43 protein-coding genes and 1 pseudogene are annotated in these 51,356 nt (G+C 71.4%); 18 read left to right on the top strand and 26 right to left on the bottom strand.

Annotation, left to right across the window (positions count from 1 at the left end):
* The first annotated feature begins 43 nt into the window (after positions 1-43).
* Positions 44-1,006, top strand: a complete 963-nt coding sequence (locus ABEA26_RS12815) for a hypothetical protein (RefSeq protein WP_345592050.1) — start codon at positions 44-46, stop codon at positions 1,004-1,006.
* On the opposite strand, the gene ABEA26_RS36330 is transcribed toward ABEA26_RS12815, so the two are convergent.
* The 3 genes from ABEA26_RS36330 to ABEA26_RS12825 all read right to left on the bottom strand — a co-directional run bounded on the left by ABEA26_RS36330 (position 907) and on the right by ABEA26_RS12825 (position 2,872).
* The gene (locus ABEA26_RS36330; protein ID WP_425587828.1) at positions 907-1,329 is read right to left on the bottom strand and encodes a transposase; all 423 of its coding nucleotides are present in this window, start codon (positions 1,327-1,329) and stop codon (positions 907-909) included. The genes ABEA26_RS12815 and ABEA26_RS36330 overlap by 100 nt on opposite strands.
* Positions 1,330-1,630: 301 nt before the next feature.
* Entirely contained in the window at positions 1,631-2,305 is a 675-nt protein-coding gene (locus ABEA26_RS12820) for an HD domain-containing protein (RefSeq protein ID WP_345592051.1), read from the bottom strand.
* A gap of 93 nt (positions 2,306-2,398) precedes the next feature.
* A complete protein-coding gene (locus tag ABEA26_RS12825) occupies positions 2,399-2,872 on the bottom strand; it encodes a DUF2269 family protein (protein ID WP_345592053.1) in 474 nt (157 codons plus the stop codon).
* Positions 2,873-2,955: 83 nt separating this feature from the next.
* Between ABEA26_RS12825 and ABEA26_RS12830 the strand changes: the two genes are divergently transcribed.
* Positions 2,956-3,297 (top strand): PadR family transcriptional regulator, encoded by a 342-nt coding sequence (locus ABEA26_RS12830; protein WP_345592055.1) that lies wholly within the window; start codon positions 2,956-2,958, stop codon positions 3,295-3,297.
* Entirely contained in the window at positions 3,294-3,992 is a 699-nt protein-coding gene (locus tag ABEA26_RS12835) for a permease prefix domain 1-containing protein (protein WP_345592057.1), read from the top strand. The genes ABEA26_RS12830 and ABEA26_RS12835 overlap by 4 nt, the downstream gene beginning before the upstream one ends.
* Before the next feature lie 663 nt (positions 3,993-4,655).
* Here ABEA26_RS12835 and ABEA26_RS12840 read toward each other — a convergent pair.
* Positions 4,656-5,126 carry a MerR family transcriptional regulator gene (locus ABEA26_RS12840; RefSeq protein WP_345592059.1) on the bottom strand — a complete coding sequence of 157 codons (471 nt, stop codon included), beginning with the start codon at positions 5,124-5,126 and terminating at the stop codon, positions 4,656-4,658.
* A gap of 107 nt (positions 5,127-5,233) precedes the next feature.
* On the opposite strand from ABEA26_RS12840, the gene ABEA26_RS12845 reads away from it, so the two are divergent.
* The gene (locus ABEA26_RS12845; protein ID WP_345592061.1) at positions 5,234-6,313 is read left to right on the top strand and encodes an alkene reductase; all 1,080 of its coding nucleotides are present in this window, start codon (positions 5,234-5,236) and stop codon (positions 6,311-6,313) included.
* Positions 6,314-6,402: 89 nt separating this feature from the next.
* Here the strand turns inward: ABEA26_RS12845 and ABEA26_RS12850 are convergent, their stop codons facing one another.
* The 3 genes from ABEA26_RS12850 to ABEA26_RS12860 all read right to left on the bottom strand — a co-directional run bounded on the left by ABEA26_RS12850 (position 6,403) and on the right by ABEA26_RS12860 (position 8,567).
* Positions 6,403-6,858, bottom strand: coding sequence for a hypothetical protein (locus ABEA26_RS12850; RefSeq protein ID WP_345592063.1), 456 nt, complete (start codon positions 6,856-6,858; stop codon positions 6,403-6,405).
* Positions 6,859-7,099: 241 nt separating this feature from the next.
* Complete coding sequence (locus tag ABEA26_RS12855; protein WP_345592123.1) at positions 7,100-7,507, bottom strand: Lrp/AsnC family transcriptional regulator; 408 nt, start codon at positions 7,505-7,507, stop codon at positions 7,100-7,102.
* Positions 7,508-7,583: 76 nt separating this feature from the next.
* A complete protein-coding gene (locus tag ABEA26_RS12860) occupies positions 7,584-8,567 on the bottom strand; it encodes a helix-turn-helix transcriptional regulator (protein ID WP_345592065.1) in 984 nt (327 codons plus the stop codon).
* A gap of 110 nt (positions 8,568-8,677) precedes the next feature.
* Here ABEA26_RS12860 and ABEA26_RS12865 point away from each other — a divergent pair, with 110 nt between their 5' ends.
* Complete coding sequence (locus tag ABEA26_RS12865) at positions 8,678-9,100, top strand: VOC family protein (protein WP_345592067.1); 423 nt, start codon at positions 8,678-8,680, stop codon at positions 9,098-9,100.
* A 92-nt stretch (positions 9,101-9,192) separates the two neighbouring features.
* Entirely contained in the window at positions 9,193-10,299 is a 1,107-nt protein-coding gene (locus tag ABEA26_RS12870) for a winged helix DNA-binding domain-containing protein (RefSeq protein WP_345592069.1), read from the top strand.
* Between the two features lie 68 nt (positions 10,300-10,367).
* Here ABEA26_RS12870 and ABEA26_RS12875 read toward each other — a convergent pair whose 3' ends face one another.
* Positions 10,368-15,566, bottom strand: a complete 5,199-nt coding sequence (locus ABEA26_RS12875; RefSeq protein ID WP_345592071.1) for a DNA repair ATPase — start codon at positions 15,564-15,566, stop codon at positions 10,368-10,370.
* 23 nt (positions 15,567-15,589) lie between these two features.
* A complete protein-coding gene (locus tag ABEA26_RS12880) occupies positions 15,590-17,626 on the bottom strand; it encodes a flotillin family protein (protein ID WP_345592073.1) in 2,037 nt (678 codons plus the stop codon).
* A 583-nt stretch (positions 17,627-18,209) separates the two neighbouring features.
* On the opposite strand from ABEA26_RS12880, the gene ABEA26_RS12885 reads away from it, so the two are divergent.
* A complete protein-coding gene (locus ABEA26_RS12885; RefSeq protein ID WP_345592075.1) occupies positions 18,210-19,742 on the top strand; it encodes an alanine/glycine:cation symporter family protein in 1,533 nt (510 codons plus the stop codon).
* A gap of 114 nt (positions 19,743-19,856) precedes the next feature.
* Here the strand turns inward: ABEA26_RS12885 and ABEA26_RS12890 are convergent, their stop codons facing one another.
* From ABEA26_RS12890 to ABEA26_RS12905, 4 genes are all read right to left on the bottom strand, one after another.
* Complete coding sequence (locus tag ABEA26_RS12890) at positions 19,857-21,299, bottom strand: sensor histidine kinase (RefSeq protein WP_345592077.1); 1,443 nt, start codon at positions 21,297-21,299, stop codon at positions 19,857-19,859.
* On the bottom strand, positions 21,300-22,082 hold the full coding sequence (locus ABEA26_RS12895; protein WP_345592079.1) for a response regulator transcription factor: 783 nt from the start codon (positions 22,080-22,082) through the stop codon (positions 21,300-21,302).
* 61 nt (positions 22,083-22,143) lie between these two features.
* Positions 22,144-22,797: a CE1759 family FMN reductase gene (locus ABEA26_RS12900; protein WP_345592081.1), complete on the bottom strand. Its 654-nt coding sequence runs from the start codon at positions 22,795-22,797 to the stop codon at positions 22,144-22,146.
* Positions 22,794-23,900, bottom strand: a complete 1,107-nt coding sequence (locus tag ABEA26_RS12905; RefSeq protein ID WP_345592083.1) for an LLM class flavin-dependent oxidoreductase — start codon at positions 23,898-23,900, stop codon at positions 22,794-22,796. Before ABEA26_RS12905 ends, ABEA26_RS12900 begins: the two co-directional genes overlap by 4 nt.
* A 125-nt stretch (positions 23,901-24,025) precedes the next feature.
* Between ABEA26_RS12905 and ABEA26_RS12910 the strand changes: the two genes are divergently transcribed.
* Both ABEA26_RS12910 and ABEA26_RS12915 read left to right on the top strand, forming a co-directional pair.
* Positions 24,026-24,364: a YnfA family protein gene (locus ABEA26_RS12910; RefSeq protein ID WP_279564995.1), complete on the top strand. Its 339-nt coding sequence runs from the start codon at positions 24,026-24,028 to the stop codon at positions 24,362-24,364.
* Between the two features lie 81 nt (positions 24,365-24,445).
* On the top strand, positions 24,446-25,225 hold the full coding sequence (locus ABEA26_RS12915; protein ID WP_345592086.1) for an SDR family NAD(P)-dependent oxidoreductase: 780 nt from the start codon (positions 24,446-24,448) through the stop codon (positions 25,223-25,225).
* Here ABEA26_RS12915 and ABEA26_RS12920 read toward each other — a convergent pair.
* Positions 25,155-25,700 (bottom strand): ATP-binding protein, encoded by a 546-nt coding sequence (locus ABEA26_RS12920; protein WP_345592088.1) that lies wholly within the window; start codon positions 25,698-25,700, stop codon positions 25,155-25,157. The two genes, ABEA26_RS12915 and ABEA26_RS12920, sit on opposite strands and share 71 nt — an antisense overlap.
* On the opposite strand from ABEA26_RS12920, the gene ABEA26_RS12925 reads away from it, so the two are divergent.
* Complete coding sequence (locus ABEA26_RS12925) at positions 25,636-25,863, top strand: DUF397 domain-containing protein (protein ID WP_345592090.1); 228 nt, start codon at positions 25,636-25,638, stop codon at positions 25,861-25,863. The genes ABEA26_RS12920 and ABEA26_RS12925 overlap by 65 nt on opposite strands.
* A gap of 54 nt (positions 25,864-25,917) precedes the next feature.
* Here the strand turns inward: ABEA26_RS12925 and ABEA26_RS12930 are convergent, their stop codons facing one another.
* Positions 25,918-27,111: an RtcB family protein gene (locus ABEA26_RS12930; protein WP_345592092.1), complete on the bottom strand. Its 1,194-nt coding sequence runs from the start codon at positions 27,109-27,111 to the stop codon at positions 25,918-25,920.
* A gap of 204 nt (positions 27,112-27,315) precedes the next feature.
* On the opposite strand from ABEA26_RS12930, the gene ABEA26_RS12935 reads away from it, so the two are divergent.
* The 3 genes from ABEA26_RS12935 (at position 27,316) to ABEA26_RS12945 (ending at position 30,734) form a co-directional block, all read left to right on the top strand.
* Positions 27,316-28,224: a DUF3558 domain-containing protein gene (locus ABEA26_RS12935; protein WP_345592094.1), complete on the top strand. Its 909-nt coding sequence runs from the start codon at positions 27,316-27,318 to the stop codon at positions 28,222-28,224.
* A gap of 104 nt (positions 28,225-28,328) precedes the next feature.
* On the top strand, positions 28,329-29,225 hold the full coding sequence (locus ABEA26_RS12940) for a DUF3558 family protein (protein WP_345592096.1): 897 nt from the start codon (positions 28,329-28,331) through the stop codon (positions 29,223-29,225).
* Positions 29,226-29,315: 90 nt separating this feature from the next.
* A complete protein-coding gene (locus ABEA26_RS12945; RefSeq protein ID WP_345592098.1) occupies positions 29,316-30,734 on the top strand; it encodes a DUF2637 domain-containing protein in 1,419 nt (472 codons plus the stop codon).
* Positions 30,735-30,809: 75 nt separating this feature from the next.
* Here ABEA26_RS12945 and lysS read toward each other — a convergent pair whose 3' ends face one another.
* Positions 30,810-32,549: a lysine--tRNA ligase gene (gene lysS, locus ABEA26_RS12950; RefSeq protein WP_345592099.1), complete on the bottom strand. Its 1,740-nt coding sequence runs from the start codon at positions 32,547-32,549 to the stop codon at positions 30,810-30,812.
* A gap of 168 nt (positions 32,550-32,717) precedes the next feature.
* Here lysS and argS point away from each other — a divergent pair, with 168 nt between their 5' ends.
* Positions 32,718-34,478 (top strand): arginine--tRNA ligase, encoded by a 1,761-nt coding sequence (gene argS / locus ABEA26_RS12955; RefSeq protein ID WP_345592101.1) that lies wholly within the window; start codon positions 32,718-32,720, stop codon positions 34,476-34,478.
* Positions 34,479-34,788: 310 nt separating this feature from the next.
* A pseudogene (locus ABEA26_RS12960) lies at positions 34,789-35,364 on the top strand (RNA-guided endonuclease InsQ/TnpB family protein); the annotation flags it as partial.
* A gap of 312 nt (positions 35,365-35,676) precedes the next feature.
* Here the strand turns inward: ABEA26_RS12960 and ABEA26_RS12965 are convergent.
* The 3 genes from ABEA26_RS12965 to ABEA26_RS12975 all read right to left on the bottom strand — a co-directional run bounded on the left by ABEA26_RS12965 (position 35,677) and on the right by ABEA26_RS12975 (position 39,371).
* Positions 35,677-36,885, bottom strand: coding sequence for an aminotransferase-like domain-containing protein (locus tag ABEA26_RS12965; RefSeq protein WP_345592103.1), 1,209 nt, complete (start codon positions 36,883-36,885; stop codon positions 35,677-35,679).
* Between the two features lie 68 nt (positions 36,886-36,953).
* A complete protein-coding gene (locus ABEA26_RS12970; protein ID WP_345592105.1) occupies positions 36,954-37,856 on the bottom strand; it encodes an SAM-dependent methyltransferase in 903 nt (300 codons plus the stop codon).
* A 114-nt stretch (positions 37,857-37,970) separates the two neighbouring features.
* Positions 37,971-39,371, bottom strand: a complete 1,401-nt coding sequence (locus ABEA26_RS12975) for a helix-turn-helix domain-containing protein (RefSeq protein WP_345592106.1) — start codon at positions 39,369-39,371, stop codon at positions 37,971-37,973.
* A 210-nt stretch (positions 39,372-39,581) separates the two neighbouring features.
* On the opposite strand from ABEA26_RS12975, the gene ABEA26_RS12980 reads away from it, so the two are divergent.
* Entirely contained in the window at positions 39,582-40,313 is a 732-nt protein-coding gene (locus ABEA26_RS12980) for a DUF4232 domain-containing protein (protein WP_345592107.1), read from the top strand.
* A 43-nt stretch (positions 40,314-40,356) separates the two neighbouring features.
* On the opposite strand, the gene hemB is transcribed toward ABEA26_RS12980, so the two are convergent.
* A complete protein-coding gene (hemB, locus tag ABEA26_RS12985; protein ID WP_345592108.1) occupies positions 40,357-41,349 on the bottom strand; it encodes a porphobilinogen synthase in 993 nt (330 codons plus the stop codon).
* A gap of 96 nt (positions 41,350-41,445) precedes the next feature.
* Between hemB and ABEA26_RS12990 the strand changes: the two genes are divergently transcribed.
* Positions 41,446-42,279, top strand: coding sequence for a bestrophin-like domain (locus ABEA26_RS12990; protein ID WP_345592110.1), 834 nt, complete (start codon positions 41,446-41,448; stop codon positions 42,277-42,279).
* On the opposite strand, the gene ABEA26_RS12995 is transcribed toward ABEA26_RS12990, so the two are convergent.
* The 4 genes from ABEA26_RS12995 to ABEA26_RS13010 all read right to left on the bottom strand — a co-directional run bounded on the left by ABEA26_RS12995 (position 42,221) and on the right by ABEA26_RS13010 (position 48,063).
* Positions 42,221-44,068, bottom strand: a complete 1,848-nt coding sequence (locus ABEA26_RS12995) for a glycoside hydrolase family 15 protein (protein WP_345592112.1) — start codon at positions 44,066-44,068, stop codon at positions 42,221-42,223. The two genes, ABEA26_RS12990 and ABEA26_RS12995, sit on opposite strands and share 59 nt — an antisense overlap.
* Positions 44,069-44,114: 46 nt before the next feature.
* Entirely contained in the window at positions 44,115-45,011 is an 897-nt protein-coding gene (gene iolE, locus ABEA26_RS13000) for a myo-inosose-2 dehydratase (protein WP_345592114.1), read from the bottom strand.
* Positions 45,011-46,654 carry a pyranose oxidase gene (locus ABEA26_RS13005; RefSeq protein ID WP_345592116.1) on the bottom strand — a complete coding sequence of 548 codons (1,644 nt, stop codon included), beginning with the start codon at positions 46,652-46,654 and terminating at the stop codon, positions 45,011-45,013. The genes iolE and ABEA26_RS13005 overlap by 1 nt, the downstream gene beginning before the upstream one ends.
* Before the next feature lie 125 nt (positions 46,655-46,779).
* A complete protein-coding gene (locus ABEA26_RS13010) occupies positions 46,780-48,063 on the bottom strand; it encodes an FG-GAP repeat domain-containing protein (protein ID WP_345592117.1) in 1,284 nt (427 codons plus the stop codon).
* Positions 48,064-48,313: 250 nt separating this feature from the next.
* On the opposite strand from ABEA26_RS13010, the gene ABEA26_RS13015 reads away from it, so the two are divergent.
* Positions 48,314-48,973 carry a YdeI/OmpD-associated family protein gene (locus tag ABEA26_RS13015; protein ID WP_345592118.1) on the top strand — a complete coding sequence of 220 codons (660 nt, stop codon included), beginning with the start codon at positions 48,314-48,316 and terminating at the stop codon, positions 48,971-48,973.
* On the opposite strand, the gene ABEA26_RS13020 is transcribed toward ABEA26_RS13015, so the two are convergent.
* Together ABEA26_RS13020 and ABEA26_RS13025 are read right to left on the bottom strand one after the other, a co-directional pair.
* Positions 48,904-49,815 carry a nitroreductase/quinone reductase family protein gene (locus ABEA26_RS13020; RefSeq protein WP_345592120.1) on the bottom strand — a complete coding sequence of 304 codons (912 nt, stop codon included), beginning with the start codon at positions 49,813-49,815 and terminating at the stop codon, positions 48,904-48,906. The two genes, ABEA26_RS13015 and ABEA26_RS13020, sit on opposite strands and share 70 nt — an antisense overlap.
* 298 nt (positions 49,816-50,113) lie before the next feature.
* Positions 50,114-51,193 carry a helix-turn-helix domain-containing protein gene (locus ABEA26_RS13025; protein WP_345592121.1) on the bottom strand — a complete coding sequence of 360 codons (1,080 nt, stop codon included), beginning with the start codon at positions 51,191-51,193 and terminating at the stop codon, positions 50,114-50,116.
* Positions 51,194-51,356: the final 163 nt, after the last annotated feature.

Raw genomic sequence — 51,356 nt, forward strand, 5'->3', positions numbered from 1 at the left:
CATTCAGGCCGTTATCTGAAAGATCGAAGGGATCTGTCGTTTCGTGACTCCCAACACCGTCTCTCTTCCGAACGAAGCCCACGAGGAGCTGGTACGCGCCCTCCAGGAGCTCCACCGGGCGGCAGGCCGCCCCGGCATGCGAAAGGTGAGCGCCCTGATCGCTGAGGGCGACCACCCGGCGGTCGTCAGCCATGAGGGAGTCCGTACGACCCTCAAGGGCCTGAACGTCCCGCGCTGGGAAACCGTGCAGTCGATCGTGGCGGTGCTCGCCGGCGCCTGCGTCGATCCACCCCGAGACCCGACGGCCGAGGTGGCGCGGTTCCTTCCCCTATGGCGCGCAGTACGGGAGGGAGAGCCGGGTGGCATGAAGTCGGCCCGGGAACTGGCACTGTCACAGGGTTGGGGCACGGTTGTCGGGCAGTGGACCGCTGAGGCGGTCGTCGGCGTGATGATTAACCCGTTCAACGCCATTGAGATCGCCCCCTCGCTCGCGGTGCCGCACGAGCCTGTGATCTCGGAGGACGAATGGGTGCAGGTTGGTGTCCGCCTCATCGAGGAGAACGGTGCCGAGTTTGCTCTACGTGCTCTCCTGCGAACCCTGAAGGGCGACTACCTGGGCGCCGAGGAGGGCAGCCCCTTCGGCTACCACTATCCGGACCAGGAAGCGGTCGAAATGCGAACGGCCTTCCGCTATGGCTGCGACCGGATACTCCAGCGCCTGGCGGTCGAGCCGAACCTCCTTCAGCGGTCGATCAGCGCCATGCATGCTGACGAGACCATGGACCGTGAGGACCGTATCGAGATGCTGCGCGCCGAATCGGACGTGTCTTTGATGCGGGAGGTCATGACCGCGACACCGGAGACCTGGCATGAACTCTCCGAGGAAGCCCACCATCAGCTCTTTGGCTATCTCATCAAGGCGATCGGCCCGGTGGGCAGATTCGGGCTCCCGCCGGACCAGCGGTTCCGCATCACCTGGCGCATCCCTGAGCCGCCGACGGCATAGCTTCGTCGTAAAGTCCCTTCCGTTGCCCAAGCCAGCGGTCGCCTCGTTAGGCAAAACAAGCGTTGGCTCCACACGCCTAAGTGGAGCCAACACTCGTTGCAGTCCCTGTTGCTGTTGAGTTCAAGCTTTATCGAAGGCCACTCTTCGATTCGTTGCAGACCGGCTGCCCGGTGGTGGATGCCCAGATCCTTCGCGACGTGGGCGATGGAGCGGCCGGTGGCGCGGACCTCACGGATCGCGCGCTCGCGAAGCTCGTCGAGGTATTTACGGGGTGCTGCCATGGTGCTGGTCGATCTCCTTCGCCAGGAAGGTAACCCTGGCATCAGGGACTCCACAAATCTCAGTACAGCTCATCGTGCGGGACCCGGGCGGGGCCTTCGGGCTCCGCCCGCGTCGTGTGCCGCAGGGGCTGCCGGGTGGCCAGGGCATTGTGAGGGCACGTTGGTTCGGCCGGGGCTCAGATGTGCCCTGCCGGGCGGGCGTGCCGCCGTACTCCCCGCCCCGTGACGGTGATCCGAGGAATCCCCCTCATCCTGGGGCGCCGTCGTCGACACGGCACAACCGCCAGTGGCCCTCGGTCGGCCGGATGGCCTCCGGGCCTGACCGCAAGGGCCGCGTCCGTGCTCACGTCCGTGACTGATAGCCGTCGTAGTCGTTCCAGGAGGGCGGTTGGGTCATCAGTTGTTCCCAGGTGGGCCAGGCTTCCTTGGTTCTCTGACGGACAAGCTCGCCCGGCATGCTGAAGGGCGGGGCCTTGGACGGTTTGTCGAGTGCCTGACCGACGATCACGTCGTACAGCACGGCCGCGCCATGCAGGCGAGGCAACGCGGCATGGACGCGATCCACATAGCCGTCCGGGAGGGCGTGCGTCCCATCGGGGCCGAGGTCGTATCCGGCTCCGACAGTGACCAGTGCGATTTCCGGGCGCTTACGGGTGGCGATCTCGTAGTGCAGGTGGAGGGCGACAGCGTCCCACACGACGTCGATCTTCTCCGGTGACAGTCCCTGATCGGTGAGGAAGCGTGCGGCCAGGTCGGCGCCGTCGATATCGAAGCCTTGATCACCGTTGCCCTCGGCGCTGAGTCCGGAGTCGTGCAGAAGGCACCCCAGGAACAGCAGTTCGTCGTCATAGTCACGGTCGGGTTGCAGGCCTTGCTGCTCGCCGAGGAAGCGCCCGTAGAGATAACTGCGCATGCTGTGGTTGAAGATCGCAGGGTCCTCGATGCCTTTCACGTAGCGCACCGCTTTGAACGCAAGGTCGGTACGGGGGAAAGGGAGGTCGTCGTAGGTGTTGTCCATCGGTCAGCCTTCCTGGGCCGGTGAGGAGGGGGCGGCTCACTCGGGCACGGTTCGGGATGCGTTGCGGCGTGATCCGTAGCGTGCGGAAGGGAGTCACGCGCCCGTGGTGGAGCCGGGGCGGACGATCATCAAGACGACGACGATCGCCCAGAGGACGTTGAAGATGCCGGTGATCATGGTCAGGCGGGCCGCCCGGGGACGCGCCGCTTCCAGGGTGGGAACGTTCTGGGCCTGGGCGAGCAGGCGTTGCTGGCCGGGCAGGATGGCCAACGCGAGGATGGCCGCGGCAATCACGGTCAACGCCAGCGACGCGATCAGCCAGGTGTCGGAGAGGACGCCCATCCAGGCGCCGGTGGCGATTCCGAGTACGGGCACCGCGAGACCGGCGACGGCGTAGCCCCGGCAGATCCGGTGCAGCAGCGAAGCGATTGCAGCGGACCGCATGCCCTGTTCGTCGCCGCCGAGTGCCCCCAACGCATAGCGCGGGAACATCGAGGCGGCCACGCTGATCGAGCCGACCGCCAGGATCGCCGCGAGTACGTGTACGGACAACAGCAGCTTGGTCACCGCGGGCCTCCGAGTCAGAGCGCGAATAGGTTGGCTGCCAATACATACACTGCCTACGGCAATCTTGGGTAGGCTGCCTACCTATGAAGGCAGACGCGGTACGAGGGCATCTGGATGGGCTGCTGCTGGCCGTGCTGGAGTCGGGCCCGCTGCACGGGTACGCGATCATCGCCGCGGTGCAACGCCGCAGCGGGGGCGTACTGGAGCTGCGCACCGGCACGATCTACCCGGCCCTGAACCGACTGGAGCGGCTCGGGCTGCTGAGCAGCAGTTGGCAATCCGCCGGCGACCGGCGTCGTCGGTGTTACGAGCTCACCGACGCGGGACGGCGCACTCTGGCCGGCGAGCGGTCGGCGTGGAGCGAGTTCACCACAGCGATCGGCTCGGTCCTGAACCCGGTCGTCCCGCCCGGGCCGGTCACGTGAACGCCACCGGTCGGCAACCCGACCTCGTCAAGGACTACGTGGCGGCCCTGACAGCCGCCCTGCACGGACCGGCCCGAGCCAAGGCCCGGATGATCGAGGAGATACGCGAAGGCCTCGCGGACACGGCCGCGGCGCACACCAGCGAGGGAACGCCCTACCAACACGCCTTCCAGCAAGCAGTGCGAGAGTTCGGGAGCATCGACCAGCTCGTGCCCGCCTGCCAACGGGAACTGACCATCGCCCAGGCACGACACACCGCTCGGGCAGTGGCTCTCACCGGCCCCTTCCTGATCGCGTGCTGGTACCTGGCCTGGACCACCGACCCTGCTCACTCCTGGCAGCTGCCGCGCACGGCCCAGCTGCTGGCCGTCCATCTGGCCGGTGTCGCGATCATCGCCGCGCTCGTCGCCGCAGCCACGCTGACCGCCACCGGCGCTCTCGGCCGCCGGCTGCCCACACCGCACCGACTGCCACTCGTGATCGCGTGGGCCGGCACCACCGCCAGCACCGCCATGGCGGTCACGACGCTCGCGCTCGCCGCCACCTCCGCCCTGGCCACGAACTGGCCACTGCTCGCGTTCGCCGGCGCGCTCGCGGCTGCCTCGCACGCCGCAGTCGCAGCTTCGGCCCGTGCCTGCCGTCACTGTGCCCGACTGCCCACCTCGCAGCCCGACGCCTTCCGGCCGCCCGGCTGACGACGTGTCCGCCCTGAGCCGCGCAGGAACCGGAGGACGCGACGACCAACTCGCCCTCGCCGCACACCCCGTGGCGGACACCAGGGCGTTGGTCCGGTAGGCGCCACCGTCGCACGGACCACGCGTCCTCCGGGAGGCGGCCTGCTACAGGGGCTTTCGTAAGGCGGTAGTCGTGGTCGAGGTCCTCCGGCCTCCTCCCCGCGGTGGCGCTCCGCTCCGCCGCCCGCTTCGGCCGGTGAGGTTCGCGGGAGCCGATCAGGGCGCCCTCTCCCGTAGCCGTTCCGGGCTCTGGCGGTATGCCGGACGGATGGCCTGAGCGGGCTCGGTTCCGGGGGGAGCCGCTGTCCCTCTGGGGCGCCTACCGCTGGGCCGTATCGGTAGGCAGCAAGGCCCGCAGGGGTCGCCAGTCGGTGAGGGGGGGCGGGTTGCTGGAGTCGCCCTCTGGCGGAGCCGCCGGCGGCGACTTCGATCTGGATGGGGGCCGGCTGCCGGCGCGCGTGAGCTGTCGGCCGACCAGTACAGGCACTCACCGACTCCGCCCACCAGCAGCGCTCCCGCCAGGACTGCGGCTTTCCATGGCTGGACACGGCGACGCCGAGCGACCCATCGGCTTCAAGGGCCTCGGTGAGGTCGTCGCCGGCCGCCGCGTTCGCGAACCGCCCATCACCGTCGAAGTCCTGCTCCGACCACGGGGCGGCCGACGGGCTCGCCGGCCGCCCCGCCCCGGACCGGGCCGGGGGCCGCCGCCGGTTCGTCCGCGGCGGGGGCCGGGTGCGGCAGGGTCTCGCGGTGGGCGCGGGCCACGGCCACCATGGTGTCGAGGGTGTCCCGGGCCCGCAGCAGCTCGTCGATCTGCGCCGTGATACGCGCCCGTTCGCGGGCCATGCGCTCCAGCGTGGCGTCGGAGTTGTGCGTGCTCGGGGCGTCACGGCACGGCATGAGTTCGGCGATGGTGCCGCTGGAGAGGTCGGCCGCGTACAACCCCTGGATGAAACGGACGCGGTCCACGTCGTGTTCCGTGTACTGCCGTTGTCCACTCGGCGTGCGGACGCTGGTGAGCAGTCCCCGCTGCTCGTAGTAGCGCAACGACCGCACACTCACTCCGGCGCGTGCCGCGAGTTCCCCGATCCGCATGACCGTCCTCCCTCGGTGCCCTCTCACTTGCCTCTGACACCGGTGTCAGGTTTTAGCGTACCCGTGCGCTTCGGCAGCCGGAGTGCCCGTACACGAGGAGAACCGACATGCCGTCCCTGTTCAGCAGCTACCGTCTCGGCGAACTGACGCTGCCCAACCGGACCGTCATGGCCCCCATGAGCCGTGTCCGGGCCGCCGCCGGCGGTCTGGCCACCCCGTCGATGGCCACCTACTACGCACAGCGCGCCACGGCCGGGCTGATCGTCACGGAGGGCGTCCAGCCCAGCCGTGTCGGGCAGTCCAACCCGGGCACGCCCGGCCTGTACACCGACGAGCAGACGGACTCCTGGCGGCAGGTGACCGACGCCGTCCACACCAACGGCGGACGCGTCTTCGCCCAGATCATGCACGGCGGCCGGGTCTCACACCACGAGACCACGGGCCTCCAGCCGGTCGGCCCGTCGGCCGTGCCCGGCGAGGGCAGCGTGTTCACCCCGAGCGGCCCGCAGCCGATGCCCGTGCCGCGGGCCCTGGAGACCGACGAGATCCCCGAGCACGTCCGGTCCCACGTCGACGCCGCCCGCCGCGCCGTCGACGCGGGCTTCGACGGGGTCGAACTGCACGGCGCCAACGGCTACCTGATCTCCCAGTTCCTGTCGTCCAACGCCAACCTGCGCGACGACCGCTACGGCGGCTCGGTCACCAACCGGATCCGCTTCGCCGTCGAGACGGTCGCCGCCACCGTCGAGACCGTGGGCGCGACCCGCACCGGCATCCGCCTGTCACCCGGCGGCGGCGGTATCTGGGGTGTGACCGAGGACGACGCGGCGGAGCTGAACACCGCCCTGCTGACCGAACTGGCCCGCTTCGACCTCGCTTACGTGCACGTGGAGGCCACCACCGACGAGGACGTACTCGTGCGACTGCGCAAGGCCTGGCCCGGCACCCTGATCGTCAGCCCCACCCTGCCCGGCGGCCCGAAGCAGGCCGGGAGGGCGGAAGCCGACCACTGGCTGGGCCTGGGCGCCGACCTGATCGCCTTCGGCCGCGGCTTCCTCGCCAACCCGGACCTGGTCGAACGCCTGCGCTCGCACCTGCCTCTCGCGCCCGCCGACGAGAACACCTATTACCAGGGCGGCGACGCCGGATACCTCACCTATCCGACGTACCAGCACACGGCGGCCTGACCGGCCGGGATACGCGCCCGGCCGGCCAGGAAGCCGACCGCTTTCGTCCTGCCGTGGCCCCGTGGTGAGGCCACGGCAGTGGCGGATTGTCAGACGTCGTACAGGTTGACGGTGACCGACCCGTCGGCACCCCGGACGGTGTAGCTGCCTGGACCGTCGACCGGCACGCAGCCGTCGGCGAGGACGTCGTCGACGTTGATGCCGGTGTCGTCCTCGCCCACGAAGGCGCACACCTCGGTGACGAGGTGGTCGGCGTACCTCAGCTCGTAGGGGCCGGAGTCCGGGTAGCGCGCGAGCGTGGGGGTGTTGATGTCGACGTCCGGGTGCTCCCACAGCGCGGTCTGCTGGCCCCAGGGTGCCTGCAGGAAGACCCTTCCGTAGGGCTCGGGCAGGTCGTTGTCGTCGCGCTCCTGCGGGTTGGAGAAGTCGATCGAGTACAGAACGGGTCCGGGCGCCGCCGCCTGTGCCGAGGTGACGGCCCCGCCGAGCAGTAGAACAGCTGTCGAGGCGGCGGCCACCAGCCGCCCCGTGGACGTGAAACGCATACCTCTCCCCTTTCACTTCGGGTAGCCGTACGGCTACTCAGGGAGAAGGTAGGGGCCGGTGGTGTCCGGTCGTCCGGGCCGACGGCCAAACCACTCGGGGAGCTGACGCCGGTGCTCGCGCCGCACGTCGCATGCTCCCCGCGTGCGACCGCACACCGGGCGGGCCACGAGGGGCGCGGGCCCCTCCGTGTGGGTTACGGCACGAGCGCGCGAGCGGCCCCGGGCCGGGCGGGGTCGGGGCTCAGCCGTTCACCTTGATCGTCTTCATGGTGAGGTGGGAGGGGAGGCGCAGGACGGCGGGCAGGCCGCTGAGTTTTTGGGTGAGGAAGGATTCGTAGGCGGCGTGGTCGGCGACGGCGACGCGGACGAAAGAGTCGGGGCGGCCGTACATCCGCCGGAACTCGACGACCTCCTCGTAGGAAGCCACCGTGGCCTCGAACTCCTCGGTGGTCCTGCGGTCGTTGGCGTAGATCTCGACGTCGATGAGGACCTCCAGCCCGCGCCCCAGCGCCTCGGCGTCGATGACGGCCCGGTACCCGGCGATGACGCCGGCGTCCTCCAGGCGTTTGACGCGGCGGAGGCAGGGCGGAGGCGTCAGGCCCACCCGCTTGGCCAGCTCGACGTTGGACAGACGCCCGTCCAGTCTCAGATGAAACGGTGCCCACCGTGGCCGGCCGCGCGTTCCCGCGTGAGGCTCGGGAAGGTCGGGAGGGCTCGCGGGATCCTCATGGCGTCCCGGTCGTGCCCGCGGCGTCGGCGCACCGCGCGGCGAGTTCCGCGAAGGCGCTGGTCAGTTGTGGCGGGCCGATGACCTCGATGCCGGTGTCGAAGCGGCAGACCGCGGCGGCCAGGCCGGTCCACGACCAGGAACCGAGCGTCAGGCGACAGCGGTCCGAGCCGAGTTCTTCGACGACTCCGTCCTGCGCGAAGGGCGCCACGCTCCGCGCGGGGAGGTCGAGGAGGACCTCTCCACGGCAGGGCCAGTCGGCGGTGGAGCCGTCGGTGCCCCGGAAGCGGCCGGTGACGAACGCGGCCACGTCCTCGCCGGGAAGGTCGCGTGGGGTGAAGCGCGGGCCGGTGGGGATGCGGGGACGTACGCGGTCGACACGGAAGGTGCGCCAGTCGTCACGTTCCAGGTCCCAGGCGATCAGATACCAGTGACCCCGCCAGGTGACGAGGCGGTGCGGCTGCGTGCGCCGGGGCCGTTCGTCCGGACCGGTGGAGTCGCTCCCGTAGTCGAAGCGCAGTTCCTCACGGGCGTGGACGACGCGGCTCAGCTCCATGAGGAGCCGCGTGCCGGCCGGGGACGTGTCGCCGGCCCCGGCTGGCGGGACCGCGGCGACCCGGAGCATGTCGATCCGCCGGCGCAGGCGGGGCGGCATGACCTGGCGGACGGTGGCCAGGGCCCGTGCGGCGTCCTCGCCGATCGCGGTGCCGGCGACCGCGGACTGGAGGGCCAGCGCCAGGGCGACGGCCTGGCCGTCGTCGAACAGCAGCGGGGGCAACTGCGAACCGGCGTCCAGGCGGTAGCCGCCGGAAGGGCCCTTGAAGGCACGGATCGGGTAGCCGAGTTCCCGCAGGCGGTCGATGTCGCGGCGCACGGTGCGCGGGGTGATGTCGAGCCGCTCGGCGAGGTCGTCACCGGACCAGTCGCGGTGCGTCTGGAGCAGGGAGAGCAGTGACAGCAACCGCGAGGACGTCTTCCGCATGCCCACCAGTGTGCCCGCGGTAGAGGACACAACCTGTCCGCTACCCCTGGAACGGTGGGTCCCACGAGCCGCCGAGAGCAGGCGAGCCGACGGAGAACAAGGAGACGACCATGTCCGTCACGACCACCACCCACCTGAACTTCCGGGGCGACGCACGCGCGGCGCTGGACCACTACGGGTCCGTCTTCGGCGGTCGCGTCACTGCCGTCACCTACAAGGACACGGGCAACGTGCCCAACGAGAACGAAGCGGACTGGGTGGTGTGGGGCGAGGTCGCGGACGCCGACGGCTTCCACGTCATGGCGTACGACGTGCCCTCCCACCTGCCCTGGGAGCAGGGCGACAGCTCGTTCTTCGTCTCCGTGCGCGGTGACGACCCGGAGGAGATCGGTTTCCTCTGGCAGAAGCTGGCGGAGGGGTCGACGGTGGTGCAGCCTCTGGCGCCGTCGCAGTGGGCCCCGCTGTACGGCATGCTCACCGACCGCTTCGGGGTGACCTGGGTCCTGGACGTGACGGCCCCGTACAACGGCTGATCCCCTCCCCGACCTGCCAGAAGCTACCGGCCCGTCCGACCCGCCCGGCCCGTCCGACCCACCCGATCCGTCCGACCCACCGGCAAGGGGCCATGACCGTCCTCAGCGCACGCGCTCTCAACCGCGCCACCCTCGCCCGCCAGTACCTGCTCGAACGCACCGGCGCCCCGGTCCGGGAGGCGGTGGCACATCTGTGCGGCCTGCAGGCCCAGGAACCGCAGGAACCCTTCACCGGACTGTGGTCGAGACTGCACGCCTTCACGCCCGACCGGCTCGACCGGGCACTGACGGGCCGGCACGTCGTGCGCACCCATCTGATGCGCCGCACCGTCCACCTGGTCACCGGCGACGACGCACTCGCCTGGCGGTCCCGTCACGACGCCATGCTGCGCCAGCGCGTGCTGGCCACCTACCGACGCGAGCTCGCCGGCATCGACCCCGGTGAAGTCGCCGCGGCCGGCCGGGCGGTCATGGCCGACCACCGGCCCCGCACGATGACCGAGCTGGTACGGGAGGTCCAGGACCGCCGGCCCGGCCCACCGCGCCGCGCCCTGGGCGAACTCCTCGTCGCCGCCCTCGTCCCGATGGCCCAGCTTCCCCCGCGCGGGCTGTGGCAGACGAAGGCAGGCGTACGGAACCTCCCCCTGGCCACCTGGCTCGGACGCGAGCCCGACCCGCTGCCCGACGGCGCCGACGACCCGGTCGGACAGCAGCTCGTGCGCCGCTACCTCGCCGCCTACGGGCCGGCCGCCTCCGCGGACATCCGCGCCTGGAGCGGCCTGGCCGGTCTGCCCGCCGCGGTCGAAGCCCTCCGGGACGAGCTGGTCGTCTTCCGCGACGAACGCGGCCGGAAACTGCTCGACCTGCCCGACGCGCCACGCCCCTCCCCGGAGACGCCCGCCCCCGTCCGGTTCCTCCCCGCCTTCGACAACGCGATCCTCGGCTACCACGACCGCGGCCGCGTCATCGACGAAGCCCACCTCGGCCTCTCCGTCGCGGGCCTGCGCGCCGTACTCGTCGACGGACGCGTCGCCGCCACCTGGACCACGCACGAACGACGACTCCGGGTGACGCCCCTGCGACCCCTCTTCTCCCGGGAGCGGGAGGCCGTCGGGGAAGAGGCCGGGAACCTGGCCGCCTTCCTGGATCAGGACATCGACGAGGTGGAGTTCACGGCCCCCGCCGCCACCGTCGGCTGAGCGCGAAGCCGTCGGCGGTGAGCGGAACTCGGGAGGTGGCCGACTGGCGGCGAGGCAGGAGGGCGAGGTCATGGCCGCTCCCCGCCTCCGGTGTCGTGCCGGGCGTGCGCACCGGCCGTCCGGTGCGGCGGGCCGACGGCGCGGTCGATCGCCGACTCGACGGCCGCGATCCGGTCGGCGAGCAGGCCGAGGGCGGCGACGGCACGGGTCAGCTGGTCGTCCTCCGGGCCGCCGAGCGCCTGGGCGCGCTGGTGGGCGGCCTTCAACCCCGTCCAGCGCGCGGCCTGTGAGGCGGTGAGCGTGCCGCGCAGTTCCGCCAGCTTCAGCAGGTTCGCCTCGGCGCCCGAGGTGAGGGTCTGGGCCTCGGCCCGGTAGTGGTCCTCGATCAGTGCCGACAGCTCGGCGTCGTTCATGACCGGCTGGATCCGCTGGGCGATCCTGTTCATGTTGCGGTACGAACCCTGCAGCCGGAAGGGCGGTTCGGTGCGGGTGCCGTCCGACTGGGCGGCGGAGGCGATGTACGCGGCGTTCACCGCGAGGACCGTCGCGCGGGCGGCGAGCAGGTGGCGCAGGACGGCGAGGACGCGTTCCAGTTCGGCCGGGGCGTAGGGGTGGGCGAGCCGGTCCGTCCGGGCGGTCGGGTCGTCCTCGGCGATGCGGAGCAGCAGGTCGAGGTCGGCGCGGTCGCGGCCGGCGAGCGGGGCCAGGACCGGGTTGGCGGTGAGGGCGTTCTCGACGAAGCTCAGTTCGAAGGCGGGCCGCTTGCCCGTCAGGACGTCGCCGAGGTTCCAGACGTCGGCGCGGTTGGCAAGCATGTCGGGCACCTGGAAGCGGCTGCCCGACTCGGTGTAGGGATTGCCGGCCATGCAGACGGCGAAGCGCTTCCCGCGCAGGTCGTAGGTGTGCGGCCGGCCGTCCCGTACGCCGTCGACGCGGCGGGTGGCGTCGCACAGCGGGATGAACTTCTGGAGCAGCTCGGGCGAGGTGTGCTGGATGTCGTCCAGGTACAGGAGGGTGTTGCCACCCGCCGCCAGCGCGAAGTTGATCTTCTCGATCTCCTGTCGGGCGGTGGCGTTCGGGGCCTCGGCCGGGTCGAGCGAGGTCACGCCGTGCCCCAGCGCCGGGCCGCTGATCTTCACCAGCATGAGGCCGAGGCGGTCGGCTACGTACTCCATGAGCGTCGTCTTGCCGTAGCCGGGCGGGGAGACCAGGAGGAGCAGCCCACCGGTGCCGGTGCGGTGCGCGGCGTCCACGGTGCCGAGTTGCTTCGCGAGGCTGTCGCCGACCAGCGGGAGGTACACCTCGTCGATGAGCCGGTTGCGCACGAAGGCCGTCATCACGCGCGGACGGAACTCGTCCAGGCGGAGCCGGGACCGCTCCGCGGCCACCAGTGCGCCACGGCACCGCTGGTAGGCGCGGTGGCCGGGGACCTCGTGGGCGCGGAACGCGCGGGTACGGGCGAGGAGCTCGTCGACACGGACCGTGAGTGCGCGGCCGCTGATGCGCGGGTGGCTGCCGAGCAGTCCCCGTACGGTCTCCGTCAGCGGGGCGTCGCACGGGTAGCGGGGCAGATCCGGGCAGAGTTCGGCGGCCACCGCCTCGGCCAGGTCGCCGGGCGTGGTGTCCGTGCCCGTCGACGCGGTGTACGCGGTGAGCCACGCCTCGGCGAGCTGGCGGCGGGCGGCCGGGTCGCCAAGGGCGGCGAGATCGTCGTCGTAGGCCGGACCGCCCACCGTGCGACGGAACTTGTCCAGGAGGGTGCGGGTGCCGGCACCGAGCACGAAGCCTTCGGGGCCGCTGGTGAGCTCCTCGACGAGGTAGGCGGCCGCGGCTTGTGCGACCTCTTCGGTGACCTCCCCGAGGGCCCCTCCTGCGCCCTTCCCGCCGGTGGCCTCCGCGGTGACGGCCCCCGCCAGCTCCCGGCGCAGGTCGTCGAGGGCGGGCGCGAGCCCGAACGTGTCCCGGGCGCGGGTCAGGGAGACCGCGCGCCGCCGCCAGTCCTGCCGGGCCCCGGCCGTCGTGCCGTGCGCCCAGAACAGCTGGGCGGCGGCGCGGGCGGCGGGCTCGTGGCAGAGCGGCCCGGCGGCGTCGTACAGGCGCAGCAGGGCGGTCAGGATCAGGGTGGCGTCGTGGTCGTGGACGCCCCGCTCGTAGCCCTCGTCGTACGCCTCCTCCGCCGCGCTCCGTACGAGGGCGGGCAGGTCGTCGGTCTGCGCGAGGGCGGCCGGGCCGTGGGCGTCGAGCAGGCGGGCGGCGAGGTGTTCGGCGCGGTAGACGTCGGGCGACTCGGACGGCAGCAGGCGGTCCCAGTAGGGGCGGGTGGCGGCGAAGTCCGGGTCGGTGACCGGTGAGCGGTGGTCGGTTCCCGTCACGGCGAAGGCCAGGCCGTCTCCGTGCGGGACGAGGGTGAGGTCGAGGGGCTGGGTGTTGACCGCGAAGCGGTGGCCGCCGAGGCGCAGGGTGCGACCCCCGTCGGCGTACAGGTCCGCGCGGTCGCGCAGGGCGCGGGACGCCTCCTGGCGGGCGGCGTCGAGGCGGCCGTCGAGTTCGTCCGCGCGTACCGGGTAGCCGAGTTCGCGGAGTTCTCCGGCGGTGCGGCGGACCTTGGCGGGCATCGGGTCGGAGGCGAAGAAGGTGGTGACGGCGTCCGGGTCGGCGAGCGTCGCGGCGCGGCGCACGACCGTCCGCAGGACGCGGGCCGCCGAGTCCGCCAGGCGCTCGGCGCGGCGGGCGCGGGCGTCGGCGAGGGACTGCTTGCGCGCGGAGAGCGTCTCGTGGATCTCGTCGCGCTTGTCCGCGAGCTCGCCGAGGAAGTCGTCGAAGTCGGCGAACCGGGATTCCAGGTTCTCCACCTGTACCAGCAGGCGGGTGAGTTGCTCGTCGCAGGCGTCGGGGCTGTCCGCCACCGCGAGGGCGCCGGCGACCGCCTGGCCGAGCAGCGCGAACTCGGCGGCGAACCCGGCGCGGCCCTCCTGGTCGCGCAGGGCGCGGTGGCGGGTGCCGAGAACCGCCCGGGCGCGGTTGACCCCGCCGAGGGCTTCGGCGACGCGCTCCAGGATGGCGGTGCGGACGGTGGCGTCGGCGATGTCGAGCCCGGCGACGACCTCGGTCACCGCGCCCAGCCCCTCCGCCAACTCGTCCAGGCGGGCCCCGACGGGAGCGGCCTCGGCGGCGGTGCCGATCGCCTCGGCGTCCGCGACGAGCCGCTCGACGTCCGCGTGGTGACCGGCGAAGGCGTCCTCGCGCGCCAGGTGGGTGACGGCCCGCTGCCCGAAGGCCGCGAGGTCGGCCTCGGCGCCGGCGGCGAGCTCGTCGACGCGGGCCGTGTCCGTGTACCGGGTCTCCCTGAGGGTCAGCAGGTGGCCCTGCGCCCGGCGCAGCTCGGCCAGCCCGGTCACCCAGGCGGCGGCCCCGCGCGGCGCCTCGCCGCGCAGCCGGCGCACCACCGCGGCGAGCCGCGCGTCGGCCTCGTCGAGCGCGTCGGCGGCCTGCCGGGTCAGGGCCTGCACGTTCTCGAACTCGGCGAGTACCTGCTCGGCGGTCTCCCGTACCCGCTCCAGCGGGTCCGCGAGGTCGCCGGCCTCCGGATCGCCCAGCCAGTGGTGGGCGTCGGCGGCCCGGGCGCAGGCGGCGGCCAGCTCTTCGTACACCTCGCTCGTCGGGGTGGTCTCCGCGACGGCACGGGCCACGGAGAGGCAGTCGGAGATGCCCCGGACGAGGTCGGCGTTGCCGATGCGGGCCAGCGGGCCGCTGCCGGCGGGCCGGGCGGCGGCGTAGGTGTCCGAGACGTACGGGGAGGACCACCGCTGGACCGGGTGCACCCGGGCCGGCTCGCCGTCCTCGGTGCGCAGCAGTGTGAGCGTGCCGTCGTCGGACAGCGCCCAGCCCCGGCAGGAGAGCGGGGTCGCGGCCTCCTTGCGGATCAGGTTGTACGGCAGCAGCAGGACGCGTCCCGGCCCGCCGGACGCCGGGGAGGTCCGGGACGCCGAGGACGTCCTGGATCTCCGAGACGCTTCGAACGCCTGAGACCCCTGAGACCCCTGAGCGGCTTGAGCGGCTTGAGACGCCCGGAACGCGTACAGGACGTCCTCGCCGTTCGGCGAGCGCACCTCGCGCTCGAACTCCAGGCCGCTCACGTCGAGTTCGTACGTACGGTGGGCGCCGGTGGCCAGGCAGTGGCCCCCCGGGAAGACGATGCCCTGGTCGTCGGGGAGGCGGCGGCACGCCTGCCCGATGCCGTCGCGGCGGACCACCTCCCGGGTGAGCGTGTTGAAGACCAGGTACCGGTGGGTCTCCTCCTTGTAGGGACGGATCCGCAGCAGGATCAGCGCGCCGACCCGGGCGTGGGCGATGTCCGCGTCGGCGAGGGACTGCAGCGGCTCGACGACCGGTTCGCTGTGGATCCCCTCCCCCGTCCCGGTGTCGTTCTCCGCCTTGACGGTGAGCGCGCCTCCGACGGTCGCGACGAATACCTCGCCCCGGACGGAGACGTGCGGGTGACGGCCGAGGACGTGGTCCTCGCGGGTCGCCCCGGTCCATGTGAGGTCGTGGGAGGGCGGCAGGACGTGGTCCCGGTCGCCCCGGGCGTCCAGGAAGGACGCCCGTCCGCCGTCGTCGAGCGCCCAGCGCAGTACGCGGATGTCGTCGGCCTTCTCACCGGTCCGGAAGACCGCGAGCAGTCTGCCCTCGACGCGGCGCAACCGCATGAGCGTGGCCTGCCGGTAGTAGCGGTACAGGGCTCCGAACTCCCGGACGAAGGCGGGGTCGTCGAGGAGGCCCGGCACGGCGTCCTCGGGGAGCCGGCCGAGGTCGCGGCCGTGCAGCGCGAAGACGTCGCCCACGGCCGGCTCGGAGCCGGCCGTGGTGGCCGCCGGGGCCGTGGGAGCCGCGTGGGCCGTGTTGTAGCCGACGAGCAGCGTCTCCCCGACGGCCACGACGTCGGCGGGAACACAGGCGCCGGCGGTGTGCAGCCGCTCGGTGCCGGTGAGTTCGAGGCGGACCGAGCCGAACTCCTCGACCCGGCGGGTGTTGAGCGCCTCGGAGCGCCGGGCGAGCTCGGCGGCCTGCGCGGCGAGCCGGTCACGCAGCACCTCGTAGGTACCCGTGTCCAGCGCATCGTGCGGGCTGCCGCCCGGCGTTGCGCGCGTACCACCGGCCGACGCCACGTGCGGGCCACCGCCCGAAGTTGCGCGCGGGCCACCGCCCGGCGTCGCGCGCGGGCCCGTGTCCGGCGTCTCGTGCGCGCTGCTGTCCGCCCCGGTTGCCATGGGGTTCCTTTCCGCGACGGTGCTCAGGCGACCTTGGTGCTGCCGTTGAGGGACGCCAACGAGGCGTCGGCGATACCCAGTTCGTCCGCCTTCTCGAGCAGCTTCTGCACCTGGCCGGCGGGCGCGCCACCCGACTTCATCAGCTTCATCAGCAGGGCGGACACGGTCAGGTTCCGCACGTCGGCCGTGGAGACCGGGCCGAGGACGCGGCCGAGGTCCGCGGCGATACTGGACGTACCGTCGAGGTACGGCTTCGCGAGGGCCTGGGCGGTCTCGGAGTGCTGGACGAAGCCGTCGACGCTCTTGCCGAGCGCGATGGACGACATCAGCCGGTCGAAGAAGACCGACTCGCCGCCGACGATGTTGATGTCGGCGTTCTCCAGGCCGGTGGCCAGCACCGTGGCCTGCGCCTCGGCGACCTGGCGCTGCACGTCCAGACCGGCGAGCCGGATGTCCTTCTCGGCCTCCAGCCGCAGCCGGTACTCCTCGTGCCCGCGGGACGCCTCGTCGAGCGCCGCCATCGCCGCCGCCTTCTCCGTCAGACCGGCCGCCTCGGCCTTCAGCTTCTCGCCGACGCCCTCCGCCTCGGCGAGCGCCTTGGCCCTGACCCCCTCCGCCTCCGCACGCATCCGCGCCTGGGCCGCCTCGGCCTCCGCACGGCCGGCCTTCTCGATGACCTCGGCCTCCTTGTCGCGGACCTGGACCTCTGCCAGCCCCTGGGCCGCGCTCTCCGCCTGGATGGCCTCGGCGAGCCGCAGCTTGGCCTGCGCGTCGAGGTCGGCGCTCTTCAACCGGGCTTCGGCCAGGGTCAGTTCCTCGGCCGCGCGGTGGGTGGCGGCCTGCTCGGCGGCCTCCGCCGCCTTGATGTCCTTGACCAGCCTCTCCTGCGCCTGGGCCTCGGCGGCGATGATCACGGTCTGCCGGTCGCGCTCCGCCTCCTCCACCGCGCGCAGCTTCTTGATGGACTCCTCCTGCTCGGCGACCGTACGGTCCACGGCGACCCGCTCCCGGATGACCTCGGCGATGTCCCGCTTCTCCGCCTCGACCTCCTTGGAGGCCGCGATCCGGGTCAGCTCGGTCTCCCGCTCCCGCGCGATGACCTCGAGGAGCCGGTCCTTCTCGATGCGCTCGCTCTCGATGGCGATGACCCGTTCGCGGTTCTTCGCGGCGACGGCGACCTCGCGGGCCTGGTTCTCGCGCTGGACGCCGAGCTGCTCCTCCGTGCGCAGGAAGGCGCCCTGCGCGCGCAGCCGCTCCTCCTCCACCACCCGCGCGGTCTCGGCCTCCTCGCGGGCCCGTACGGTCTCGATCTCCCGCTTCTGCTTGGTCTCGGCGTCAACCTGCCGGCGCTCCAGCTCCAGGATCGCCTCCCGGGCGTCGACGTTCTGGCGGGTGATCTCCTTCTCCTCGGTGCGCTGGGCCTCGTTGGTGCGCACGTGCTCCACGGCCGTCAGCTCGGTGATCTTCCGGATGCCCTGCGCGTCCAGGACGTTGGCCGGGTCGAGCTGGGTCAGCGGCGTCTGCTCCAGGTAGTCGATCGCCGCGTCCTCGAGGTGGTATCCGCTGAGGTCGACACCGATGACCTCGATGATCCGGTACCGCAGCTCCTCACGCTTGGTGTAGAGGTCGGTGAAGTCCATCTGCTTGCCGACGGTCTTCAGCGCCTCGGAGAACTTCGCGTGGAAGAGCTCCTGCAGGGTGTTCCGGTCGCTCGCCCGCGCCGTGCCGACCGCCTGCGCGACCTTGACGACGTCCTCGACGGTCTTGTTGACCTTGACGAAGAACGAGATGCGGATGTCCGCGCGGATGTTGTCCCGGCAGATCAGGCCTTCCTTGCCGGCCCGGGTGATCTCGATGGCCTTGACGGAGATGTCCATCACCTCGGCCCGGTGCAGCACCGGCAGGACGACCTGCCCGGTGAAGGTCACGTCGACCTTGCGCATCTTGGAGACGATGAGCGCCTTGCCCTGCTCCACCTTGCGGAACAGCCGGGAGACGGCGAGCAGTGCGAGCAGGCAGAGGACGACGAGCACGGCCACGCCCACGATCATGGGATTCATCAGCAACGTCCTTGGCGGTCGGGAGGACGAGCCCCCTCGGGCTCGGAGAAGCAGAGATCGACCCGCGCCGGAACCGGCACCTCCGGGTCCCGATGCCGCCAACTGCCGGTGTCCGGCATCGGGACCCGGATCCGTGCTCCCCCTCACCTTCATCCTGCCGATGAGGAGCGCTCACCGCATTGCCGATTTCCGGCAGTCTTCGCCCAACCCTCCATGCCGGTCACCGTCAAGAAGGCGTCAAGACCGCCCGACCGGATGCGTGCACACGCCACGCATCCGGCGTCCGAATAACGGTCCGATCTCACCGCTCGGCACCTTCGCTGGTCACGATTCGTCACGTGAGATACGTCACTAAAAGTTCGGCAAAGACGTGGTAGAACAGCGCAACTCCGCAGGTGGCCCGGTCGGCTGCCGTACTGCGGAGGGCAGGCCCGCACTCGCACCACGGCCCAGGAGAATCACGGTCCGAAACCGCGCCGTGCGCACGGGTTCACCCATCGGACAACGACGTTCGCGCAGAGACAGACCGCTCACCCAGGCGAGACGCCCCACCCGCCAACCCCGCGTCATCGAGGTAGTCACCGTGTCACTCGACTCCGTCACCCAGTCCGTCGACGAAGCAGTCAGCGAATTCTTCGAACCCATAGCCGAGTGGCTGGGGGAGGTGGTCTTCTACACCGTTCCCGTCGGCGAGGCCGACCTGCCTCTCATCGTCGCCTGGCTCGTCGTCGCAGGCCTGGTCTTCACCAGCTGGTTCGGACTCATCCAGGTCCGCAAGTTCAAACTCGCCGTCGACGTGGTGCGGGGGAAGTACGACGAGAAGGGGTCGGTCGGCGAGGTCAACCACTTCCAGGCACTGACCGCCGCCGTCTCCGGCACCGTCGGCCTCGGCAACATCGCCGGCGTGGCCGTCGCCGTCTCCATCGGCGGCGCCGGTGCCACGTTCTGGATGATCCTGTGCGGCCTGCTCGGCATGGCCACCAAGTTCGTCGAGGTCACCCTCGGCGTGAAGTACCGCGAGGTGCACGCCGACGGAACCGTCTCCGGTGGCCCGATGCACTACCTGCCCAAGGGCCTGGCCGAACGCTTCGGCAAGAACGGCAAGACCCTCGGCAAGGTCCTCGCGGTCCTCGCGTCCTTCCTGATCCTGTTCTTCGGCCTCTTCGGCGGCAACCTCTTCCAGGTCAACCAGTCCTACGCGCAGCTGGTCTCGGTCGCCGGCGGCGAGGACGGCGCGCTCGGATCCTCCGCCGGCGCCCTGTTCTTCGGCATCCTGGTCGCCGCGATCGTCGGCGTCGTGCTCCTCGGCGGCATCCGCTCCATCGCCAACGTAACCAGCAGGCTCGTACCGGCCATGGCCGGCGTCTACATCCTCGCGTGCCTGATCGTGATCCTGGTCAACATCACCGCCGTGCCGGACGCCCTGGTCTCCATCGTCGAGCGCGCGTTCAACCCGCAGGGGGTCGTCGGCGGTGTGCTCGGCGCGCTGATCATCGGCTTCAAGCGGGCCGCGTTCTCCAACGAGGCCGGTCTCGGCTCCGCCCCGATCGCCCACTCCGCGGTCAAGACCAAGCACCCCGCGAGTGAGGGCCTGGTCGCGCTGCTGGAGCCGTTCATCGACACCGTCGTCGTCTGCACCATGACCGCGCTGACCATCGTCATCGCCAACCCGGCCAGCTTGGAAGAGGCCCGTACGAACGAGGGCATCGGCGGCGTCACGATCACCTCCGACGCCTTCGAGACGGTCCTGCCCTGGTTCCCGTACGTCCTCACCGTCGCGGTGCTGCTGTTCGCCATCTCCACGGTGCTGACCTGGGGCTACTACGGCCTCAAGTCGTGGACGTACCTCTTCGGCCGCAGCCGGGCCAGCGAGGTGACGTACAAGGTCGTCTACACCCTCTTCGCCGTCGCGGGTTCGCTGCTGACACTGCAGACCCTGATCGACCTGGCCGACGCCTTCCTCTTCTCGCTCGCCGTCATCAACATCATCGGCCTCTACCTCCTCGCGCCCCTCGTCAAGCGCGAGCTCAACACCTTCCTGGAGTACGTCCGCGCCCGCAAGGCCGGCGAGGACCCCGGGGACGACGAGCAGGAGTCTGCGAAGACCACCGCCTGAGGCGCTCACACCGCCCGGCTCCCGGACGGGGCCCGTACTCACCCGCGCCTTGGTGAGTACGGGCCCCGTCGGCATGGGACCGCCGCCCGCCCGTGCCGCGGGCGTACGTCGGCCTCAGCCGCCCGGCGCGTCGCTGAGCGGCTCGTCCTCCGCGGCCGCCCCGACCACCGTGAACCCGATCACCGACCCGCCCCCGTCCCGCCGGTACGCGAACGGCGTCCCCCCGTGCGCCAGCGCCACCTCCCGCACGATGGACAGGCCCAGGCCCGATCCGGGCCGGGAGCGGGCGTCGGCGGCGCGGTAGAAGCGGTCGAAGACACGGGCCAGGTCGGCGTCACGGATGCCGGGGCCCCGGTCGAGGACCTCGACGCGGACCGTCCCCGCGAGAGCGGCCCCGGCGACGACGACCTCGATGGGACCGCTGCCCCGGGGGGCGAACTTCGCGGCGTTCTCGACCAGGTTGGAGATCGCGCGGGTCAGCATGACGGGCCGGCCCTCCACCGTCGTCGTCCCGCGGGCGCGTACGCCGATCTCCCGCCCACTGCGTCGCCGGGCCACGGCCGCCACGTCGTCCGCGATCCGCGCCACGTCGACCGGCTGCGGAGGCTCCCCCGCCCACTGGCCGGCCGCCAGCTCGACCAGTTCGTTGACCAGGTCGGTCAGCTCGCGGGCCTCCTGCCCGAGGTCCGCGATCAGTTCCTCGCGGGCGGCGGGCGGGAGTTCGTCGACACGGCGCAGCAGCGAGATGTTCGTCCGCAGCGAGGTGAGCGGTGTCCGCAGTTCGTGGCCCGCGTCCTGGACCAGGCGCCGCTGGTCCTCCTCCGACTGGGCGAGACGGCCCAGCATCAGGTCGAAGGCGCGGCCGAGGCGGCCCACCTCGTCGGGGCCGGTGACCGGTACCTGGATGCCGAGCCGGCGGGTGCGGGCCACGTTCTCGGCGGCGGAGGTGAGGACCACCAGGCGCCGGGTGATGCGCCGGGCCAGCCACCAGCCGAACAGCCCGGCACCCGTCACCACCGCGCCCATCAGGACCAGCGTCCGCCGCTGCAGCACCCGCAGCAGATCCTCCGTGTCGCTGAACTCCTGCGCCACCTGCACCGCGCCCCGGCCGCCGCCGAGGGCGACGGTCGCGACCCGGAAGACGTCGTGGCCGACGTCGACGTCCTCGTGCTCGACCATCCGCCCGGCGGTGGCGGCACCCGCGGCCCGCCGGTCGGCGTCGGTGACGGGCAGTCGCGGACCGGCCGGGTCGAAGATTCCGCCGTCCGGGCCGAGGACCTGTACGTCGGTGCGTGCCGGACGCACGATGTCGTGGCCGCGCGCGGACGAGGCGAAGTCGACCGGCGACAACGGTTGCAGCCGCACCTCGGCGCGCAGGTCCTGCACGACCTGGTCGAAGACCGACTCCTGGTCCACCCGGACCAGCCGGGCCGCGGCACTGTACGAGAGCACCCCGACGACGAGCGTGACCGCGGCGGTGACCGTGGCGAACGACACCGCGAACGTCGTCCGCAGCGACAGCAGCCGGGGCCGGCGCCCGAGCGGGGAGGGGCCCACTCAGTCCTCCCGCAGCACGTAACCCACCCCGCGCACGGTCTGGATCGGCTGCGGCGCCCCCGGCCGGTCGAGTTTGCGGCGCAGGTAGCCGACGTAGACGGCGAGGTTCTTGGAGCCGGGCCCGAAGTCGTAGCCCCAGATGCGGTCGTAGATCGTGGAGTGGTCGAGCACGATGCCCGCGTTGCGGACCAGCAACTCCAGCAGCTCGAACTCGGTGCGGGTCAGTTCCAGCTCGCGCCCGTCCCGCCAGGCTCGGCGGGCCCGCGGGTCCATGCGCAGCCCGGCCGCCGCCAGGTACCGGCCGCCGTCCTGCGGCTCCCCCGGTTTCCCCGGCTCTTCCGGCTCGGGTGCGGGCGGCACGTCCGCCGACGGGGAGGCGGTGTCCGGCCCCGCCTCCGCGCGGCCGCCCATGCTGCCGCCCGTGCGGCGCAGCAGGGCGCGCAGCCGGGCGAAGACCTCCTCGACGTCGAAGGGCTTCACCACGTAGTCGTCGGCGCCCGCGTCCAGACCGGCGATCCGCTCGGCGGTCTCCACCAGCGCCGTCAGTATCAGGATCGGCGTGGCGTCGCCCTCCGCGCGCAGCGCCCGGCAGACCTGGAGGCCGTCCATGCCCGGCATCATCACGTCCAGCACGAGGACGTCCGGCCGGCCCCGGTGGGCCTGCGCCAGCGCCTCGGCGCCGTCCGCGACCGCGGTGACCCGGTACCCCTCCAGGGTGAGGGCACGCTCCAGGGCGTGCCGGATGGCGCGGTCGTCTTCGGCGAGCAGAACGGTCCGGGGCACGCGTCCAGTCTGCCAAGGCCAGGGGCCCCCTGACCGGACGGCCGGGCTTCTTACCGAGATCTCACCCTGCGGGCCGCAGCGCGGCGAGCCGCTCCTCGAACGGCACGATCCCGTCGGCGTCCGCGCCCGGCGTCACGCCCGGCTTCCCGCCACGCTCCACTCCCGGACCCGCGGCCGTCGACAGCCCGGCCCCCAGCGCCGCCAGCTCCCCGGCCGCCCGCTCGATCCGCCCGTCCAGTCCCCCGGCGCCCCAGTCCTCCGAGGCGGCGTAGACGCCGGTCGGTACGACGACGGCCTTCAGGTACGCGAAGAGCGGACGCATCGCGTGCTCCAGGACGAGCGAGTGCCGGGCCGTACCGCCGGTCGCGCCCATCAGCACGGGCTTCCCGGCGAGGGCGTCCGCGTCGGTCACGCCCAGCGCGTCGAAGAACGACTTGAACAGCCCGCTGTACGACGCCGAGAACACCGGCGTGACGACGATCAGGCCGTCGGCCGCCGCCACCGACTCGAAGGCGGCGGACAGCTTCCGGCCCGGAAAGCCGTTGGTGAAGGTGTGGGCGATCTCCACGGCGAGATCGCGCACCTCGACCACCTGGACCTCCGCGGACGCCGGTGGGGCACCGGCAGCGGCGACCGTGGCGGCGGCCAGCCGGTCGGCGAGCAGCCGGGTGGAGGACGGGACGCCCAGTCCCGCGGAGACGACGACGAGCTTCATACCCGTACTCCTTCCTCGGTCGTGGCGATGTCCTTACGGCCGGCCAGCAGGGACGCGTGGGTCGGCGCGTCCGGCACGCCCGCCGGACGGTCCTTGGCGAACTCCTCGCGCAGCACCGGTACGACCTCCTCGCCGAGCAGGTCGAGCTGCTCCAGCACGGTCTTCAGGGGCAGCCCGGCGTGGTCCATCAGGAACAGCTGGCGCTGGTAGTCACCGGCGTACTCGCGGAAGGCCAGCGTCTTCTCGATCACCTGCTGCGGCGAGCCGACGGTCAGCGGCGTCTGCTCGGTGAAGTCCTCCAACGACGGCCCGTGCCCGTAGACCGGGGCGACGTCGAAGTACGGGCGGAACTCACGCACCGCGTCCTGCGAGTTCCTCCGCATGAACACCTGGCCGCCGAGACCGACGATCGCCTGCTCGGGGGTGCCGTGGCCGTAGTGGGCGTAGCGGTTCCGGTACAGCTCGACCATGCGCTTGGTGTGGTCGGCGGGCCAGAAGATGTTGTTGTGGAAGAAGCCGTCGCCGTAGTACGCGGCCTGCTCGGCGATCTCCGGCGAGCGGATCGACCCGTGCCAGACGAACGGCGCGACGCCGTCCAGCGGCCGGGGCGTGGACGTGAAGCCCTGGAGCGGCGTACGGAACCGGCCCTCCCAGTTCACGACGTCCTCGCGCCACAGGCGGTGCAGCAGGGCGTAGTTCTCGACGGCGAGGTTGACGCCCTCGCGGATGTCCTTGCCGAACCACGGGTAGACCGGCCCGGTGTTGCCGCGCCCCATCATCAGGTCGGTCCGGCCGTCGGCCAAGTGCTGGAGCATCGCGAAGTCCTCCGCGATCTTCACCGGGTCGTTGGTGGTGATGAGGGTGGTGGAGGTGGAGAGGATCAGCCGCTCGGTGCGCGCCGCGATGTAGCCGAGCATCGTGGTCGGCGAGGACGGCACGAAGGGCGGGTTGTGGTGCTCGCCGGTCGCGAAGACGTCGAGCCCGACCTCCTCGGCCTTCAGCGCGATGGCGACCATGGCCTTGATCCGCTCACGCTCGGTCGGCGTACGCCCCGTGGTCGGGTCCGGCGTGACGTCGCCGACGGTGAAGATGCCGAACTGCATGGTCGCTCAACCTCCAATTGTTGACCGTTCAACTATAACCGCCAACGGTCGACCGCCGGACGTTATTCCGGCCACGCCTGCGGCCCCCGCGTTCCGCCCCGGGCCCGCCGTGCGAGGCTGCCCGCATGCTCGTCCTCCGCTCCGCCGCCCTGTTCGTCGTCGCCGCCCTCTTCGAGATCGGCGGAGCCTGGCTGGTCTGGCAGGGCGTACGCGAACAACGCGGCTGGCTGTGGGCCACCGGGGGCGTCCTCGCCCTCGGCGCCTACGGCTTCGTCGCCACCTTCCAGCCCGACGCCCACTTCGGCCGCATCCTCGCCGCGTACGGCGGGATCTTCGTGGCCGGCTCGATCCTGTGGGGCATGGTCGCGGACGGCTACCGACCCGACCGCTGGGACATCACCGGGGCCCTGGTCTGCCTCGCCGGGATGGCCGTGATCATGTGGGCGCCCCGCAACGGCGGCTGACTACGCTGGGCGGCGACCGGTACCACCGGCCAAGACCGGTAGCACCGACCACGACCGGCAACACCGACCAAGGAGCAGCCCATGGCCCCCGCAGCCGCCCCGTCCGCCGCCTCCCGCATCGCCGTCGTCACAGGTGCGAGCAGCGGCATCGGCGCAGCCACGGCCCGGCAGCTCGCCGCGGCCGGCTACCGCGTCGTACTCACCGCCCGCCGCAAGGACCGTATCGAGGCGCTCGCGGAGGAGATCCAGGCGGCGGGCCACAAGGCGACGGCGTACCCGCTGGACGTCACCGACCGCGCGGCGGTCGACGAGTTCGCGACCGCGTTCAAGGCGGTCGGCGTCCTCGTCAACAACGCGGGCGGCGCGCTCGGCGCCGACCCGGTGGCCACCGGCGACCCGGACGACTGGCGCCGCATGTACGAGACGAACGTCATCGGCACCCTCAACCTCACCCAGGCCCTGCTCCCCGGGCTGGAGGCGAGCGGCGACGGCACGATCGTCGTCGTCTCCTCGACCGCCGCCCTGTCCACCTACGAGGGCGGCGCGGGCTACGTCGCCGCCAAGCACGGCGAACACGTCCTCGCCGAGACCCTCCGCCTGGAGATCGTCGGTCGCCCGGTCCGCGTCGTCGAGATCGCGCCGGGCATGGTGAAGACCGACGAGTTCGCCCTGACCCGCTTCGGCGGCGACCAGGACAAGGCGGCCAAGGTCTACCAGGGCGTGGCCGCCCCCCTGAGCGCCGACGACGTCGCCGACACCATCACCTGGGCGGTCACCCGCCCCGCCCACGTCAACATCGACCTCCTGGTCGTCCGCCCCCGCGCCCAGGCCTCGAACACGAAGGTGCACCGGGAGGGCTGACGCACGGCGACCGGTCCGACACGGCGCACTCGGCCCACACGGTCTTGCCGGGACCGGTGGGCCGTGCGGTCACGCCCCAGTCGCCCGCCATGGCGTCGACCAGGAGCAGGCCCCGGCCCGACTCCCCCTCCGGGTCCGGCGTCCCGGGGACGGGCCGCCTCTCGGTGCGGGTGTCCGTGACCTCGATCCGCACAGTGTCCTCGGCCTCTGTGAGGCGGAGGTGAAAGTCCCGACCCGGTACGTGGCCGTGGCGGACGGCGTTGGTGGTGAGTTCCGCGGCGATCAGCGTGACCGTCTCGTTCAGGTGTGAGGCGTACGGGTGACCCCAGGCGTCCAGGCGGTGCGAGACCAGCCGACGGGCGAGGCGGGCGCCGCGCGGGGTCGACGTGAACCGCGTCGCGAAGGTCCGGGTGGGCCGGGGCGGTTGCGAAGGCGTCCGCCTTCGCGGGGGAGTTGCTGAGTCGGCTTGGTTCAAGAGCAGCTACAGCACGGGGTCGGGCGGCGAGTGCGTCGAGGTCGCCTCCTGGCTCGGCGTTCTGCACGTCCGCGACTCGAAGGACAAGGCAGGCCCGATGGTCAACCCGACGCCGACGGCGTGGACGGAGTTCGTCAGATTCGCCGCTCGGCATACCGCGTAGGCCGAAGAGCAGTGCCCCGTGACCACTCGCCCAGGTCACGGGGCACTGACGTGCTCAGCCCTTCACACAGACGACCTGCTTGAGCTTCGCCACAACCTCCACGAGGTCGCGCTGCTGGTCGATGACCCGGTCGATCGGCTTGTAGGCACCCGGGATCTCGTCCACGACACCCGAGTCCTTGCGGCACTCCACGCCCCGCGTCTGCTCCTCCAGGTCCTTCGTGGAGAAGCGTCGCTTGGCCGCGTTCCGGCTCATTCGCCGCCCGGCGCCGTGGGAGGCGGAGTTGAAGGACTTGGCGTTCCCGAGGCCCTTCACGACGTACGACCCCGTGCCCATGGAACCGGGGATGATCCCGTACTCACCGGAACCGGCCCGGATCGCGCCCTTGCGGGTGACGAGCAGGTCCATCCCCTCGTACCGCTCCTCGGCCACGTAGTTGTGGTGCGCGCTGATCTCCGGCTCGAAGGCCGGCTTCGCCTTCTTGAACTCCTTGCGGACCACGTCCTTGAAGAGCGCCATCATGAGAGTGCGGTTGTACTTCGCGTACTCCTGGGCCCAGAACAGGTCGTTGCGGTACGCCGCCATCTGCGGGGTGTCCGCGACGAACACGGCGAGGTCGCGGTCGATCAGACCCTGGTTGTGCGGGAGCTTCTGGGCGACGCCGATGTGATGCTCGGCCAGTTCCTTACCGATGTTGCGGGAACCGGAGTGGAGCATGAGCCAGACTGAATCGGACATGTCAACACATAGCTCAACAAAATGATTCCCGGCGCCGAGCGAACCCATCTGCTTGGTCGCCCGCTCCCGCCGGAACTTGACCGCCTCCGCGACCCCGTCGAACCGCCCCCAGAAGTCGTCCCACCCCGCGGTCGCCAGTCCGTGGAAGCGCCCCGGCTCGACGGGACTGTCGTGCATCCCGCGCCCCACCGGAATCGCCTGCTCGATCTTCGAGCGCAGCCGCGACAGGTCGCCCGGCAGGTCGTTCGCCGTCAGGGAGGTCTTCACCGCCGACATCCCGCAGCCGATGTCCACACCCACCGCCGCCGGGCACACGGCGCCCTGCATCGCGATGACCGACCCGACCGTCGCACCCTTGCCGTAGTGCACGTCCGGCATGACCGCCAGGCCCTTGATCCACGGCAGGGTCGCGACGTTGCGCAACTGCTGGAGTGCCACGTCCTCGACCGTCGCCGGGTCGGTCCACATCCGGATCGGCACCTTCGCGCCCGGCATTTCCACGTACGACATATCGTCCTCATTCCCCCGGAAACAAACAGAAGCCTCGAAGCGCAAAACCGGCGCCAAGGTCAGCCAAAGGGACGGCGGACCGGCGTTCACGGCAGCGCGTGCGATACACATTGTCTGCAGGGAGCGCCCCCGTACGGCAAGCGAATAACCAGCGGGGACACTGGAGTACCGACCACACGCCACACCGGCGAGAGGAGCCGCACCGTGCAGCGGAAGGCCTATGTACCCGGCGTCGCCGCCCTCCTGGCGGCGGTGCTGGCCGGCTGCACCGGCGGCTCGGGCGACGGCGCCACGGCGGACGACTCCAACCCGGGACAGTCCGGCGTCGCGACCGAGGCGGCCGAGCCCGGCAAGTACCGCACCCTTCCGGAGCCGTGCGGCGCGGTCGACGACAAGTCGCTCGGCGCGCTCCTGCCCGGCCTCGAGGAGATCGCGGACGAGGAGCAGCGCGACAAGGCGTACGCGGGCGAGCCGACACTCGCGTACGACACCGACCGGAAGGTCGGCTGCCGCTGGAAGGTGGAGTCGGCGGACGCGACCAACCACCTCTTCGTCGACTTCGAGCGGGTGGTGTCGTACGACACCGCCGTGAGCGACGACAGCGAGGCCGAGGAGCTTTTCGCGGAGCAGGTGGAGGCGGCAGACCTGCCCGAGCCGGTCGCCTCGGACTCCGCCTCGGACTCCGCGTCGGACTCCGCGTCGGACTCCGCGTCGGACTCCGGGCCCCCGTCCGGCGCCCCCTCGTCCGAGGAGACGTCCGGGGGCCCGGAGTCCGACACTCCGGGCGGCACGCCCTCCTCGTCGGCCTCGGGCCCCGCGTCCTCCTCCGCCGACCCCTCGTCGAGCCCGTCCGCCAGTGCCACGCCCGCCGACCTCCAGCCCCGGCTCCTCGACGACCTGGGCGACGAGGCGTTCGTGGACGACGCGCTGAGCAGCTCCGGTTCGACGGCGAAGCGGCGCACGGTGACTGTGGCGTTCCGCACGTCGAACGTCATGGTGACCATCGAGTACGCGGAGCAGTCGGCGATGCTCGGAGTCGTGCCGGACAGCGAGGAGATGCAGGACATGGCGCGGAACCTGGCTTCCCGGCTGGCGGACTCACTGAGCGGTTGAGCCTTGCCGGCCCCGTGTGCGAAGCGCCCGGAGCGGGCCGCACGGTTTTCCCAACGCGTACCGTGACCCCCGGACCCGTTCCGACCGCAGGAACCACAAGTGCCATGAGTGAAGGAACCATGCAGCGACGAGCCCAGCGTGACCAGCGAAACCAGCAGGCGAAGCGACTCACCCGCGTCCTTGTCGGCGTGGCCGCAGTCCCCGTGATGCTGGTGGCGGCCGGCTGCTCCTCGGACTCCGGCTCCGACGACGGCAAGGACGAGGCCGCGGAGAAGTCCGCCGCCTCCAAGTCCGCGAGCCCCTCCCCGACGGTGCGTGCGGCGGCGTACGGGAAGCTTCCGGAGCCGTGTTCGGTGCTGTCGAAGAAGACGCTGGACGACCTGGTGCCGAAGGCCGACTCGGGCAAGGAGGGCGCCTCCAACGACACGGCGATGCGCGCCGGTTGCTCCTGGGACAGCCTGGACGACAACGGCGTGAAGGGCTCCCAGTTCCGCTGGCTGAGCGTGTCGATGCTGCGTTTCGAGTCGGACGTGACGCGTGGCGAGGGCGACAAGCTGGCGCGGGAGTACTACCAGAAGCAGGTCAAGGACGTCGGCGGGGTGGACGGCGCGAAAAACCTCAAGTCCGAGCCGGTCTCCGGGACGGGCGACGAGGCGACGGCGGTGCGCTACGACCTGAAGAAGAAGGAAGGCACCTTCAAGCAGCAGACGGTGGTGACGCGCGTCGAGAACGTCGTCGTCACTGTCGACTTCAACGGCGCGGGTCTGGCCGGCGACAAGTCGCCGGACGCCGACGACCTGGTCAAGGACGCGCAGAAGGCGGCCAAGGAGGCGGTGGCCTCGGTGAAGAAAACCAACGGCGGCGGCACCGGCGGCGGTTCGTCGAGCGGCTCGTCGGCGTCGTCCGGCTCGGGGTCCGGCTCGGGGTCCGGCTCGAAGCTTGATTCGGAGTCCGGTTCGGACTCCAAGTCGTCCTCCAAGTCGTCGTCGAAGTCGGACTGACGAGCCGTACCGACCCACCGGCCACCCGGCCCCCCACACACATGTGCCACTCTGTTGCGCGCAACAACAGGCACTGGGAGGGGAGTACGGGTGGCCGCGCCACTGGAGCTGACACGAACGCATCGCGTTCTCATCGGCATGGTCGTCTTCGGCGCCGTCATCATCGCCGGGATCGGTTTCGCGGGTTCCTACGCGGCGGTGCGGGAACTGGCGCTGCAGAAGGGCTTCGGGAACTTCAGCTACGTCTTCCCGATCGGCATCGACGCGGGCATCTGCGTGCTGCTGTCCCTGGACCTGCTGCTGACGTGGATCCGCATCCCCTTCCCGCTGCTGCGGCAGACGGCCTGGTTGCTGACGGCGGCGACGATCGCGTTCAACGGCGCGGCGGCGTGGCCCGACCCGCTGGGCGTGGGCATGCACGGGGTGATCCCGATCCTGTTCGTGGTGTCCGTCGAGGCCGCCCGGCACGCGATCGGCCGGATCGCCGACATCACCGCCGACAAGCACATGGAGGGCGTCCGCCTCACCCGGTGGCTGCTCTCGCCGGGGCCGACCTTCCTGCTGTGGCGCCGGATGAAGCTGTGGGAGCTGCGCTCCTACGAGCAGGTCATCAAGCTGGAGCAGGAGCGCCTGGTGTACCAGGCCCGGCTGCGTTCCCGCTTCGGCCGCGGCTGGCGCCGCAAGGCCCCCGTCGAGTCCCTGATGCCGCTGCGCCTGGCCCGCTACGGCGTCCCCCTGGCGCAGACCGCCCCGGCCGGCCTGGCGGCGGCGGGCATCGAGCCGGCCCTGCTGCCGCCGGCGCCCCGTCCGGAGGCGTCCGACCCGCAGGACACCGGAACGCAGGGGGCGGGGCCACAAGGCACTGCTCCGCATGCGGCGCCCGCGGCGAGGCAGCGACCGGAACTGGTCAAGGCGCCCGACGCGGGCCGGCGACCGCCGGAGGCGGACGACGCGGCGCACAAGACAACGGGCGTGGAGGCCGGGCCCGAGCAGAGCCCCTGGTTCAACACTCCCCGCCAGATCGACTACCAGGGCGGCTACGACCCCGCCTACGACCCGGCCGAGCAGTACGCCGACTGGTACGAGGAGCAGCGGCGGGCCGACCAGTACCGGGACCAGTACGAGGAAGAGCCCCCGCTCCAGGAACCGTCGCCGGAGGAGACCGGCGCTTTCCCGATACCGGTCGTCCCGGGCCGCACCCGCGAGCTGGGGGAGGGCGGCGGCCACCCGGAAGCACGTCCGGAAGCCCGTCCCGAACCCCATCCGGAAGCCCGTCCCACACCCCATCCGGAACCCCGTCCGGAGCCCCCGTCCCGGGACCCGGACGAGGACGCCTACTACCAGGTCTTCAAGCAGTCGATCAACGGCAGCTACCCGACACCCCGCCAGTTCGGCGACAACGTGGAGGCGACGTTCGGCACACCGCTCGCCGACCCCGAGGCCAAGCGGCTGGTGAGCCGTTTCACCAACCGGCACAGCGCGGAGCTGGAGGAGGAGCACATCGCCTGACCAGCGGTGAGCGAGTACGACGAAGGGGCGGCCGGTGTTCACCACCGGGCGCCCCCTTCGCCGTACGGGCCGGTCCTACTCCCCGAGCAGGGTCCGCACCCGCTCCTGCCCGACCGCGAGCAGCAGCGTGGGCAGCCGCGGGCCGGTGTCGCGGCCGACGAGCAGGTGGTAGAGCAGCGCGAAGAACGACCGCTGGGCGGTCTTGATCTCCGGCGGCAGCTCCTTGGCCGTGGCGTCGGCGGGGAAGCCGGCCTGGACCTTGGGCACGCCGTAGACGTGGTGGGTGAGACCGTCGAGCGACCAGTGGTCGGCGAGCCCGTCGAGCAGCAGCCGCAGGGACTGCCGGCCCTGCTCGTCGAGGGACTTCAGCAGCTCGGCGTCCGGCTCGTCGCGCACGATGGTGCGCTGGTCGGCGGGGACGTGGGTGTTGATCCACGCCTCGGCCTTGTCGTAGCGCGGCCGGGCCTCGTCCAGGGTCCGCAGCGGGTTCGCCGGGTCGAGCTCGCTGAGGATGCGCAGGGTCTGGTCCTCGTGTCCGGCGGTGATGTCGGCCACCGACGCGAGCGTGCGGTACGGCAGCGGCCTGGGCGTCCTCGGCAGCTCACCGGCGGCCGTGCCGACGGCGCGCGCGTGGGCGGCGACGTCGGCGGGCAGCGCGCTGCCGTCGGCGACCTTGGCGTCGAGGCGGTCCCACTCGTCGTAGAGCCGCTGGATCTCCTGGTCGAAGGCGATCTTGAAGGCCTGGTTGGGCCGGCGGCGGGCGTACAGCCAGCGCAGCAGCTGCGGCTCCATGATCTCCAGCGCGTCGGCCGGGGTGGGCACCCCGCCCTTGGACGAGGACATCTTGGCCATGCCGCTGATGCCGACGAAGGCGTACATCGGGCCGATCGGCTGCTCGCCGTCGAAGATCCCGACGATCTGCCCGCCGACCTGGAACGACGACCCGGGAGAGGAGTGGTCCACGCCGCTGGGCTCGAAGACGACCCCCTCGTACGCCCAGCGCATCGGCCAGTCGACCTTCCAGACCAGCTTGCCGCGGTTGAACTCGCTGAGCCGGACCGTCTCGGAGAAGCCGCACGCCGTGCAGGCGTAGGTGAGCTCGGTCGAGTCGTCGTCGTACGCGGTGACCGTGGTCAGGTCCTTCTCGCAGTTGCCGCAGTAGGGCTTGTACGGGAAGTACCCGGCGGAGCCGGAGCTGCCGTCGTCCTCGGCGGCGGCGCCGGAGCCCTCGGCGGCCTCCACCTCGGCCTCGTCCACGGGCTTCTGCGACTTCTTCGCCGGAGCCTTCTTCGTGCGGTACTGGGCGAGGATCGCGTCGATGTCCCGCCGGTGCCTCATGGCGTGCAGGATCTGCTCGCGGTAGACACCGGAGGTGTACTGCTCGGTCTGACTGATCCCGTCGAACTCCACGCCCATCTCGGCGAGCGAGGCGACCATCGCGGCCCTGAAGTGCTCCGCCCAGTTCGGGTACGGGGAGCCGTCCGGGGCCGGGACGGAGGTCAGCGGCTTGCCGATGTGCTCGGCCCACGTCCCGTCCACCCCGGCGATACCGGCCGGCACCTTGCGGTACCGGTCGTAGTCGTCCCAGGAGATCAGGTGCCGGACCTGGTGGCCGCGGCGGCGCACCTCGTCGGCGACCAGGTGCGGGGTCATGACCTCGCGCAGGTTGCCCAGGTGGATGGGGCCGGACGGGGAGAGCCCGGACGCGACGACCACAGGTTTGCCCGGGGCACGGCGCTCCGACTCGGCGATGACCTCGTCCGCGAAACGGGAGACCCAGTCGGTGGTCTCTGTGCTCTGAGCCACGATCGGCACGTCCTTCTTTCTGACTCGGGCAGCCGGTACGGTCGCACGGCTGACCGCTCCATTCTCCCAGCCCGGCCCGCATCCGCGAAAACCGCTTTTCACCGCGTGGGATACTCGGTTCCCGTAGCTACTCAAAGCCTCACTCCCGGAACCCCGAGCAGAACGGCGAACCACTCCATGGCCTCGGTCACGTCCCTCAGCGACTCCGTCCAGCAGCACCTCGCGTCCGCCCTGACGGCCACCCGGCCCGAAGCGGCCGGCGCGGACCCGCTGCTGCGACGAAGCGACCGGGCGGACTACCAGGCCAACGGCATCCTCGCCCTGGCCAAGAAGGCGAAGGCGAACCCGCGCGAGCTGGCCGCCGAGGTCGTCTCGCACATCGTCACCGGCGATCTGGTCAAGGACGTCGAGGTCTCCGGGCCCGGCTTCCTCAACATCACGATCGGCGACCGGGCCATCACCGAGAACCTCGCCGCCCGGCACGCGGACGGCGAGCGCCTCGGCGTGCCGCTGAAGGAGAACCCGGGCGTCACGGTCATCGACTACGCCCAGCCGAACGTGGCGAAGGAGATGCACGTCGGCCACCTGCGTTCGGCGGTGATCGGCGACGCCCTGCGCTCCATGATCGACTTCACCGGCGAGAAGACCATCGGCCGCCACCACATCGGCGACTGGGGCACCCAGTTCGGCATGCTCATCCAGTACCTGTTCGAGCACCCCGGCGAGCTGGCCCCCGCGGCCGACGTCGACGGCGAGCAGGCCATGAGCAACCTGAACCGGGTGTACAAGGCGTCGCGCGCGGTCTTCGACTCGGACGAGGAGTTCAAGGACCGGGCCCGCAGGCGGGTCGTCGCCCTCCAGTCCGGTGACAAGGAGACGCTCGAACTGTGGCAGCGGTTCGTGGACGAGTCGAAGGTCTACTTCTACTCCGTCTTCGAGAAGCTCGACATGGAGATCCGCGACGAGGAGATCGTCGGCGAGTCCGCGTACAACGAGGGCATGCCCGAGACCGCCCGCCTCCTGGAGGAGATGGGCGTCGCGGTCCGCTCCGAGGGCGCGCTCGTGGTGTTCTTCGACGAAATCCGCGGCAAGGACGACCAGCCGGTCCCGCTGATCGTGCAGAAGGCCGACGGCGGCTTCGGCTACGCGGCGTCCGACCTGACCGCGATCCGGGGCCGCGTCCTCGACCTGCACGCGAGCACCCTGCTGTACGTCGTCGACGTACGCCAGTCGCTCCACTTCAGGATGGTCTTCGAGACGGCCCGCCGGGCCGGCTGGCTCGGCGACGACGTCACCGCGCACAACATGGCCTACGGCACGGTGCTCGGCGCGGACGGCAAGCCCTTCAAGACGCGCGCGGGCGAGACCGTGCGGCTGGAGGACCTGCTGGACGAGGCGGTACAGCGTGCCGCGCAGGTCGTACGGGAGAAGGCGCGGGACCTCACCGAGGACGAGATCCAGGAGCGGGCCGGGCAGGTCGGCATCGGCGCCGTGAAGTACGCGGACCTGTCGACGTCGCCGAGCCGCGACTACAAGTTCGACCTGGACCAGATGGTCTCGCTCAACGGCGACACCAGCGTGTACCTCCAGTACGCCTACGCCCGTATCCAGTCCATCCTCCGCAAGGCCGGCGAGGTCCGCCCCGCCGCTCACCCGGAGCTGGAGCTGCACGAGGCGGAGCGCGCGCTGGGCCTGCACCTGGACGCGTTCGGGGACACGGTCTTCGAGGCGGCCGCGGAGTACGCCCCGCACAAGCTGACCGCGTACCTGTACCAGTTGGCGTCCCTCTACACGTCCTTCTACGACAAGTGCCCGGTGATCAAGCCGGCGCCCCCGCGGGAGGTCGCGGAGAACCGCCTGTTCCTGTGCGACCTCACGGCCCGCACGCTGCACCAGGGCATGGCCCTGCTGGGCATCAGGACGCCCGAGCGGCTCTGACGCCTGCCGGCCGGCCACGGCACACGCCACGCGGCCCGTCCTCTCCCCCGAGGTGAGGACGGGCCGCGGCTGTTCGAGCGGTCCCTCACCACGCACCGCACCACCACCGGCGCCCGGGTGGAGCTGCGCTACCAAGGTCTATTCGCAGTGCATCGGGCGCCCTCCCAGTGGTGAAGCGAATCTCGTGACTGCGGCGCGGAGCGACGCAGTGGCGTTCCGGCGGAGCCGGGCAGGGCTGTCACCGGCGGGGTGAGGTGGGGAACGAGTGTTCCCGGTTACGGCTGGCGTGGCCTGTTCGTACGGTCTTCGTATGCAGCTTCGGTACGCCTTCAGGTTGTACCCGGACACCGGCCAGCAGACCGCGCTGGCGAAGGCGTTCGGATGCGCACGTGTCGTGTTCAACGACGCGGTCCGTGCCCGCGAGGACGCCCGCAAGGCCGAGCTGCCGTTCCCGAAGGTGAGACGGCCCCGCACGCTGCCCACCGCTCCCACCTCCGTCACCCTCATCAAGGACGCGGCCGGGCGGTACTTCGCCTCCTTCGTCATCGACACCGACCCCGCAGCCGACCAGGCACGGATGCCTGAAACCGACCGCACCGTCGGCATCGATCTCGGCCTGACCCACTTCGCGGTCCTGTCCGACGGCACGTAGATCGGCTCCCCGCGCTTTCCGCGGCGCGCGGAGAAGAAGCTGAAGAAGGCCCAGCGGGAGCTGTCCCGCAAACAGAAAGGGAGCAAGAACCGCACCAAGGCCCGCCTGAAGGTCGCCCGCGCCCACGCCAAGGTCGCCGACGCACGCCGCGCGTTCCACCACCAGCTCTCCACGAAGCTGATCTCCGAGAACCAAGGGATCGCAGTGGAGGACCTGTCGGTGGCAGGACTGGCGGATGTGGGGACACTCGTCGGCGACCGACTGACGATGACGGCGGGCGGCCCGACCCGCCGGGCCGAGATCGCGGACGAGGTCGACGCGGAGTCGTACGTCTACACCGTCATGACCGCCGCCCGTCCCGGAGCCGTCCTCCGGGCCTGCTTCCGGCCCGCCCGCAGCGGCCGACGGCGAACGGGAGTGCGTCGAGGCGCGCGCGTGGGCAGGTCCGTGGTCACCACCGCCCCGCCTCGGTTCCCGGGCCTGGGACCAGGAGAGGGGGGAAGACCTGCGCCTCCCGGAGCCCTTCCCGAAGCCCTCCCAGCGCCCCTACCGCAGCCCCTCCCCCAGCCTCCGCAGCCCCTCCGCGATCTCGTCCGGCGTCTGCGTGACGAAGCACAGCCGCAGGGTGGCGCGGTCGGGCTCACCGGCATGGAAGGGAGCGCCGGGGACGTACGCCACGTCGTGCCGGACCACCCCGGGGAGCAGGGCGGTGGTGTCGTACCCCTCCGGCAGGCGCGCCCACAGGAACATGCCGCCCTCGGGTCGCGTCCACACCGACCCCGCCGGCAGCGCGTCCGGCAGGCCCGCGAGCATGGCGTCCCGGCGTGCGCCGTAGACCGCGGCGACGCGCGCGACGTGGGCGTCCAGATCCCGGTCGGCGAGGTAGCGGGCGGCGGCGAGCTGGTTGACGGTCGGGGTGTGCAGGTCGGCGGCCTGCTTGGCGACCGCGCACGCCCGGCGCAGTCCGGCGGGCGCCCGCAGCCAGCCCAGACGTAGGCCGGGTGCCATGACCTTGGAGAAGGAACCCAGCAGCACGGTCCGGTCCCGGGCGTCGTCGCAGGAGGCGATCCACGGCACCCGCTCGCCCTCGAAGCGCAGCTCGCCGTACGGGTCGTCCTCGACGATCCACAGCCCGCACCGGCCCGCGACCTCGGCCACGGCGGCCCGGCGGGCGGCGGGCAGGGTGCGGCCGGTCGGGTTCTGGAAGGTGGGGACGGTGTAGAGCAGCTTGGGGCGCTCGCGCAGCACCAGCTCCTCCAGCGCCTCGGGGTCGATGCCGTCCTCGTCGCCGGGCACGGCGACCACGCGGGCGCCCGCGAAGCCGAAGGCCTGGAGTGCGGCCAGGTAGCAGGGGCTCTCGACGAGGACGGTGTCGCCGGGTTCGAGCAGGGCGGTGGCGAGGAGCGACAGTGCCTGCTGCGAGCCGGTGGTGACGAGGAGGTCGTCCGGGACGGTCTCCAGTCCGCGCGCCGAGGTGCGGGCGGCGAGCGCGGCCCGCAGGGTGGGCTCGCCCTCGGTGGTGGAGTACTGGAGCGCCCGCGCGGGCATCTCGACGAGGACGTCCCGGTACGCGGCGGCGATCCCCTCCGCGTCGAACAGCTCGGGGGCCGGCAGCCCGCCCGCGAAGTTGATCACTTCGGGGCGGGCGGTGACGGCGAGGATGTCCCGCACGGGCGAACCGCCGATCGACCGGGCCCGCGCGGCCAGCGGTGGAGGGGAGACGGCGGGGGCGGGCGCTTGCTCAGTCACGGTCATGCCCGCACCTTAGGGAAGTACGTGCCGCCTACAAGGGCCTTTCCGTAATCCGGACACCCGCGCGGCCGTCAGGCCTTGACGCCCAGTCCCCCGTACACGTTGATGTCGGCGTCCGTGACGTCGTTGATGTCCTTGTAGCGGACCCTCTCGATGTCGTCGAGGCCCGCCAGGTAGGACGTCTCGGGCTGCTCGGGCACCGGGGCCGCGTGGTCCGGGCGCCAGTGGTGCACCGGGACGACACCCGGTTCGGCGACCTCGAGTCCGGTTTCCGTGAAGAAGCGCTCCACGTCGTCGCGGGAGCGCAGCACGAAGGTGAAACCCCGCTCGGTGTAGGTCCGCTGGACCGCGCGGATGTTTTCCGGGTTGAGGTCCTCGGTGAGGTGGCTGAGGACGAGCCTGCTGCCCGCGGGCAGCTCGTCCATCAGCCCGCGGACGATCGGGTACGCCTCCTCGTCCTCGACGAAGTGCAGGATGGCGACGAGGCAGAGCCCGACGGGCCGGCTGAAGTCGAGTGTCCGCGCGGCCTGTTCGAGGATCCGTGCCGGGTCCTGCAGGTCGGCGTCGATGTAGTCCGTACGTCCCTCGGGACCGCTGGTGAGCAGGGCGCGGGCGTGGGTGAGGACGACCGGGTCGTTGTCGACGTAGACCACCCGTGACTCGGGCGCGGTGCGCTGGGCGATCTGGTGCACGTTCTCGGCGGTCGGCAGGCCGGTGCCGATGTCGAGGAACTGCCGGACGCCGTGCTCCTCGGCCAGCGTGGTGACGGCGCGGCGCAGGAAGTCCCGGTTGTGCCGTACGTCGAGGTAGCCGCGCGGGTTGGCGGCGAGCCCGGCGGCGGCCGCGTCGCGGTCCGCGGGGTAGTGGTCCTTGCCGCCGAGGAAGACGTCGTAGACGCGGGCCGGATGCGCCTTGCTGCTGTCGATCCTCCTTCTCAGCTCCGCGGGGTCCTGGCTGAGGGCGTCACCGGGCATGGGCGTCTCCTGACGAAGCGAACCGGGGATGGTGCTCGACTCGTCGACAACCTATCTTCCAGCTGTACTTGGCGGCGCCCGGCCTCCCGTCCGGCCCCCCGCCCCCGCCCCGGCTCACTCGCCCGGGAAGTACTCCCAGACGCCTTCGGCGCCCAGCATCTGCCCGTAGTAGGAGCTGCCCTTGGAGGCGCTGGTGCGGAACGGCTTGCCGTGGTCGTCGACCCGCATGATGCCCTTCCGGCCGCCACTGGACCATTCCAGTTCCAGGTACCAGGTGACGTCGTGGTCGCTGGTGTGCGCGTTGACGTAGAAGAGCTCGGGATCGGACTCGGTGACCGTGTACGGGAAGGGTTCCTGTCCGGCGATCGGCATCGCCAGGGGGTTGCCCAGGTCGAGGGAGACGTCGAAGGACTTGGTGCTCGCGCCGCCGCCGCAGCCGACGCCCATGGCGTACTCGTTCCAGTCCAGCGGCTCTTTGCTGTCCACCACACGGACGTGCAGGTTCTCCAGAACCACGGTCTCCGTACCGGTTCCCTGCACGGTGAACACGGTCATCTGCCGGTCGGCGGCGACCGCGCCGAAGGCGGTGACCCAGCCGACCACGTCCGGCTGGGTGGGCGGATTCAACACGTTTTGCGGACTGCGGTCCACCAGGAAGGACTGCTCGCAGGGGACGTCCCAGAAGTACGGGGTGGTCGACACGGTGAGCGCGGGGCCACTCTTCCCCGGGGCTCGGCCGCTAGGCGTGGCCGTGCTCCGGCGCGTCGCGGACGGGGAGGGGGCGGATGACGCGGACATGGACGGGGAGGCGGACGACGTGGACGGAGAGGCACTCGCGCCGGGAGACGCCGACCGGGTGCCGCTCCCGGTCACCGACACGGAGGTTCCGGCGGCGGCTCCGGCCGGATCGCGCTTCTCCCCTCCGTCGCCCGTGCCGGGCAGGAGGCTGACGGCGAGAGCGACGGCGGCGACGCCGGTCGCGGCGTAGAGGGCGGCGCGCGGTACCCGGCGACGTCGTTCGACGGGGGCGGAGGGTGCGGACGGCATGTCGGGCTCGGACGGTACGTCAGGCCCCGGCGGAACGCCCGGTACGGAGGCTCCGTCAGGTGTGGGCGGTGCGTCTTCCTCCGCGACGGCGACTCCGGGCACCTCGGGCACCTCGGGCACCTCGGGCACCTCGGGCACGACGGCTTCCGCCGTCTCCCCCTTTTCCGTCCCGCCCTTTTCCGTCTCCGCCATCTCCTGAGCCTCCCGCGTCTCCTCCGGCCTCTTCACCCCGCGCAGAGCGTCGGCACGGATCCAGTGGCGATGGAGTTCGAGCAGCTCCTCGGGGGTCGCCCGGCACGCCCGGGCGAGGCGTTCGACGGGCGCGAACTCGACGGGCACGACCTCCCCGCTGACGTACCGGTGGAGTGTGGACGCACTCATGTGCAGTCGCTTGCCCAGTGTCCCGTAGCTGAGTCCGGACCGCTCCTTCAGCTTCCGCAGCAGTCCCGCGAAGTCGTCCCCCGCCACCGGATCTCCCTCTTCCCGTATCCCCGTACAGCATCCCAGCGGGACACCGTTCCCGCAGGTCAGAGCCGCTACCAGCGTCCCAGTATCCCGCATGTCCCGGCACCCCTGGCGACTGGGACGGCTCTGGACCCAAGCTGTGGTCATCCAAGCAGCCGCCCCCGGCGAACCGCCGAGCGGCTTACCTCAACTCCACCCGAAGGGGCTCACCTCATGTCCGTACGCACCACCCGCACCCGCCTGTTCGCCGCCACCACGGTCGCGCTGGCCACGCTCGCTCTGACGGCCTGCGAGAGCGACGAAGGAACGGACACGGGCGCCGCGGCCTCCTCCGCACCGGCCTCCTCCGCCCCGGCGGGCGACCAGGCCAAGCCGGCCACCGGCGGGAGCGACTCGGACGGCGACAAGGGAACCGACGGCGCGAACGGCTCCACCGGCTCCAACGGCTCGGACAAGTCGGGTGGCGGCTCGTCGGACTCCGGCTCGTCGGGCTCCGGCTCGAACGCCGGCTCGGACACCGGCGACAAGGACGACGCGGAGATGCCGGGGAAGTGCTCCGCGTCCGACGTGAAGATCACCGCCACGAAGGTGTCCCGCCCGATCAACCACCTGCTGCTGACCGCCACCGGCACCGGCTCGAAGACGTGCATGCTGCCGCCGTACCCGGTGGCGCGCTTCGGCGAGGCCCAGTCCGTGCCGCCGGTCATCGAGGAGTCCCAGCCGCATGCGGTGGCCGGAGTCGGTCCCGGTGAGACCGCCTACGCCGGGGTGCGGCTGACGATGGCCGACGGCAGCGGCGGTGAGCCCATCAGCGTGGGCACCCTCACGATCCCCTTCGACGACGACTCCATCGCCAAGGTCGCCCTGCCCTCCGGCGTGAACGTCGACAGCAAGCTCGCGGTGACCTACTGGCAGACCGGCATCGACCACGCCCTCCAGTACTGAAGGCATCCGCGCACGCGCTGCACGAAGGGCCGGCCGAGGATGCTCAGCGCAGCGTGCGAGCGACCTCGGTGGCCCAGTAGGTCAGGATGTTGCGCGCGCCGGCCCGCTTGATGCCGGTGAGCGCCTCCAGGATGGCCCGGTCGCGGTCGATCCAGCCCTTCTCGGCGGCGGCCTCGATCATCGAGTACTCGCCGGAGATCTGGTAGGCGGCGACGGGCACGTCCACGGCCTCGGCGACCTTGGCCAGGATGTCGAGGTAGGGGCCGGCCGGCTTGACCATGACCATGTCGGCGCCCTCCGCCAGGTCCAGGGCCAGCTCCCGCATGGACTCGCGCGTGTTGGCGGCGTCCTGCTGGTAGGTCTTCCGGTCCCCCTTGAGCGAGGACCCGACGGCCTCGCGGAAGGGCCCGTAGAAGGCGGACGCGTACTTGGCGGTGTAGGCGAGGACGGCGACGTCCTCCCGCCCGATCTGGTCCAGCGCGTCACGGACGACGCCGATCTGCCCGTCCATCATCCCGCTGGGCCCGACCACGTGGGCGCCCGCGTCGGCCTGGACCTGCGCCATCTCGGCGTACCGCTCCAGGGTGGCGTCGTTGTCGACGCGCCCCTCGTCGTCCAGCACACCGCAGTGCCCGTGGTCCGTGAACTCGTCGAGGCACAGGTCGGACATGACGAGCAGGTCGTCCCCGACCTCGGCCCGCACGTCGCGCAGGGCGACCTGGAGAATCCCGTCGGGGTCGGTACCGACCGTCCCGAGCGCGTCCTTCTTCTCCTCCTCCGGCACGCCGAACAGCATGATCCCGGAGATCCCGGCCTCGACCGCCTCCGCGGCGGCCTTCTTCAGCGTGTCCCGGGTGTGCTGCACGACCCCGGGCATCGCCGCGATCGGCACCGGCTCGCGCACGCCCTCGCGCACGAAGGCGGGGAGGATGAAGTCCGCGGGGTGGAGCCGGGTCTCGGCGACCATCCGACGCATCACGGGGGTGGTCCGCAGCCGCCGGGGCCGGGTGCCGGGGAAGGATCCGTACGTCGTCATACCACCTACGCTACGCCCGCCCCACCGGTGCCTTTGCCGACGCGGAGTCGGCCCGCCCCCGGCCGTTGCGCGGGGCCAGGGTACTCGTTGAGCGCGGTGAACAGAGCCGAGGTGACCGTGTACCACTTCTTCATCGTCGAGCTGCCACTGTGGGGAACGGTGCTGCTCATCCTCGGGGGCGTCCCGCTGGTGGCCGTCCTGGCCCAGGCGCTGATGCGCAGGCTCGTGCCGCCTCCCCGGGCCAAGGAGCACAATGACGTCGCGGGTTTCCTGGTGGCGGTCGTCGGCGTGGTCTACGCCGTCACGATCGGGTTCTCCGTCGACGACCAGTGGGACAACTACACCGAGGTCAGACGGTGCGCCGCCGAGGAGGCCTTCCTCGTCGCCGCGGTCGCCCGGGGCAGCGCCGTCATGGATCCCGGCGACCGGCGTGACGTGACCGAAGCCGTGGTGGCGTACAACCGCGCCGTCGTCGCGTGGTGGCCGAAGGACATCGGTGAGACGGGGCAGAGCCCGGACGAGCGGCGGACGCTGCGGCGCCTGTTCACCGCGATCGGCGAACTGCGCCCGGACACCGAACCGCGGCAGGCGTACGTGGAGGTGGCGACGGACCGGCTGACGGAGGTGTCGGCACTCAACGCCGACCGGCACCGCCAGGCCGGCACCGCCCATCTGCGCACCCCCATGTGGATCGCGGTCTACCTGACCAGCGCGGTGACCCTGATGTTCAGCCTGCTGTTCGGGCTGGAGTCGCCCTGGTTGCACTACACGATGATCACCGGTGTGGCTCTGGTCGTCGGCGTCAACCTCTTCCTGCTCGTACTCCTCGAGTTCCCTCTGAACGGGGTCCTCTCCGTCTCCCCCGGCGTCTTCACCTCAACGACGGGGGACCTGCTGCGGGACCTGTCCGCCTCGCCAGTGCCTGGTTGAGGCAGAGCGCGGCACTGACCAGCCCCAGGTGGGTGAACGCCTGGGGGAAGTTGCCGAGGTTGCGTCCGGTGCCGTCCATCTCCTCTGCGTACAGGCCCAGGTGGTTGGCGTAGCTGTGCATCTTCTCGAAGAACAGCTGGGCGCGGTCGACCTCGCCGGCCTCGGTCAGGCACTGGATGAACCAGTACGAGCACATGGAGAAGGTGCCCTCGGTGCCGCTCAGCCCGTCCGAGGCGCCGTCCCCGCTGCGGTACCGGTAGACGAGGGAGTCCTCCACCAGCGAGTTCTCGATGGCGCGCAGGGTGCTCAGCCACCGGGGGTCGACCGGCGAGATGAACCCCATGAGCGGCATGAGCAGACTCGCCGCGTCGAGGGTGGAGTCCCCCCGGTGCTGGACGAACGCCCCCTGTCCCTCGTCCCAGAACTCCTTGTGGATCTCGGCGTGGATCTCGTCGCGGACCGCGGCCCAGTGCTCGCGGGGCGCCGGCAGTGAGCGCCGTCCGGCGATGCGCAGCCCGCGGTCCAGGGCGACCCAGCACATCAGCCGGGCGTACAGGAACTCCTGGCGTCCGCCGCGGGTCTCCCAGATGCCCTCGTCGGCCAGCCGCCAGTTCTCCGTCACCCAGTTCACCGAGTCGCTGACATGGGACCAGAGGCCGTAGGAGACGGCTTCCACATGCTCGTCGTACAGATCGACGACGTGCAGGAACTCGCCGTAGATGTCGAGCTGTAGCTGGTCGTAGGCGCCGTTGCCGACGCGTACCGGGCTCGATCCCTCGTAGCCGCGCAGGTCCGGCAGGATCTCCTCGGTCAGTTCGTGGCGGCCGTCGATGCCGTACATGATCTGCAGCCGCCCCGGTTCGGTGCTCTCCCGGTAGCGCTCCTCCACCCACCGTACGAAGGCCCTGGCCTCGTCGTGGAAGCCGAGCTGGACGAACGCGGCGGCGGTGAAGGAGGCGTCCCTGATCCAGGTGTAGCGGTAGTCCCAGTTGCGTTCGCCGCCGACCAGCTCGGGCAGTCCGAAGGTGGCCGCGGCGGCGATCGACCCGTGCCGGGCGGAGGTGAGCAGCTTCATCGCCAGGGCCGAACGGGACACCTCCTCCTGCCAGCGGCCCCGGTAGGACGAACTGCTCAGCCACTCGTGCCAGAAGGCGTGGGTGTGCCGGAACGCCCGTTCGGCCCACCGGTGGCCGGACGCAGGACTGTGCTCGCCCGGTGGGACCGCCTCCAGCACGAAGTCCATCGTCTCGTCCGGCCCCAGCTCGAACTCGGCGATCACGTCGGCGCCCTCCACCCGCAGGTCGACCGGGCTCTGCAGCCGCAGCGCCACCGCGTCCGCCCTCTCCGCCCCGCCCTCCGGTACGAAGAAAACCTCGCCGGGGTGCTGCTCGATGCGGTGCGGCAGTCGGGCGTAGTCGAACCGGGGCGCACAGCGCAGCCGGAACCGGAAGGTGCCCCGCACCCCCTTCACCCGGCGGACGACCGCGTGCGTGTGGCGGACCGAGCCGACCGGCATGAAGTCGACGACCTCCCCGACCCCGTCCTCGGACAGGAACCGGGTGAGCAGGATGTTGGTGTCGGGCAGGTAGAGCTGCTTGAGGCGGGCGCCCTCGACGGCCGGGCCGATCCGGAAACTGCCGCCGCGCTCGTCGTCGAGCAGCGCGCCGAACACCGTGGGCGAGTCGATGTCGGGCAGGCACAGGAAGTCCAGGGAGCCGTCGAGAGCCACCAGCGCCACGGTGCGCAGGTCGCCGATCACGCCGTAGTCCTCGATCGGTCGGTAACTCATGACAGTGCTGCTCCCTTGGTCGCAGGGGTCGTCACGGGCGGCACGCTCACCGTCCGATGAGGACGCGCAGGTGCTCGCGCGCCTTCTTGGCGTACGTCAGCGGGTGCGCGTTCGCCGGGTCCTGTTCGGCCTCGACGACGAGCCACCCCCGGTACCCGGCGTCCGCGAGGGCGCGCAGTACGGGCCCGAAGTCGGTCATCCCGTCACCGGGCACGGTGAAGATCCCGGCGAGTACCGCGTCGTGGAAGCTGGGGTCCTCGCGGCGGAAGTACTCCAGGACGTCGGGGCGTACGTCCTTGAGGTGCACGTGGGCGATGCGCCGGGCGTGGTCGCGGGCCAGGGCGAGCGGGTCGTCGCCGGCCAGGGTGAGGTGGCCGGTGTCCAGCAGCAGGTGCACCAGGTCCGGGTCGGTGCCCGCGAGCAGGCGGTCCACGTCGGCCCGGGACTGCACGCCGGTGCCCATGTGGTGGTGGTAGCACAGGAACATGCCGCGGTCGGCCGCCATCCGCCCGAGTTCGTCGAGGCCGGTCAGCAGCGCGTCCCAGGCGGTGTCGTCGAACACCGGCCTGTTGGCGGCCAGGGCGACCGCCTGCTGGTGCACGGCGTGGCCGAGTTCCGCCACGACGACCTGGTCGCCGCCGACCTCCTGGATGAAGTCCAGCTGCTCGCGGAAGCCCGCGAGGGTGCGCTCCCGCATGTCCCGGACGGTGAAGTAGGTACTCGCCCAGGGCTCGGACACCCGAAGCCCGCGCAGGGTCAGCGCCTGCGACAGGGCCCGCGGGTCGGTGGGGAACTTGTGGCCGACGCTGCAGCCCTCGAAGCCGGCCAGCGCGATCTCGCTGACGCACTGCTCGAAGGAGATGTCCGCCCCGATGGTGGGGAAGTCGTCGTTGGTCCAGCAGGTGGGCGTGATGCCGAGGGAGACGGCGCCGGACTCGAACATCACGCGCCCCGGCCCGCGGCGGCCGAGGCCGCCACCGCGCCGCCGGCGGTACGACCCGTGGTGATGTGCCGGGCCGCCCTCAGCGCCAGCGCGACGCTGGTCAGCGTCGGGTTGCTCGCGGTGCCGCGCGGGATGACGTTGTTGCCGCCCAGGTAGAGGTTGTCGACGCCCCACACCCGGGAGTCGGTGTCCACGACGCTGGTCTCGGGGTCGTCGCCCATCCGGGTCGTGCCGGTGACGTGCAGCCCGAGGCCGGGCTCGACGAACTGCGGTTCGGAGCCGGGGAGGAAGCCGCCGAGCGTGCTCGCCGCGCGCAGCATGTCCCGCATCATCGCGTGCTGGTTCGCCCGGTCCCGCTCGCTGAGGCCGAAGAAGAAGGTGGGCTGCGGCATGCCGTGCGTGTCCTGATGCCGGTCGGAGAACTCGATCCGGTTCTCGAACCGGGGCTCGGCGATCCCGAACCAGCGCAGGTCCACGATGAGCCGGCCGTCGACGTTCGGCGCGATGTCGCCGTAGTGGAAGGCGTCGCGGTGGATCTGGCAGTGCCACGGCCGCCCCTCGGACACCGGAATCCACACCTGCGGCTCCGGGTCGCTCATGGGGATGGGCACCGGGTCCTGCGGCGCCGTCTCGCGGTGCTCGCGCACGGCGTCGCCGAAACGCGGGTCGGTGGCGACCGAGTCGACCAGGTCCTGGCTCAGCACGATCTGGCAGAAGGAGATCGGCTGTTCGCTCAGATAGCGGCCGAGCGCCTTCGGGCGGATCCCCGACGCGTACAGCAGCTGCGGGGTGAGGTAGGCGTTGCCCGCCACCACGAAGGTCTCCGCCTCCACCCGCAGCGTCCGCCACCGCCGCAGGTCGCGGATCTCGGCGTACTCCACGCGGCTGCCGTCGGCACTGCGCACCAGCCGGGTGCACAGTTGCTCGGGGTGCAGCTCGAACCGGTCGTGGCCGCCGTCGGCCAGCGGGCCGAGCACGGTGTCCGCCCCGCTCCAGTGGACGAACTCGGGGTTGTCCTCGCGGCGTTCCACGGCGAGCGGCAGGTTCTGCACCTGGTACGGCTCCTGGAGTTCCCCGTACTCCTCGGCCAGCGCCCCGCGGACCAGCCGCTGCCGCACCGAGTCGGTGTAGGCGTCGGTACGGGTGTGCAGGAGCTGTTCGCCGTCCCGGTAGAGGGCGTCCCACTCCGCGCCGGACAGCAGGTCGGAGCGCTCGATGTCGGGATGGTGCCGGGGTGTGGCACAGGTCCAGTGGGTCGCCATGCCGCCCACGCCGTAGGTCGCGGCGGCGGCGCCGAGGTTCAGGGCGGGGTCCTGGTCGGGGTTCTGGTTGTTCAGTACGAAGCCGTCGTACTTCTTGAGGTCGATCCGGTAGGACGCCGGGTCCAGGGTCACCTCGGCCCGGTCGCTCGACGGGATCGACAGCAGGCTCAGGTGGCCGCGGATCACGGGCGAGAACAGGTTGAGGTTGCGCTGGTAGAGGTAGGCGTTCTTGAGGTGCTCCCCGGGGCGGTCCGACAGCTGGGCCCCCGCGTCGACCATGTAGACGTGCCGGCCGGCCGCCACGAGTTCGCGCGCGAAGGCGCTCCCGACGGGTCCGGAGCCGACGACGAGCGCGTCCACCCGGACGGTGTTCTGTGCCACTGCGTTCTCCTGCTGGTGAGGGCTGCCCGGAGCGAGGCAGCGGGTGTCTCCGGTGCGGCGGGGACGGGTCGGGTCGGGGGCGAAGGCGGACCGGGGACGGACCGGAGGCGGCCCGGGAGCCTCGGTCAGCCGTCGCCGCCGGGCGGTGCCATGACCGGCCCGGGCGCCCCGAAGGCGTTGGTGAACAGGCACACCTTGGGGTCCGGGATCTCGTAGTAGCCCACCGTGTCGTAGGCGGTGGTGGCGAAGTCCAGCCGTCCGTCGCCGTTGAAGTCGGCCACGGCGATACGCGCGGTGGAGTCCGTGCTCACCTGCTTCTCGACGAGCACGTTGCCCGACGCGTCGAGCTTGAAGTAGAAGACGCCCTGGGCCGGGGCGGGCCCGCGCAGGCCGACCAGGAACTCGTCGTCCCCGTCGCCGTCGAAGTCGGCCACGACCACGTGGTGGCCGACGGCGTCGTGCGTCCCGTCCGGCGGGTCGAGGACCCGGAGCTGCCGGCGTTCCCAGGGCGTGTCGAAGGGCGCGACGGTGCCGGGCGGCCGGACGTAGACGCTGAGGGTGTTGCCGTGGAACGGCTCGACGGCCAGGATCACCGCGCAGGGACGCCCGCCGATCCGCGCGACGCCGAGGTTGCCGCTCCCGCTGAAACGGTGCTCGGGATTCTCCACGGACGTCTGCGGCGGCACCCCGTCGCCGATCTTCCGGACCTGCCACGCCCCGCCCGGCCCGGTGCCCAGCCAGCTGATCCCCTCCCCCGTGGCCAGCAGGAACGACTCCCGTTCCGGGCGGGGCGTGCCCGGGAACCGGGCGGCGACCACGCCGTGCACGATCGTGAAGTCGGCGGTGTCGAGCGGCCGCCCCGACCACCCGCCGTCGTGCGCCACCGGATCGTCCGGCAGGTCGTAGAGCATGAGGCGGGCGGCGGACCCGACCCCTTCCGCCCCGCCCTCGGGCCCGACGACCGGAAGGGCGACCAACTGGACACGGCTGTCCGTCGTGAACCGCCCCAGCCGCACCCGGTGACAGGCCACGAGATCCGCGACGTGCCGACGGCTCCACGGCCGGTCCCAGCCGTCCGGCCCGGGATTCCGCAGCCAGGAGATCACGCCGTCCCTCGGCCCGCAGTCGAACATGCAGTTGCCGTAGTCGTGGCAGAGGACCAGGTCCGGCAGTCCGTCACCGGTGAGGTCCGCAGCGTCCAGGGCGACGGGTTTCCGGTCCCCCAGGGACAGGATGGTCCGCTTGGTCCAGGACGGGTTCTGGTACCAGACGACCTCCCCGCGGGTGAGGCCGGAGGCGACGAGGTCGGGGCGCCCGTCGCCGTCCACGTCGACGGCCCGCAGGAAGTACCCGTCCTGGGGATCGTCGTCGATCACCGACCGACGGAACACGGGCTCGGCATTGGTCATGGGTCTACTTCCCGGTAGCGAACTCCCGTACGCCGGTCGATGCTCGACGAGGGATGCCCTCCCACATACCGACACGGGCAGGAGGGGGCCGCAAGCGGCGGCGGCCAATCCGGGTGACAACGGCCGGTGGGAGTGACCACGAGGTACCCGCACACCGACGCCGAACCGATCCAGCAGCCCATCGCCTGTCACTGGGCCGAGAAGGGGACGGGAGGCTGCTTCGGGGCACGGCCGGGCTAGCCTGGCCGGTATGGAGGCTCTCAACGGGGTGGACGTCGTCGCGTTCCCGGACGCGGCGGCCTTCGAGGACTGGCTGACCGAGCACCACACCCGCCGCGAGGGCGTGTGGGTCAAGGTGGCGAAGAAGGCGTCGGGGATCGCGTCGGTCACGGACGACGAACTGGTCGACGTGGGGCTGTGCTGGGGCTGGATCTCCGGGCAGCGCCGGGGCCTGGACGACCGGTACTACCTGCAGAAGTACGGGCCGCGGCGACCGAGGAGCCTGTGGTCGCGGGTGAATGCCGAGAAGGTCGCGGCGCTGGCGGCGGCGGGCCGGATGCGGGAGTCCGGCCTCGCCGAGGTGCGACGGGCCCAGGAGGACGGCCGCTGGGACCGCGCGTACGCGTCGCAGGCGACAGCCGTCGTCCCGGACGACCTCGCCGCGGCGCTCGACGCGGCCCCGGCGGCGCGTGCGGCGTTCGACGCGCTCGACCGGACCGCCCGCTACCTCGTGATGCTCCCGCTGTTCCAGGCCGCGACGCCACAGACCCGGCGGACGCGGCTGGAGCGGGCGGTACGGGACCTGGCGCGGGGGCGGCAGGCGGACGGAACGGAACAGTCTCAGCCCTTCGGCACCTCCGGCGGCCACGGCACGTCGGCGAGCAACGGGAGCAACGCCTCCTCCTCGTAGTCCAGGTGCGCGTTCAACCGGGCGGACATGTCGTCCAACTCGGCGTGGAAGCGCCGCGGGTCGGCGATGACGACGCCGGCCAGCAGCGCCGCCAGGTCGCCCTGGACACGGGCGATCGTGCGGTGCTCGTCGTCGAGGCGGGCGAAGACGTCGGTCAGGTGGGGATGGTGACGGACGATCCCGGGAAACAGGTGCCCGTCCTCACTCGCGTGATGGAACTCCAGCGCCTGGCAGAACGCGAGGCAGCGCTGCCGTATCTGCAACCCGAGCCCCGGGGCCGCCGGCGCACCGGGCCCTTGATGCGCGGCCCGAGCGGCGAAGTGCGCGTCGGCCTCCGCCCGCACCTGACGCAACTGGCCCCGCAACCAGGTGTGCACCTCCAGGAGCTTGTCGGCGAGGGTCCGGACCTCCCCCGGCCCCTCCCACCCCTCGGGCTCGGCCCGCTCCAGCACCACGACCGGCAGCACCCTGCCGGCCCCGGCCTGGTAGTCGCCGTACCCGGGCACCGCCCGCACCACATGCGCGAACAACTCCTCACGCCGGTCCCCCTCAGCGGGCACCGCGAGAGCCTCGAAGGACCGGGTGCCGACCTCCACCCGGACCACGGGACGGGCGAGCAGGTTGTGGTACCAGCCGGGATGCCGAGGACCACCGAGATTCGACCCGACGATCAGAAGGGAGCCCCCGTGGCGGACATACCCGAGCGGGGTGGTCCGCGAGAGCCCCGACCGGGCCCCGGTGGTCGTCAGCAGAAGCAGGTCACCACCCTCGAAAGGGCCGCCGACCTTCCCCTCGTTGGCGCGGAACTCGTCGATGACGGACTGATGGAAAGACGTGGGCATACGTTTCTGTCTCCATGACGGCAGGCCGCGGCGCGCGTGCGGCACGGTGCCGGAAAGAATGAGGCGAGCGAAGGACGACGTGCGGATCTGGACGCGCTACGTCGTGTCAGGGCGCGGAGCGGAAACTCATCACGTACCCCTTGCATGAAGGGCGCTCGCCCGATCGCCGGCCGGCCCACTGCTCTTTGACCGGCGCCACGCGGCACCACCCTCATTACACGCACCCGCCCACCGGGCTGTCAACGCGCCTTTCCCGGCGCCCAGCCCACCGTGCTCGCGCGACCACCGCGACCACCGGTCAGGCGGCTTGAGCGACCGCGCCGGTGCTCTCAGGTGCGGTACGGCAGTCGCGGCAGCGACCGGGGTCCGATGCCCGGAAGGCCCGCTCACAGCCGTCGCAGGTCTGGAAGGGATCGGGCCGACACGCGACGGAAACCGGCCCCGGTGACGGTGCCGGAACCGCCGGAAGAGGCGGCGGCAGCAGCTCGCCGAGCCGATACGCGAGCACACCGGCCGCGCGCCGCATGTCCACGGGAAGGTCGAAGGTCAGGACACGGTGGACGACATCGACTGTGGCCCCTCGTTCGAACCAGCGGATGACACTCGGCGCCAGAGTGTTCACGTCTCGCGCGGAAAGGACGAGCCGGTCGTCGGTACGGCGCAGGCCGGCCAGGAGAGCGACGGCCTTGCCGTGGTCCTGGTGCACAGGCGGGGACTCGCCCCGTTCCGGTGACACGGACGCGAGGTTCTCCTCGAGTACGGCCGGAGCGTCGGACGCTGCCGCCTCCTCGGGCGCTGTGGATGTCTCCGGGCAGGCTGATCCCACCGGCGGTACGTCCCCGCTCCCGGGTTCACCGGACGGAAGCGACGGCAAGCGCACGGCTCGGGCTTGGTCGCCCTCCTGAGCGACGGCTCCGGAGGCCCCCTCGGTACCGGCCGACGACGACCGCCGGACCACGGCACCACGCTCACGGGCCGCCCCGGTACGCCCGCGCACGAGGTACGGGACCGCCCGCTCCGGCGTGTGATGGGCGTAGGTCCGCGTGACCAGGCGCCCCGTCTCCGAGCGCTCACGCACCCGCTTCAGGTAGCCGGTCTCCTCCAACTCCCGCAGCCCGGAGGCGATCCGCTCACGCCCCTCGGGGAAGCGGTCGGCGAGGGTGCGGATGTCGACGAGGGCGCTCTCCGGCAGCGAGAAGATGTGCGTGGCCAGCCCGATCGCGGTCAGCGACAACTGGTGGTGCTGGGCGAGGTGGTTGCCGATGACGACGTACTGGCCCGAGTAGGACGTACGTACGTGAATGACGCCAGAGGGGTTGGCGGACTGGCGAACACCCTGACTCGGGCGCACGGCGGCATTAGGCTTCTGTTCAGCCATGGGGAAGGTGCTTCTTCCTTGTTGGTGAGGCCCTCGCGTTGGGATTGCAGTCCCGGCGGGGGCCGACGTATGTCTGCGGTGGTCATGGAGGCGAGAAGTCGCCTCGCCCCGAGACTGCACGCCGCAACAGCCCTCACGCCACCCATTCGGCCGCTTTTCACCC

Source organism: Streptomyces marokkonensis, assembly GCF_039539045.1.
In the GTDB taxonomy this organism is placed as follows: domain Bacteria; phylum Actinomycetota; class Actinomycetes; order Streptomycetales; family Streptomycetaceae; genus Streptomyces; species Streptomyces marokkonensis.

Excerpts from the sequence above, each read along its gene's own strand:
- ABEA26_RS36330 (WP_425587828.1), bottom strand. The coding sequence starts at position 1,329 with ATGCCAGGGTTACCTTCCTGGCGAAGGAGATCGACCAGCACCATGGCA.
- ABEA26_RS12820 (WP_345592051.1), bottom strand. The coding sequence starts at position 2,305 with ATGGACAACACCTACGACGACCTCCCTTTCCCCCGTACCGACCTTGCG.
- ABEA26_RS12830 (WP_345592055.1), top strand. The coding sequence starts at position 2,956 with ATGAAGGCAGACGCGGTACGAGGGCATCTGGATGGGCTGCTGCTGGCC.
- ABEA26_RS12840 (WP_345592059.1), bottom strand. The coding sequence starts at position 5,126 with ATGCGGATCGGGGAACTCGCGGCACGCGCCGGAGTGAGTGTGCGGTCG.
- ABEA26_RS12845 (WP_345592061.1), top strand. The coding sequence starts at position 5,234 with ATGCCGTCCCTGTTCAGCAGCTACCGTCTCGGCGAACTGACGCTGCCC.
- ABEA26_RS12850 (WP_345592063.1), bottom strand. The coding sequence starts at position 6,858 with ATGCGTTTCACGTCCACGGGGCGGCTGGTGGCCGCCGCCTCGACAGCT.
- ABEA26_RS12860 (WP_345592065.1), bottom strand. The coding sequence starts at position 8,567 with ATGCGGAAGACGTCCTCGCGGTTGCTGTCACTGCTCTCCCTGCTCCAG.
- ABEA26_RS12865 (WP_345592067.1), top strand. The coding sequence starts at position 8,678 with ATGTCCGTCACGACCACCACCCACCTGAACTTCCGGGGCGACGCACGC.
- ABEA26_RS12870 (WP_345592069.1), top strand. The coding sequence starts at position 9,193 with ATGACCGTCCTCAGCGCACGCGCTCTCAACCGCGCCACCCTCGCCCGC.
- ABEA26_RS12875 (WP_345592071.1), bottom strand. The coding sequence starts at position 15,566 with ATGGCAACCGGGGCGGACAGCAGCGCGCACGAGACGCCGGACACGGGC.
- ABEA26_RS12880 (WP_345592073.1), bottom strand. The coding sequence starts at position 17,626 with ATGAATCCCATGATCGTGGGCGTGGCCGTGCTCGTCGTCCTCTGCCTG.
- ABEA26_RS12900 (WP_345592081.1), bottom strand. The coding sequence starts at position 22,797 with ATGAAGCTCGTCGTCGTCTCCGCGGGACTGGGCGTCCCGTCCTCCACC.
- ABEA26_RS12905 (WP_345592083.1), bottom strand. The coding sequence starts at position 23,900 with ATGCAGTTCGGCATCTTCACCGTCGGCGACGTCACGCCGGACCCGACC.
- ABEA26_RS12910 (WP_279564995.1), top strand. The coding sequence starts at position 24,026 with ATGCTCGTCCTCCGCTCCGCCGCCCTGTTCGTCGTCGCCGCCCTCTTC.
- ABEA26_RS12915 (WP_345592086.1), top strand. The coding sequence starts at position 24,446 with ATGGCCCCCGCAGCCGCCCCGTCCGCCGCCTCCCGCATCGCCGTCGTC.
- ABEA26_RS12930 (WP_345592092.1), bottom strand. The coding sequence starts at position 27,111 with ATGTCGTACGTGGAAATGCCGGGCGCGAAGGTGCCGATCCGGATGTGG.
- ABEA26_RS12940 (WP_345592096.1), top strand. The coding sequence starts at position 28,329 with ATGAGTGAAGGAACCATGCAGCGACGAGCCCAGCGTGACCAGCGAAAC.
- argS (WP_345592101.1), top strand. The coding sequence starts at position 32,718 with ATGGCCTCGGTCACGTCCCTCAGCGACTCCGTCCAGCAGCACCTCGCG.
- ABEA26_RS12965 (WP_345592103.1), bottom strand. The coding sequence starts at position 36,885 with ATGACCGTGACTGAGCAAGCGCCCGCCCCCGCCGTCTCCCCTCCACCG.
- ABEA26_RS12970 (WP_345592105.1), bottom strand. The coding sequence starts at position 37,856 with ATGCCCGGTGACGCCCTCAGCCAGGACCCCGCGGAGCTGAGAAGGAGG.
- ABEA26_RS12980 (WP_345592107.1), top strand. The coding sequence starts at position 39,582 with ATGTCCGTACGCACCACCCGCACCCGCCTGTTCGCCGCCACCACGGTC.
- hemB (WP_345592108.1), bottom strand. The coding sequence starts at position 41,349 with ATGACGACGTACGGATCCTTCCCCGGCACCCGGCCCCGGCGGCTGCGG.
- ABEA26_RS12995 (WP_345592112.1), bottom strand. The coding sequence starts at position 44,068 with ATGAGTTACCGACCGATCGAGGACTACGGCGTGATCGGCGACCTGCGC.
- iolE (WP_345592114.1), bottom strand. The coding sequence starts at position 45,011 with ATGTTCGAGTCCGGCGCCGTCTCCCTCGGCATCACGCCCACCTGCTGG.
- ABEA26_RS13010 (WP_345592117.1), bottom strand. The coding sequence starts at position 48,063 with ATGACCAATGCCGAGCCCGTGTTCCGTCGGTCGGTGATCGACGACGAT.
- ABEA26_RS13015 (WP_345592118.1), top strand. The coding sequence starts at position 48,314 with ATGGAGGCTCTCAACGGGGTGGACGTCGTCGCGTTCCCGGACGCGGCG.
- ABEA26_RS13020 (WP_345592120.1), bottom strand. The coding sequence starts at position 49,815 with ATGCCCACGTCTTTCCATCAGTCCGTCATCGACGAGTTCCGCGCCAAC.
- ABEA26_RS13025 (WP_345592121.1), bottom strand. The coding sequence starts at position 51,193 with ATGGCTGAACAGAAGCCTAATGCCGCCGTGCGCCCGAGTCAGGGTGTT.